Source organism: Hydrogenophaga sp. (assembly GCF_025699295.1).
Classification (GTDB): domain Bacteria; phylum Pseudomonadota; class Gammaproteobacteria; order Burkholderiales; family Burkholderiaceae_C; genus Hydrogenophaga.
Genome location: NZ_JAILWB010000025.1, coordinates 1 through 54,014, shown reverse-complemented (window position 1 = coordinate 54,014; position 54,014 = coordinate 1). Strand labels below are relative to the sequence as shown.

The 54,014-nt window shown below is 69.3% G+C and carries 59 protein-coding genes (1 of these 59 running past the window's edge); 39 read left to right on the top strand and 20 right to left on the bottom strand.

From position 1 onward, the window contains the following. From K5880_RS21160 to K5880_RS21150, 3 genes are all read left to right on the top strand, one after another. On the top strand, positions 1 to 871 hold the 3' portion of the coding sequence (locus K5880_RS21160) for a CoA transferase (protein WP_297657245.1). Its footprint begins 320 nt before the window's first position; the window shows 871 of its 1,191 coding nt (coding positions 321-1,191); its start codon lies beyond the left edge, outside the window; the stop codon is at positions 869 to 871. Positions 872 to 934: 63 nt separating this feature from the next. After that, complete coding sequence (locus K5880_RS21155) at positions 935 to 1,858, top strand: LysR family transcriptional regulator (protein WP_297657242.1); 924 nt, start codon at positions 935 to 937, stop codon at positions 1,856 to 1,858. Between the two features lie 17 nt (positions 1,859 to 1,875). After that, positions 1,876 to 2,433, top strand: a complete 558-nt coding sequence (locus K5880_RS21150; protein ID WP_297657239.1) for an NADPH-dependent FMN reductase — start codon at positions 1,876 to 1,878, stop codon at positions 2,431 to 2,433. Between the two features lie 41 nt (positions 2,434 to 2,474). Here K5880_RS21150 and K5880_RS21145 read toward each other — a convergent pair whose 3' ends face one another. The 3 genes from K5880_RS21145 to K5880_RS21135 form a co-directional block, all read right to left on the bottom strand. Continuing rightward, on the bottom strand, positions 2,475 to 2,882 hold the full coding sequence (locus K5880_RS21145) for a GreA/GreB family elongation factor (protein ID WP_297657236.1): 408 nt from the start codon (positions 2,880 to 2,882) through the stop codon (positions 2,475 to 2,477). A gap of 115 nt (positions 2,883 to 2,997) precedes the next feature. Then, the gene (locus K5880_RS21140; protein WP_297657232.1) at positions 2,998 to 3,126 is read right to left on the bottom strand and encodes a hypothetical protein; all 129 of its coding nucleotides are present in this window, start codon (positions 3,124 to 3,126) and stop codon (positions 2,998 to 3,000) included. Positions 3,127 to 3,187: 61 nt separating this feature from the next. Further along, complete coding sequence (locus K5880_RS21135) at positions 3,188 to 3,862, bottom strand: phosphatase PAP2 family protein (RefSeq protein ID WP_297657229.1); 675 nt, start codon at positions 3,860 to 3,862, stop codon at positions 3,188 to 3,190. A gap of 233 nt (positions 3,863 to 4,095) precedes the next feature. On the opposite strand from K5880_RS21135, the gene K5880_RS21130 reads away from it, so the two are divergent. The 19 genes from K5880_RS21130 to K5880_RS21045 all read left to right on the top strand — a co-directional run bounded on the left by K5880_RS21130 (position 4,096) and on the right by K5880_RS21045 (position 19,790). Further along, positions 4,096 to 4,335 carry a phosphopantetheine-binding protein gene (locus K5880_RS21130; RefSeq protein WP_297657226.1) on the top strand — a complete coding sequence of 80 codons (240 nt, stop codon included), beginning with the start codon at positions 4,096 to 4,098 and terminating at the stop codon, positions 4,333 to 4,335. A gap of 3 nt (positions 4,336 to 4,338) precedes the next feature. Then, entirely contained in the window at positions 4,339 to 5,601 is a 1,263-nt protein-coding gene (locus K5880_RS21125; protein ID WP_297657224.1) for a beta-ketoacyl-[acyl-carrier-protein] synthase family protein, read from the top strand. Positions 5,602 to 5,631: 30 nt separating this feature from the next. Next, a complete protein-coding gene (locus K5880_RS21120) occupies positions 5,632 to 5,916 on the top strand; it encodes a phosphopantetheine-binding protein (RefSeq protein ID WP_297657221.1) in 285 nt (94 codons plus the stop codon). 4 nt (positions 5,917 to 5,920) lie between these two features. Beyond that, positions 5,921 to 6,592: an acyl carrier protein gene (locus K5880_RS21115; protein WP_297657218.1), complete on the top strand. Its 672-nt coding sequence runs from the start codon at positions 5,921 to 5,923 to the stop codon at positions 6,590 to 6,592. Further along, positions 6,589 to 7,938: an AMP-binding protein gene (locus K5880_RS21110; RefSeq protein ID WP_366883363.1), complete on the top strand. Its 1,350-nt coding sequence runs from the start codon at positions 6,589 to 6,591 to the stop codon at positions 7,936 to 7,938. The genes K5880_RS21115 and K5880_RS21110 overlap by 4 nt, the downstream gene beginning before the upstream one ends. Next, positions 7,925 to 8,236 (top strand): 3-hydroxyacyl-ACP dehydratase, encoded by a 312-nt coding sequence (locus tag K5880_RS23185; protein ID WP_366883361.1) that lies wholly within the window; start codon positions 7,925 to 7,927, stop codon positions 8,234 to 8,236. The genes K5880_RS21110 and K5880_RS23185 overlap by 14 nt, the downstream gene beginning before the upstream one ends. Beyond that, positions 8,233 to 9,138 carry an acyl-CoA synthetase gene (locus K5880_RS21105; protein ID WP_297657215.1) on the top strand — a complete coding sequence of 302 codons (906 nt, stop codon included), beginning with the start codon at positions 8,233 to 8,235 and terminating at the stop codon, positions 9,136 to 9,138. Before K5880_RS23185 ends, K5880_RS21105 begins: the two co-directional genes overlap by 4 nt. Beyond that, positions 9,135 to 9,707 (top strand): LolA-related protein, encoded by a 573-nt coding sequence (locus tag K5880_RS21100; protein ID WP_297657213.1) that lies wholly within the window; start codon positions 9,135 to 9,137, stop codon positions 9,705 to 9,707. Before K5880_RS21105 ends, K5880_RS21100 begins: the two co-directional genes overlap by 4 nt. Then, positions 9,704 to 12,046 (top strand): MMPL family transporter, encoded by a 2,343-nt coding sequence (locus tag K5880_RS21095; RefSeq protein WP_297657211.1) that lies wholly within the window; start codon positions 9,704 to 9,706, stop codon positions 12,044 to 12,046. Before K5880_RS21100 ends, K5880_RS21095 begins: the two co-directional genes overlap by 4 nt. Further along, complete coding sequence (locus K5880_RS21090) at positions 12,043 to 12,687, top strand: alpha/beta hydrolase-fold protein (RefSeq protein WP_297657208.1); 645 nt, start codon at positions 12,043 to 12,045, stop codon at positions 12,685 to 12,687. The genes K5880_RS21095 and K5880_RS21090 overlap by 4 nt, the downstream gene beginning before the upstream one ends. Then, complete coding sequence (locus K5880_RS21085; RefSeq protein WP_297657206.1) at positions 12,684 to 13,484, top strand: polysaccharide deacetylase family protein; 801 nt, start codon at positions 12,684 to 12,686, stop codon at positions 13,482 to 13,484. Before K5880_RS21090 ends, K5880_RS21085 begins: the two co-directional genes overlap by 4 nt. Then, positions 13,481 to 14,203: a class I SAM-dependent methyltransferase gene (locus tag K5880_RS21080; protein ID WP_297657200.1), complete on the top strand. Its 723-nt coding sequence runs from the start codon at positions 13,481 to 13,483 to the stop codon at positions 14,201 to 14,203. Before K5880_RS21085 ends, K5880_RS21080 begins: the two co-directional genes overlap by 4 nt. A gap of 69 nt (positions 14,204 to 14,272) precedes the next feature. Continuing rightward, positions 14,273 to 15,469 (top strand): beta-ketoacyl-[acyl-carrier-protein] synthase family protein, encoded by a 1,197-nt coding sequence (locus K5880_RS21075; RefSeq protein WP_297657197.1) that lies wholly within the window; start codon positions 14,273 to 14,275, stop codon positions 15,467 to 15,469. After that, the gene (locus K5880_RS21070) at positions 15,466 to 16,350 is read left to right on the top strand and encodes a beta-ketoacyl synthase chain length factor (protein ID WP_297657194.1); all 885 of its coding nucleotides are present in this window, start codon (positions 15,466 to 15,468) and stop codon (positions 16,348 to 16,350) included. The genes K5880_RS21075 and K5880_RS21070 overlap by 4 nt, the downstream gene beginning before the upstream one ends. 6 nt (positions 16,351 to 16,356) lie before the next feature. Further along, positions 16,357 to 16,809, top strand: coding sequence for a hotdog family protein (locus K5880_RS21065; RefSeq protein ID WP_297657191.1), 453 nt, complete (start codon positions 16,357 to 16,359; stop codon positions 16,807 to 16,809). A gap of 26 nt (positions 16,810 to 16,835) precedes the next feature. Beyond that, on the top strand, positions 16,836 to 17,567 hold the full coding sequence (gene fabG, locus K5880_RS21060; protein ID WP_297657188.1) for a 3-oxoacyl-ACP reductase FabG: 732 nt from the start codon (positions 16,836 to 16,838) through the stop codon (positions 17,565 to 17,567). An 11-nt stretch (positions 17,568 to 17,578) separates the two neighbouring features. Beyond that, entirely contained in the window at positions 17,579 to 18,679 is a 1,101-nt protein-coding gene (locus tag K5880_RS21055; RefSeq protein ID WP_297657186.1) for a phospholipase A, read from the top strand. A 506-nt stretch (positions 18,680 to 19,185) separates the two neighbouring features. Continuing rightward, positions 19,186 to 19,488 (top strand): type II toxin-antitoxin system RelE/ParE family toxin, encoded by a 303-nt coding sequence (locus tag K5880_RS21050; protein ID WP_297657184.1) that lies wholly within the window; start codon positions 19,186 to 19,188, stop codon positions 19,486 to 19,488. Then, entirely contained in the window at positions 19,485 to 19,790 is a 306-nt protein-coding gene (locus K5880_RS21045; RefSeq protein WP_297657182.1) for an addiction module antidote protein, read from the top strand. Before K5880_RS21050 ends, K5880_RS21045 begins: the two co-directional genes overlap by 4 nt. A 10-nt stretch (positions 19,791 to 19,800) precedes the next feature. Here K5880_RS21045 and K5880_RS21040 read toward each other — a convergent pair whose 3' ends face one another. Genes K5880_RS21040 through K5880_RS21025 form a run of 4 tightly spaced genes read right to left on the bottom strand, consistent with a single transcriptional unit; the run spans position 19,801 to position 23,715 of the window. Continuing rightward, positions 19,801 to 20,568, bottom strand: coding sequence for a glycosyltransferase family 2 protein (locus K5880_RS21040; RefSeq protein WP_297657180.1), 768 nt, complete (start codon positions 20,566 to 20,568; stop codon positions 19,801 to 19,803). A 5-nt stretch (positions 20,569 to 20,573) separates the two neighbouring features. Continuing rightward, positions 20,574 to 21,371: a lysophospholipid acyltransferase family protein gene (locus K5880_RS21035; protein ID WP_297657178.1), complete on the bottom strand. Its 798-nt coding sequence runs from the start codon at positions 21,369 to 21,371 to the stop codon at positions 20,574 to 20,576. Beyond that, the gene (locus tag K5880_RS21030) at positions 21,368 to 22,381 is read right to left on the bottom strand and encodes a hypothetical protein (RefSeq protein WP_297657176.1); all 1,014 of its coding nucleotides are present in this window, start codon (positions 22,379 to 22,381) and stop codon (positions 21,368 to 21,370) included. Before K5880_RS21030 ends, K5880_RS21035 begins: the two co-directional genes overlap by 4 nt. After that, positions 22,378 to 23,715, bottom strand: coding sequence for an NAD(P)/FAD-dependent oxidoreductase (locus K5880_RS21025; protein WP_297657174.1), 1,338 nt, complete (start codon positions 23,713 to 23,715; stop codon positions 22,378 to 22,380). The genes K5880_RS21030 and K5880_RS21025 overlap by 4 nt, the downstream gene beginning before the upstream one ends. A 237-nt stretch (positions 23,716 to 23,952) precedes the next feature. On the opposite strand from K5880_RS21025, the gene K5880_RS21020 reads away from it, so the two are divergent. The 5 genes from K5880_RS21020 to K5880_RS21000 all read left to right on the top strand — a co-directional run bounded on the left by K5880_RS21020 (position 23,953) and on the right by K5880_RS21000 (position 29,515). Beyond that, positions 23,953 to 24,438 carry a PaaI family thioesterase gene (locus tag K5880_RS21020; protein WP_297657171.1) on the top strand — a complete coding sequence of 162 codons (486 nt, stop codon included), beginning with the start codon at positions 23,953 to 23,955 and terminating at the stop codon, positions 24,436 to 24,438. A gap of 131 nt (positions 24,439 to 24,569) precedes the next feature. Continuing rightward, the gene (locus K5880_RS21015; protein WP_297657168.1) at positions 24,570 to 26,132 is read left to right on the top strand and encodes an acyl-CoA synthetase; all 1,563 of its coding nucleotides are present in this window, start codon (positions 24,570 to 24,572) and stop codon (positions 26,130 to 26,132) included. A 40-nt stretch (positions 26,133 to 26,172) separates the two neighbouring features. Beyond that, on the top strand, positions 26,173 to 27,315 hold the full coding sequence (locus tag K5880_RS21010) for a MaoC family dehydratase N-terminal domain-containing protein (protein WP_366883370.1): 1,143 nt from the start codon (positions 26,173 to 26,175) through the stop codon (positions 27,313 to 27,315). Positions 27,316 to 27,319: 4 nt separating this feature from the next. Continuing rightward, entirely contained in the window at positions 27,320 to 28,531 is a 1,212-nt protein-coding gene (locus K5880_RS21005) for a CaiB/BaiF CoA-transferase family protein (protein WP_297657162.1), read from the top strand. A 21-nt stretch (positions 28,532 to 28,552) separates the two neighbouring features. Beyond that, positions 28,553 to 29,515 carry a tripartite tricarboxylate transporter substrate-binding protein gene (locus K5880_RS21000; RefSeq protein WP_297657159.1) on the top strand — a complete coding sequence of 321 codons (963 nt, stop codon included), beginning with the start codon at positions 28,553 to 28,555 and terminating at the stop codon, positions 29,513 to 29,515. A 4-nt stretch (positions 29,516 to 29,519) separates the two neighbouring features. Here the strand turns inward: K5880_RS21000 and K5880_RS20995 are convergent, their stop codons facing one another. From K5880_RS20995 to K5880_RS20970, 6 genes are all read right to left on the bottom strand, one after another. After that, on the bottom strand, positions 29,520 to 30,335 hold the full coding sequence (locus K5880_RS20995) for an IclR family transcriptional regulator (protein ID WP_297657156.1): 816 nt from the start codon (positions 30,333 to 30,335) through the stop codon (positions 29,520 to 29,522). Between the two features lie 58 nt (positions 30,336 to 30,393). Further along, positions 30,394 to 31,065 carry a DUF6064 family protein gene (locus tag K5880_RS20990; protein WP_297657153.1) on the bottom strand — a complete coding sequence of 224 codons (672 nt, stop codon included), beginning with the start codon at positions 31,063 to 31,065 and terminating at the stop codon, positions 30,394 to 30,396. A 111-nt stretch (positions 31,066 to 31,176) separates the two neighbouring features. Then, positions 31,177 to 34,107: a GMC oxidoreductase gene (locus tag K5880_RS20985; RefSeq protein ID WP_297657150.1), complete on the bottom strand. Its 2,931-nt coding sequence runs from the start codon at positions 34,105 to 34,107 to the stop codon at positions 31,177 to 31,179. Positions 34,108 to 34,356: 249 nt separating this feature from the next. Continuing rightward, positions 34,357 to 35,319 (bottom strand): aldo/keto reductase, encoded by a 963-nt coding sequence (locus K5880_RS20980; protein WP_297657147.1) that lies wholly within the window; start codon positions 35,317 to 35,319, stop codon positions 34,357 to 34,359. Between the two features lie 69 nt (positions 35,320 to 35,388). Further along, positions 35,389 to 35,922 (bottom strand): dihydrofolate reductase family protein, encoded by a 534-nt coding sequence (locus K5880_RS20975; protein WP_297657144.1) that lies wholly within the window; start codon positions 35,920 to 35,922, stop codon positions 35,389 to 35,391. A gap of 23 nt (positions 35,923 to 35,945) precedes the next feature. After that, on the bottom strand, positions 35,946 to 36,620 hold the full coding sequence (locus tag K5880_RS20970) for an FCD domain-containing protein (protein WP_297657141.1): 675 nt from the start codon (positions 36,618 to 36,620) through the stop codon (positions 35,946 to 35,948). Positions 36,621 to 36,743: 123 nt separating this feature from the next. On the opposite strand from K5880_RS20970, the gene K5880_RS20965 reads away from it, so the two are divergent. The 6 genes from K5880_RS20965 (at position 36,744) to K5880_RS20940 (ending at position 43,243) form a co-directional block, all read left to right on the top strand. Continuing rightward, the gene (locus K5880_RS20965) at positions 36,744 to 37,655 is read left to right on the top strand and encodes a fumarylacetoacetate hydrolase family protein (RefSeq protein ID WP_297657138.1); all 912 of its coding nucleotides are present in this window, start codon (positions 36,744 to 36,746) and stop codon (positions 37,653 to 37,655) included. Next, on the top strand, positions 37,652 to 38,674 hold the full coding sequence (locus tag K5880_RS20960) for a TRAP transporter substrate-binding protein (protein WP_297657134.1): 1,023 nt from the start codon (positions 37,652 to 37,654) through the stop codon (positions 38,672 to 38,674). Before K5880_RS20965 ends, K5880_RS20960 begins: the two co-directional genes overlap by 4 nt. A gap of 56 nt (positions 38,675 to 38,730) precedes the next feature. Continuing rightward, complete coding sequence (locus K5880_RS20955; protein ID WP_297657131.1) at positions 38,731 to 40,119, top strand: FAD-linked oxidase C-terminal domain-containing protein; 1,389 nt, start codon at positions 38,731 to 38,733, stop codon at positions 40,117 to 40,119. 1 nt (position 40,120) lies between these two features. Beyond that, positions 40,121 to 40,618 (top strand): TRAP transporter small permease, encoded by a 498-nt coding sequence (locus K5880_RS20950; RefSeq protein WP_297657129.1) that lies wholly within the window; start codon positions 40,121 to 40,123, stop codon positions 40,616 to 40,618. Positions 40,619 to 40,631: 13 nt separating this feature from the next. Beyond that, positions 40,632 to 41,912, top strand: a complete 1,281-nt coding sequence (locus K5880_RS20945) for a TRAP transporter large permease subunit (protein WP_297657126.1) — start codon at positions 40,632 to 40,634, stop codon at positions 41,910 to 41,912. Positions 41,913 to 41,992: 80 nt separating this feature from the next. Continuing rightward, on the top strand, positions 41,993 to 43,243 hold the full coding sequence (locus K5880_RS20940) for an MFS transporter (protein ID WP_297657123.1): 1,251 nt from the start codon (positions 41,993 to 41,995) through the stop codon (positions 43,241 to 43,243). Here K5880_RS20940 and K5880_RS20935 read toward each other — a convergent pair. Together K5880_RS20935 and K5880_RS20930 are read right to left on the bottom strand one after the other, a co-directional pair. After that, complete coding sequence (locus K5880_RS20935) at positions 43,233 to 43,580, bottom strand: DUF1428 domain-containing protein (RefSeq protein WP_297657119.1); 348 nt, start codon at positions 43,578 to 43,580, stop codon at positions 43,233 to 43,235. The genes K5880_RS20940 and K5880_RS20935 overlap by 11 nt on opposite strands. Before the next feature lie 104 nt (positions 43,581 to 43,684). Continuing rightward, positions 43,685 to 44,476 (bottom strand): IclR family transcriptional regulator, encoded by a 792-nt coding sequence (locus K5880_RS20930; RefSeq protein ID WP_297657116.1) that lies wholly within the window; start codon positions 44,474 to 44,476, stop codon positions 43,685 to 43,687. Positions 44,477 to 44,602: 126 nt separating this feature from the next. On the opposite strand from K5880_RS20930, the gene K5880_RS20925 reads away from it, so the two are divergent. From K5880_RS20925 to K5880_RS20910, 4 genes are all read left to right on the top strand, one after another. Continuing rightward, a complete protein-coding gene (locus K5880_RS20925; protein ID WP_297657114.1) occupies positions 44,603 to 45,076 on the top strand; it encodes a type II 3-dehydroquinate dehydratase in 474 nt (157 codons plus the stop codon). A gap of 77 nt (positions 45,077 to 45,153) precedes the next feature. After that, positions 45,154 to 46,143 (top strand): TRAP transporter substrate-binding protein DctP, encoded by a 990-nt coding sequence (gene dctP / locus K5880_RS20920; RefSeq protein WP_297657111.1) that lies wholly within the window; start codon positions 45,154 to 45,156, stop codon positions 46,141 to 46,143. A gap of 23 nt (positions 46,144 to 46,166) precedes the next feature. Further along, positions 46,167 to 46,667, top strand: a complete 501-nt coding sequence (locus K5880_RS20915; protein ID WP_297657108.1) for a TRAP transporter small permease subunit — start codon at positions 46,167 to 46,169, stop codon at positions 46,665 to 46,667. Then, positions 46,664 to 47,965, top strand: coding sequence for a TRAP transporter large permease (locus K5880_RS20910; RefSeq protein ID WP_297657105.1), 1,302 nt, complete (start codon positions 46,664 to 46,666; stop codon positions 47,963 to 47,965). The genes K5880_RS20915 and K5880_RS20910 overlap by 4 nt, the downstream gene beginning before the upstream one ends. Here the strand turns inward: K5880_RS20910 and K5880_RS20905 are convergent. Genes K5880_RS20905 through K5880_RS20890 form a run of 4 tightly spaced genes read right to left on the bottom strand, consistent with a single transcriptional unit; the run spans position 47,907 to position 51,355 of the window. After that, positions 47,907 to 48,542 (bottom strand): hypothetical protein, encoded by a 636-nt coding sequence (locus K5880_RS20905; protein WP_297657102.1) that lies wholly within the window; start codon positions 48,540 to 48,542, stop codon positions 47,907 to 47,909. The two genes, K5880_RS20910 and K5880_RS20905, sit on opposite strands and share 59 nt — an antisense overlap. A 22-nt stretch (positions 48,543 to 48,564) precedes the next feature. After that, complete coding sequence (locus tag K5880_RS20900; protein ID WP_297657099.1) at positions 48,565 to 49,341, bottom strand: DUF899 domain-containing protein; 777 nt, start codon at positions 49,339 to 49,341, stop codon at positions 48,565 to 48,567. Between the two features lie 37 nt (positions 49,342 to 49,378). Beyond that, positions 49,379 to 50,080, bottom strand: a complete 702-nt coding sequence (locus tag K5880_RS20895; protein ID WP_297657096.1) for a hypothetical protein — start codon at positions 50,078 to 50,080, stop codon at positions 49,379 to 49,381. Positions 50,081 to 50,128: 48 nt separating this feature from the next. Then, on the bottom strand, positions 50,129 to 51,355 hold the full coding sequence (locus tag K5880_RS20890; RefSeq protein ID WP_297657093.1) for a helix-turn-helix domain-containing protein: 1,227 nt from the start codon (positions 51,353 to 51,355) through the stop codon (positions 50,129 to 50,131). A 113-nt stretch (positions 51,356 to 51,468) separates the two neighbouring features. Between K5880_RS20890 and K5880_RS20885 the strand changes: the two genes are divergently transcribed. Further along, complete coding sequence (locus K5880_RS20885) at positions 51,469 to 51,711, top strand: glutaredoxin domain-containing protein (RefSeq protein WP_297657090.1); 243 nt, start codon at positions 51,469 to 51,471, stop codon at positions 51,709 to 51,711. Positions 51,712 to 51,792: 81 nt separating this feature from the next. Here the strand turns inward: K5880_RS20885 and K5880_RS20880 are convergent, their stop codons facing one another. After that, a complete protein-coding gene (locus tag K5880_RS20880) occupies positions 51,793 to 52,734 on the bottom strand; it encodes a LysR substrate-binding domain-containing protein (protein WP_297657087.1) in 942 nt (313 codons plus the stop codon). Between the two features lie 114 nt (positions 52,735 to 52,848). On the opposite strand from K5880_RS20880, the gene K5880_RS20875 reads away from it, so the two are divergent. Further along, positions 52,849 to 53,937, top strand: a complete 1,089-nt coding sequence (locus K5880_RS20875) for a tartrate dehydrogenase (protein ID WP_297657084.1) — start codon at positions 52,849 to 52,851, stop codon at positions 53,935 to 53,937. Positions 53,938 to 54,014 lie beyond the last annotated feature (77 nt).

Below are 54,014 nucleotides of genomic sequence, written 5' to 3'. Positions count from 1 at the left end.
GCTGAAGCAGCTCAACCCGCGCCTGATCTACGTGAGCCACAAGGGTTTTCTGCCCGGCCCTTATGACCACCGCACCGCGCTGGACGAAGTCGTGCAGATGATGGGCGGCCTGGCCTACATGACCGGGCGCCCCGGCGACCCGCTGCGCGCCGGTTCCTCGGTGAACGACATCATGGGCGGCCTGTTCGGCGCCATCGGCGTGATGGCCGCGCTCAGCGCGCGCGAGAAAACCGGCGAGGGCTGCGAGGTGCAGAGTTCGCTGTTCGAGAACAACGTGTTCCTGGTGGCGCAGCACATGATGCAGTTCGCCGTCACCGGAAAACCCGCCGCGCCCATGCCCGACCGCATCTCGTCCTGGGGCATCTACGACGTGTTCCAGGTGGCGGGTGGTGAACAGATCTTCCTGGCCGTGGTGAGCGACACGCAGTGGGCCATCTTCTGCGACGCCTTCGGTTACCAGGACCTGCGCGACGACCCGCGCCTGCTGGGCAACAACAACCGCGTGCGCTGCCGCGACTGGCTCGTTCCGCTGCTGCGCGAGCGCCTGGCGAAGCAGACGGCAGCCGATCTGGCCGCGCTGTTCGAGCGCCATGGCCTGCCGTTCGCCCCCATCACCAAACCGCACGAGCTGCTGGACGACCCGCACCTGCGCGCCACCGGCGGGCTGGCGCCCATCACCCTGCCGGACGGCGACACCGCCGGCCAGACCGCGCAGACCGTGCTGCTGCCGCTGGCGCTGGACGGCGCGCGCCTGGGCGTGCGGCGCAGCCCGCCCCGGCTGGGCGAACACAGCGCGCCGCTGCTGGCCGAGCTGGGCTATGAGCCTGAAGACGCGCTGCGTCTGGCGAAAACCGTGGTGAAAGCAGCCTGAAAAGTCATCAATCCTGGCAAATCTGACATTGATCCATCACGGTTCGTGGGGTAATCTGCCCCGGTGGACAAACTCAAGCAGCTTGAAACCTTTGTGGCCGTGGCCACGCGCGGCAGCCTGACGGCCGCCGCCAAAGCCGAGGGCGTGGCCCCGGCCATCATCGGGCGCCGGCTCGACGCCCTCGAAGCCCGCCTGGGTGTGAAGCTCATGGTGCGCACCACGCGGCGCATCACCCTCACGCACGAAGGCAGCGCCTTTCTGGAAGACTGCCAGCGCCTGCTGGTGGACATGGCGAATGCCGAAGCCAGCGTCAGTGCGGGTGGTGTGAAAGCCAGTGGTCACTTGCGCATCACCGCCCCGGCCGGCTTCGGCCGCCGCCACGTGGCGCCGCTGGTGCCGCGCTTTCGCGAACTGCACCCCGAGGTGACGATCTCGCTCAACCTGAGCGACCGCGTGGTCGACGTGGCCGGCGAGGCCTACGACTGTGCGGTGCGCGTGGGCGACCTGCCCGATTCGTCCCTTGTCAGCGTGCGCCTGGCCGACAACCGCCGCCTGTGCGTGGCCACGCCGAAGTACCTGCAGCAGCACGGCCGCCCGCAAGTGCCCGCCGACCTGACCCGCTTCGATTGCCTGGCGCTGTCCAGCGACGCCTCGCAGACGCGGGGCTGGGCCTTCTCCATGCCCGCTGCCGACGGCGGCGAACCCGAGATCGTGCACATGCGCCCCGGCGGCCCGCTGGACTGCACCGACGGCCAGGTGCTGCGCGAATGGTGCCTGGCCGGTTACGGCATCGCCTGGCGCAGCACCTGGGAGGTGGAGGCCGACATCGCCGCCGGGCGGCTCGAGAGCGTGCTGGACGAATTCGCCGCGCCGCCCAACGGCGTCTACGCGCTGTTCCCGCAGCGCAAGCACCTGGCCCTGCGCGTGCGCCTGTGGATCGATTTCCTCAAGCACGAGTACGCGCGGCCGGATTTCTGGAAAACCTGAACCCGCGAGGCACACACATGACCATCAGGATTCTTGGCATTTCGGGCAGCCTGCGCGCCCAGTCGTTCAACACCGCGCTGCTGCGCGCGGCCGTCCCGCTGGCCGGCGATGGCGCGCGGATCGAACCGGCCACGCTGCACGGCATTCCGCTCTACGACGGCGATCTGGAGCAGGCCGAGGGCACGCCCGCGGCGGTGCGCGCGCTCAAGGAAAAGATCCTTGCCAGCGACGCGCTGCTGCTCGTCACGCCCGAGTACAACAACGGCGTTCCGGGGGTGTTCAAGAACGCGATCGACTGGCTCTCGCGGCCCACGCCGGGCCTGCCCGACGTGTTCCGCGACCGGCCGGTGGCGGTCATCGGGGCCTCGCCCGGCGGCTTCGGCACCATCATGTCGCAGACGCACTGGCTGCAGGTGCTGCGCACGCTGGGCACGCGCCAGTGGCACGGCGGGCGCCTGATGGTCTCGCGTGCTTCGGCGGTGTTCGGGCCCGATGGCGCGCTGCAGGACGAGAAGGTCCGGGCCCAGCTGGGTGAGTTCTTGCAGGGTTACGCGGCGAGCCTGGCGGCCACCTGACCCCGGGCCGGCCGGCCCGGGTGTGAACGCCGCCGTGGCGGCTACAGCGTGTAGTCGCCACTGGCCTCGGGCTGGAACAGCAGCGTGGCAATCTCCGCCGCGCAGGCGTCGCCATTGGGTGTGTGCCAGCGCGCTGTGGCGCCGACGCGCCGGCCCAGCAGGCTCGCGCCCACTGGCGACAGCACCGAGATGAAGCCCAGGTGCGGTTCGGCGTCGCCGGGGTAACACAGCGTGAGCTTGCGGCGTTGCCCGGAGGCGGCGTCCTCGACCAGGACCTGCGAGTACATCGTGACCACGTCGGGTGGCACTTCGCGCGGTGGCACCAGATCCAGGGTGTCGAGCGCGTCGGCGAGTTCGGGCGGCAGCGTTTGCCCTTCGCGGAGCTTGTTCAGGCGGGAGAAGTCGAGTTCGGTGAGCAGGCGCTCGGATTCGGAAGCAATGTGGTGCATGGGGCACTCCAGAACGTGTGAGCGCCGCGCGAACGAGCGGCGGCCACGGCAGCGCGGGGCTTGGGGCCCGGCGATGGTGGAGTTGCGCAGATGGGGGGAAGGGGTATCGCCGGGCTCAGGAAAGTGCGGCCGGCTGGCGCAGTCCTGCCGGGCCCGTCATCCGCTGGCGCCCAGGCGCCACGCCGCCGGCCACGAAGGGCAGGAGCGCGGTCTGGCGGCGGTTGAGGGTGGGGCAGAAGGCCATCGTGCGATTGTAGGGAGCCCTTCGGCGCCAGGACGGCGCGCGGCGCAATGCCCTTCGGTCTTCAGGTGTGTTCGCGCGGGTCGTCAGGCGGCGCGCCGCGCAGCGACAGCCAGCCGAACACGGTGCCCACCACCGCCCCGGCCAGCACGTCCAGGAACACATGCTGGCGCACCGCCATCGTGGACCAGACGATCACCGCGCATTGCAGCGCGCTCAGCCAGCCGACCCAGGCTGGTGCGCGGACCTGCCGCAGGATGTGCCGCAACCACACCGCCGAGTACACCGCCGAGGCCACGTGCAGCGAGGGCAAGGCGTTGCCCGAGGCGTCCAGGCCCTTCATGAACGCCAGCTGCGGGTGGTTCGCCCAGTCGATGTCGGGCACCGGTGTCTGCGTCGGAAAGACCCAGAACAGCGCCAGGCAGAGCAGGCACATCGCCGCCGTCCACAGGCCATAGCGCAGCAGCTCGCGCAGCTGCAGCAGCAGCGCCGATGGCAGCGACACGTACACCCAGAGCGACACGTAGGCGTAGAACGCCGCCGGCACGAACGCGACGAGGTCGTCCACCCAGACCGTCGGCACCATCAGCGGTGTCTTCTGCGGGTTGTGCAGCACCCAGAAGTAGGCCATGAAGAACAGCACCATGAAGCTCATCGTGCCGAAGGCCTTGAGGTACCACAGCGTGACGAAGCGCCTCAGAAGCAGCCGGTGCCAGGGGCGATCGGAAGGTGGTGGCATGGTGTGGGGGGTATGGCATCGACCGCCCAGACCGGGGGCCGGGATTAATGTACGGCATGGGGTGCTTTGTATAATCTGGCGCCCTGCGAAGAGTGGGCGGCGTGTGCCCGTCCAAGGCCGCATCAGACGCATACAAGACGGTCTTTGCTTCGGAGGAGTTTCCCCATGTTCGTTGTTCTGCCCCGGCCTGCGACCAGGCCGCGCCGTGCCGGTCTCATCCTTGGGCGTGCCTCATGAGCTCCACCGACCTGATTCGAACCTTTCTCACCGACCGCCTGGGCGTCGCGCCCGAACGGGTGGAGCCTGCCGCGCTGCTGGCCGATCTCGGGGTGGACTCGCTGATGCTGGCCGAACTGATGTTCGAGGCCGAGGACCGCATGGGCATCGAAATCCCGTCCGACATGGCGCCTCCGAAAACCGTCGCCGACATGCAGGCGGTGATCGACTCGCTGGCGGCGCTCAAGACCGGCTGAGCCATGTGTGCTCACCGCGTCGCGATCACCGGCCTCGGGGTGATCAGCCCCTACGGTGGCAACGACACAGACTTTTTCGAACGCCTGCTGGCCGGTCAGTCGGCCGTGCGCCACCTGCTCACCGACGACCTGCCGCGCCCGCTGTCGGCACCGGTGGCAAGCTGCCCGGACTTCGACCCCGAGGCCCTGCTCGGCAAGCCCCTGGCCCTGATGATGGAGCGCTTCGCCCAGCTGGGCACGGCCGCGGCCTTCCTGGCGTGGGCGCAGGCCGGCCTGCCGCGCCAGCCCGCTGCGGGCGACGAGTCCCGCGAGGACTGGGGCTGCATCTGGGGCACGGCGCTGGGTGGCGTGGCGGCGCACGAGCGCGGCAACCGCGACATGTGGCTCAAAGGCCGTGAACGTCTATCCCCCCTGGCGGTCGTACAGGGCATGAACAACGCGGTCAACGCGCACATCTCGATACAGCTGGGCCTGGGCGGTGTGAGCACCAGCCACACGGCGGCCTGCGCCTCCTCGGGCATCGCCATTGGCGAGGCCTTCCGGCGCGTGCGCAGCGGTGAGGCCTCGGTCATGCTCACTGGTGGCTCCGATGTCTGCCAGTCCTACGGCGTGGTGCGCGCCTGGGAGGCGATGCGCGTGCTGGCCCCCGGCGATGCGCAGACCGCGCCCACCGCCTGCCGGCCGTTCGCCGCCGACCGCGCCGGTCTGGTGCTGGGCGAAGGCGGCGCGGCTCTGGTGCTGGAGGCCTGGGACCACGCCGCCGCACGGGGCGCAACCATCCATGGTGAAATCGTCGGCTATGGCACCAGTTGCGATCACAGCCACCTGGTCCGACCGCACCGGCAGGGCCAGGCGCGTGCCCTGCGCGGCGCGCTGGCCGACGCCGGCCTTGCGCCCGGCGACATCGATTACGTCAATGCCCACGGCACCGCCACCACCGAGGGCGACCCGGTGGAGATCTCCGCCCTGCGCGAGGTGTTCGGCGATGGCGCGGCGAGGCTGGCCGTGAGCGCTACCAAATCCATGCACGGCCACCTGCTCGGTGCCTGCGGTGCCGTCGAAGCGGTGGTGACCGCGCTGGCGCTGCGCGAGCAGGCCGTGCCGCCCACCGCCCACCTGGCCGGCCGCATCGACCCCGCCTGCGAGGGCGTGGACCATGTGCTGCAGGGCCGCCGTGGCGTGCCGCTGCGGGCCGCGCTGTCCAACTCCTTTGCCTTTGGCGGCAGCAACGCCGTGTTGGCGTTTCGTGCACCGCCCGCCCGCTGAGGCGCCTGTTTTTTCTCCCGAGTGAATGACATGACCGAACCCGTTTCCCCCGCCACCGTCGACGCCCTCGTGCCCGAGGTGGTCGCGCTGATCATCGAAGCCCTCAACATGGAGCTCGAACCCGGCGAGGTGGACCCCGACGGCCCGCTGTATGGCGAAGGCATGGGGCTGGATTCGATCGACATGCTCGAAATCTCGCTCGTCATCTCCAAGCGCTACGGGTTCCAGATGCGCTCGGACAACGAGGACAACGAGAAGATCTTCGCCTCGCCGCGCGCCCTGACGGCCTACATCGCCAGCCAGCGCACGCAGTAGCGTGATGAAGCTCCCCTCGGTGCTGCGGGACCTCGGCGTGCTGCTCCTCATGGTGGCCTGGGTGGTCGCCGCGCACGTGGGCAGCGCCGGCTGGGGCAACCCCGATTTCAACGCCGCGGTCGCCGTGCTGCCCATCGGGGCGGCGGTGCTCATGGCGCTGTGGCGGCTGCCGCAGCGGGTGGTGCGCGCGGCGGGTGTGCTGGCCCTCGCGGTCGCGCTGGCCTGGCTCTGGCCGCGGCTGCGCCTGAACGTGCCGCTGATGTACTACCTGCAGCACCTGGGCATTCACGTGGCGCTGGGCGTGTACTTCGGCAAGTCGCTGCTCGGCCCGGGCGAAGCGCTCATCACGCGCATGGCGCGGCGCATCTTTTCCCACGAACTGTCCGCGCGCAAGCTGCGCTACACGCGGGGCGTGACCCTGGCCTGGACACTGTTCTTCTTCACCAACGCGCTGGTCTCCACGCTGCTCTTCCTCTGGGCGCCGCCCGCCATCTGGTCGGTGCACGCCAACCTGCTGACCGGCCCGCTGATCGGTCTGATGTTCGTGATCGAGCACGTCTGCCGCCTGTTTCTGCTGCCGCCGCACGAGCGCCCGGGCATTGCCGCCATCGTGCAGGCCTACAAGCGCGAGTCGGCGCAGCGTGGCGGTGGCAGCGCCGGGTCTTCCCAGCCATGAACGCCACCTCGCCGCTGATCAGCGACCGCGCGCCGGACGACGTGTTCGCCTGGCGCGCGCAGGGCGCGGTGACGGTGCGCGATTTCCTGGGCGACGCGCACGCGCTCGCGGCGCAGTTGCCCGCGGGCGACTGGTTGCTCAACATGTGCGAGGACCGTTACCACTTCGCGGTCGGTTTCGCCGCCGGCCTGATCGCGGGCAAGGTCAGCCTGCAGCCCTCGTCGCAGTCGCCCGAGACCCTGCAGCGCCTCGCGGCCGATCACCCCGGCGTGTGCTGGCTCGGTGACAGGCCCGACACGGTGCCCGGTGTGCCCGGCACCGTGTTCCCGGACCTCGCCACCCTGCCGCGCCCGGCGGATGCCGGGATGCCGCAGATCGATGACGAGCGCGTGGTGGCCATCCTGTTCACCTCGGGCTCCACCGGCCTGCCGCAACCGCACCGCAAGACCTGGGGCAAGCTGGTGCGCAACGGGCGCGCCGAATCGCGCGCGCTGGGCCTGCTGGATCGACCGGTGGCCATCGTCGGCACCGTGCCCACGCAGCACAGCTACGGCTTCGAGTCCACTTTTCTCGTGGCGTTGCATGGTGGCAGCAGCTTCGCCGCCGGCAAGCCGTTCTATCCGCAGGACATCGTCGCTGCGCTGCAGGCGGTGCCGCGCCCGCGCATGCTGGTGACCACGCCGTTCCACCTCTCGGCACTGCTCGCCTCGGGCCTGGCGGTGCCCCCGCTGGATCTCATCCTCTCGGCCACCGCGCCCCTGAGCCCCGAGCTGGCGCGCCGCGCCGAGGCGTACTGCGGCGCGCCGGTGCACGAAATCTACGGTTCCACCGAATCGTCCGCGCTGGCCAGCCGCCGCACGATCGAAGGCGCGGCCTGGCAGCTGATGCAGGCGGTTCGGCTCGAACACGAGGGCGATACCACCTACGCCAACGGCGGCCACGTCGAAGGCCGCGTGCCGCTGGCCGACGTCATCGAGTCCCGCGCCGACGGCAGTTTCCTGCTGCACGGCCGCCATGCCGACCTGATCAACATCGCCGGCAAGCGCACCTCGCTGGCCTACCTCAATCACCAGATCGGTGCCGTGCCCGGGGTGGTCGACGCCGCCTTCTTCCTGCCCGACGAGGCGGGCCACGACGGCGTGACGCGCCTGTGCGCCTTCGTGGTCGCGCCCACGCTGGACGCGCGCACGCTCATGGCCGCGCTGCGCCAGCGGCTGGACGCGATCTTCCTGCCGCGTCCGCTGGTGCTGCTCGATGCCCTGCCGCGCAACGCCACCGGCAAGCTGCCGCGCACCGCGCTGCAGGCGCTTCATGCCGAGAAGGTGGGGCCGCATGGACACGGCTGAAGCCACCTGGGCCGTGCCAGCCGATCACCCGGCTTTTGCCGGCCATTTCCCGGTGCGCCCCATCGTGCCCGGTGTGGTGCTGCTCGACCACGCGGTGCTGCTGGCGGCACGCATGCGCGGCACGCCGCAGGCCACCGGCTGGCAGATCGCGCAGGCCAAGTTCTTCGAGCCCGTCGGGCCCTCGCAGGCGCTGCGCTTCACGCTGCGCACCACGCCGCGCGGCACGGTGGCGTTCAGCGTGCGCTGCGACGGCCGCGAAGTCGCCAGCGGCAGCCTCGTGCCACCGGCCGCGCCATGAGCAACCCCTCGCCGCCCGACTGGATGCGCCAGCAGGAGCGCAGCCACCTCGGCGTGCTGCGCTTCATGGTGTGGCTCTCGCTGCGCCTGGGGCGGCCCGTGGCGCGACTGGTATTGCGCTTCATCGCGCTCTACTTCGTGCTCTTCTCGCCCAGTGCCCGCCGCACCGGGCGCATCTACCTCGAGCGCGTGCTCGGGCGCCCCGCCACCTGGGCCGACGCCTGCCGCCACGTGATGAGTTTCGCCAGCACGGTGCACGACCGCGTCTATCTGCTCAACGACCGCTTCGACCTGTTCGACATCCGGTTCGTCGGCCACGAGGCGGTGCAGGCCGCGCTGGCGCGCCAGCCCGGTGCGCTGCTGCTCGGCGCTCACCTCGGCAGTTTCGAGGTGCTGCGCGCCATGGCCCACGCGCACGCCCACGTGCCGCTGGCCATGCTCATGTACGAGGAGAACGCGCGCAAGATCAACGCCATCCTGGGCGCCATCAACCCTCAGGCGCAGCAGGACGTGGTGCCGCTGGGCCACCCGGACTCCATGCTCAGGGCGCGCGACCGGCTCGATGCCGGCTCCCTTGTGGGTTTGCTGGCTGACCGCTCGCTGGCCCACGACAGCACGGCAGAATGCCTGTTCCTGGGCGCGCCGGCGCGGTTTCCGGTCGGTCCCTGGCGCATGGCGGCCATGCTGCGCCGGCCGGTGTTCTTCATGGCCGGCCTGTACCTGGGCGGCAACCGCTACGAGCTGCATTTCGAGCCACTGGCCGATTTCACCCATGTCGAGCGCGGCGACCGCGAAGCCGCCATCGCCAGCGCCATGCAGGCCTATGCCGACCGCCTCGGTGACTTCTGCCGCCGCGCACCCTACAACTGGTTCAACTTCTACGATTTCTGGCAACGTTCATGACGCTTCGACAATTCATCACCGGCCTGTTGCTCTGCGGTGCGAGCACCCTGGCGCATGCCGGCTTCGACATCGACCAGCTCATGGCCGAACTCGCGCGCAACCGCGGCGGCGAGGCGACCTTTGTCGAGAAGCGTTACCTGGCCGTGCTCGACAAGCCGGTCATCGCCACCGGCGAGATGCGCTACACCGCGCCCGACCGGCTGGAGAAACGCACCCTCACGCCCAGGCCTGAAACCGTGGTGCTCGACAAGGACACGCTGACCCTGGAGCGCGACAACCGCAAGATGTCGATCCGGCTCATCGCGCGCCCGGAAGTGGCGGCCTTCGTCGACAGCATCCGCAGCACGCTGGCGGGCAACCGCGCCTCGCTCGAGCAGAACTACCGCCTCGCGCTCAGTGGCGAGGTCGACGCCTGGGTTCTGACCCTGGTGCCGAACGATTCACGCATCGCCTCGCTGCTGCAGCGCATCACCGTCAAGGGCGTGCGCGAACAGGTGCTGGGCATCGACTACCTGCAGGCCGATGGTGACCGCATCGAGATGCGCATCGAGCCGGTGAAGACCCCATGACGCACGGCACCCTGCGTGCCCTGCTGGTCTGGCTGGCGGCCATGGCGCTGGGCGTGGTCCTGTTGCTCAATACGCGGTTTTCGGCCGACGTCTCCTTTTTCCTGCCCTCGCGGCCCACGGCGGAGCAGCAGGTCATGGTCGACCAGCTGCGCGAGGGCGCGGTCTCGCGCCTGCTGATGATCGCCATCGCCGGCGGCGACGCCAGCCAGCGCGCCGACGCCTCGCGCGCGCTGCGCGCCGCGCTGGCCAGCGACGACAGCCTGGCCTCGGTGCAGAACGGCGAAGCCGGCGCGCTGGAGACCGCGCGCGACTTCCTGCTGGACCACCGCTACCTGCTCAGCGATGCCGTCACGCCCGGGCGCTTCAGCGTCGAAGGCCTGCGCGGCGCGGTGAACAACAGCGTCGACCTGCTCAGCTCCTCGGCCGGCCTGCTGTTCAAGCCCTATCTGGCGCGCGACCCCACGGGCGAGCTGGTCGAGCTGGTTTCGGGTCTGAACGCGGGCGTGCAGCCCAACGAGCTCGACGGCGTCTGGGCCTCGCGCGACGGCGAGCGCGCCATGCTGCTGGTGCAGACGCGCGCGCTCGGCTCCGACACCGACGCGCAGGCCGCGGCCATCGCGCTGGTGCGCGAGCGCTTCGCGCAGGCCACCGCACAGCCTGGCCTGCAGGGGCTCACGCTGGAGATGTCCGGCCCCGGCATGTTCGCGGTGCAGGCGCGCGCCACCATCCAGCAGGAGGTCATGCGCCTGTCGCTCATGAGCGCTGTCGCCATCGCGCTGCTGCTGGGTTTCGTCTACCGCCGCGCGCGCCTGCTGCTGCTCACGCTGGTGCCGGTGCTCAGCGGCACGCTGGCGGCCATCGTCGTCGTCGGCCTGGTGCACGGCACGGTGTTCGGCATCACCGTGGGCTTTGGCGCGGCGCTCATCGGCGAGGCCGTGGACTACGCCATCTACTACTTCGTGCAGTCCGGCCGCCTGGGGGTGGCGTCCTGGCGCGAGCGCTACTGGCCCACCGTGCGCCTGGGCGTGCTGACTTCGCTGTTCGGCTTCGGCGCGCTGCTGTTTTCGGGCTTTCCCGGTCTGGCCCAGCTTGGCCTGTACGCGCTCACCGGCGTGTTCACGGCCGCGCTGGTCACGCGCTTCCTGCTGCCGGCGCTGGCCGGCCCCGGCGTGCACCTGGTCGACGGCGCGCGCCAGGGCCGCATGCTGCGCCCGCTCGTGGCACACGCCGGCCTGCTGCGCTGGCCGCTGGTCGCGCTGGTGCTGGTCGCGGCGGTGTACCTGTTCCAGCAGCGCCACGACCTGCTGTACCCCAACCTGTCGGCGCTGTCCACGGTCAGCCAGGCCGAAGGCGATCTGGACGCACGGCTGCGCGCCGACCTGGGCGCACCCGATGCGCGCTACATGGTGGTGGTCACCGCGCCCGACCGCGAAGCCGCGCTGCAGGCCGCCGAACGCGCCGGCGCGGCGCTGCGGCGGCTGGTGGACGAGGGCCTGATCGGCGGCTTCGACAGCCCGGCGCGCTTCCTGCCCAGCGAGGCGACGCAGAACGCGCGCCGCGCCAGCCTGCCGCCGCCCGAGGAACTGGCCACCCGCCTGCGCGAGGCGCTGGTCGACGCGCCGGTGTCCGCCGAGCGCCTGCAACCCTTCCTGGACGACGTGCGCGCCGCGCGCGCCTCGGCCAACCTCACGCGCGCCGACCTCGACGGCAGCGGCCTCGAACTGGTGGTCGACGCCCTGCTGCTGCAGCGCCCCGGTGGCTGGAGCGTGCTGCTGCCGCTGCGCCCCGCGCCCGACGCGGTGGCTGCAGACATCCCGGTGGACGCGGTGCGCGCCGCACTGGCCGGCAGCGGCGCCATCTTCATCGACCTCAAGGGCGAGTTCGACGCGCTCTACGGCGAGTACATCCAGGAGGCGATCCAGCTCTCGGCCGCGGGTTTCGTGGCCATCGTTGTCGCGCTGGCCGTTGCGCTGCGCAGCGCGCGCCGCCTCGTGGGCGTGGTGCTGCCGCTGGTGATGGCGGTGCTGGTGGTGGTGGCCGGCCTGCACGCCAGCGGCGAGCGCCTGCACCTGCTGCACCTGGTGGGCATGCTGCTCACCGTGGCCGTGGGTTCCAACTACGCGCTGTTCTTCGACCGCGTCGGGCGCGGTGAAACGCTGGACGACGAGACCCTGCTGTCCATCGGGGTGGCCAGCACCACCACCGCCATCGGCTTCGGCGTGCTGGCCTGGTCGTCGGTGCCGGTGCTGCACGCCATCGGCGTCACGGTCGGGCCGGGCGCGCTGCTCGCGCTGCTGCTCTCGGCGGCCTTTGCCGCGCGCCAGAAGGGCGCCCCATGACCACGGTGCTGCGCACCGTCGGCACGCCGGGCAAGGCGCCACACCTGCTGGTGATGTTGCCCGGCATGGTCATGCGCCCCGAGGAACTGTTCGAGGCCGGATTCGCGGACGCCATCGCGCAGCGCGGCCTGCCGGTGGACCTGCTGGCGGTCGATGTGAGCGGCATCGGCCTGGACGCGGCCGACACCTGGGGCGCGCTGCAGGACCAGATCCTGGCGCCCGCGCGCGCGGCGCGCAGCAGCGTCTGGCTCGGTGGCATCTCGCTGGGCGGCATGGTGGCCATGGCGCACGCGGCCGCGCACCCGGGCGCGGTCGACGGACTGTGCCTGCTCGCCCCCTACCCGGGCAGCCGGCCGAGCGTGAACGTGATGGAGCGCGCCGGCGGCCCCGACCACTGGCAGCCCACGCCGGACGACCTGCGCGACCCCGAGTTGCGCGTGTGGCAGTGGCTGCAGTGCCCACCGCCTGATCTGCCGGTGTTCGTCGGCCACGGCACCGAAGACCGCTTCGCCGCGCGCATCGAGCGCGTGGCCGGGCGCTTCGCTCCTGCCTCGCGCCACACGGTCGCGGGCGGCCACGACTGGCCCGCCTGGCGGCTACTGTGGGATCGCTTCCTCGATGCCGGACACTTCACCCCATGACACGCCGCTGGACTCCGTCGCCCACCCTGCGCGCTTCGGCCGCCGTGCACGGCGCGGCGCTGCTGGGCACGCTGGCCGTGCCCAGCGCCTGGCCCTGGGCCGTGGGTGCGCTGGTGGCCAACCACGCGGTGCTGGTGGCCGGTGGCCTGTGGCCCAGCTCGCACCTGCTCGGCCCCAACCTCACGCGCCTGCCCGAGGCGGCGGTGCGCCGGCGCGAGATCGCGCTCACGATCGACGACGGCCCGGACCCGGCGGTCACGCCGCGCGTGCTCGACCTGCTCGACACCGCGAACGCGCGCGCCAGCTTCTTCTGCATCGGCCGCATCGCCGAACAGCACCCCGCGTTGTGCCGCGAGATCGTGCAGCGCGGCCACCGCGTGGAGAACCACGGATTCGCGCACAGCAACGCGTTCTCGCTCTTCGGCCCGGGGCGCATGCGGCGCGACATCGCGCGCGCGCAGGCAGTGCTTGGTGACATCACCGGCCAGGCGCCGCGCTTCTTCCGCGCCACCGCCGGCCTGCGCAACCCTTTCCTCGACCCGGTGCTGCACGGCCTGGGCCTGCAGCTCGCCACCTGGACGCGCCGCGCCTACGACACCCGCACCGGCGACCCGGATCGCGTGTTCCACCGTCTGGCCGACCGCCTCGGCCCGGGCGACATCGTGCTGCTGCACGATGGCCACGCGGCACGCACGCCCGCGGGCGAACCTGTGATCCTGGCCGTGCTGCCGCGCCTGCTGCAGACCCTGGCCGAACGCCAGCTCCATCCCGTCACGTTGAATCAAGCCCTTTCATGAGCCGACGATTCCTGAACACGCTGGTGAACGAAGCCAGTGCCACCTTCCGCCCCAGCGGGCGCTTTGCCTACCACTACGCGCGCGGCAAGCTCGGCTACGACAGCATCTTTCACGAGATGCTGCGCCGCGGCCTGCTGCCCGAAGGCGGGCGCTACCTGGATTTGGGCTGCGGCCAGGGCAGCCTGTTCGCCTGGCTGCTGGCCGCGCGCCGGCTGCACGAGCAGGGCCAGTGGCCCGAAGGCTGGGCGCCGCCGCCGCTGCCGCGCGAACTGCGCGGCGTGGAACTGATGCGCAAGGACGTGGAGCGCGCCGCGCGTGCCTTCGGTCCGCAGCACCCGGTGGTGCGGGTGGAGCAGGCCGATATGAACGCGGTGAACTTCGGCCAGCCCGACGCCATCCTGATCCTGGACGCGCTGCACTACTTCAGCCACGAGCAGCAGCGCAGCGTGCTCGCGCGCATCCGGGAAGCCCTGCCGCCGGGGGGTGTGTTCCTCACCCGCATCGGCGACGCCGGCGCCGGCCTGCGCTACCGCATCTGCAACGGCGTGGACCGCCTCGTCACCTACACGCGTGGCCACCGCCTGCCGCAGCTGTACTGCCGCACGCTGGCCGACTGGGTGGCCGAGCTGCAGCGCCTGGGCTTCGTGGTGGAGACCGAACCCATGAGCGGGCGCAAGCCTTTTGCCAACGTGATGCTGGTCTGCCGTGTGCCGCACTGAAGGTACCCCTGCCCCCATGCGTCGAAACCCTTCTGAGACAATGCCCGGTCCCGTTTTTCGAGTCCTCCCGTGAAGCCCCTGCTGCTGTCCGCCACCACCGCCACCTCCTGCCTGGGCGTGGGGCTTGACGCCCACCGCGTGGCACTGCACGAAGGCCGCAGCGGCCTGCGGCCCTGCGCCTTCGAGACCGTCAAGCTGCCAACCTGGGTGGGCGAGGTCGATGGCGTGGACGCGCATCCGTTGCCCGCCGCGCTGGCCGTCTACGAATGCCGCAACAACCGCCTGGCCCTGCTGGCGTTGCAGGCCGACGGCTTCGAGTCGCGCGTGCGCGCGGCCGTGGCGCGCTACGGCGCCGGCCGTGTCGGCGTGTTCATGGGCACCAGTACTTCCGGCATCCTGCAGACCGAACTGGCCTACCGCGAACGCGATCCGGCCACCGGCGCGCTGCCCGCGGCCTTCCACTACGCCGCCACGCACAACCCCTATTCGCTGACCGAGCTGCTGCGCGAGCACCTGGGCATCACCGGCATGGGCGCCACCATCTCGACCGCCTGCTCGTCCAGCGCCAAGGTATTTGCCGCCGCCGCGCGCCAGATCGAACTGGGCACCATCGACGCCGCGCTGGTCGGCGGTGTCGATTCGTTGTGCCTGACCACGCTGCACGGCTTCGCCTCGCTCGAACTCACCTCGGCCGAACCCTGCCGCCCTTGCGACGCCGGGCGCGACGGCATCTCCATCGGCGAAGCCGCGGCCTACGCGCTGCTTGAGCGCGATGGCGCCGGCGCTGACCACGCGGTGTGGTTGCTGGGCGCGGGCGAATCCAGTGACGCGTACCACATGTCCGCGCCGCACCCCGAGGGTCTGGGCGCGCAGATGGCCATGCAGGCCGCGTTGCGCTCGGCCGGGCTCGGCGCCGACGCCATCGACTACATCAACCTGCATGGCACGGCCACACCGGCCAACGACAGCGCCGAGAGCAAGGCCGTGACGGCCGTGTTCGGCTCGCGTGTGCCCTGCTCGTCCACCAAGGGCGCCACCGGCCACACCCTGGGCGCGGCCGGCGCGCTGGAGGCCGCGCTGTGTGCGCTGGCACTGGTCGATGATTTCCTGCCCGGCAGCGCGGGCACGCGCGCGCTCGACCCCGCGCTGGGCCCGCTGAACTACCAGCTGCGCGGCGCGGCGGCGCCGCTGCGTCACGCGCTCAGCAATTCGTTCGGTTTCGGTGGCAGCAACTGCAGCCTGGTGTTCGGCCGGAGGACGACATGAGCCCCCACGCTCCACCGCTGCGCGGGTCGCTGCCCCCCGGGGGGGCTGATCCGGCTTGGGACGGCCCGGCGCCGGATCGGCAGAGCCCCCACGCTCCACTTGCCGCGTGGATCACCGGCGTGGGCTTCATTGCCCCCGGCCTGCCCGACTGGCCCGGCGCGCGCGCCGTGCTGCGCGGCGAACAGCCCTGGGTACCGGCGCCGTCGGTGCTGCCGGCCCCGGCCATCCTGCCACCGGCCGAGCGGCGCCGCGCCAGCCGCGTCATCAAGCTCGCGCTGGGCATCGGCCTGGAAGCCGCGGCCGGCGCCGACGTGGCGCAACTGGCCACGGTGTTCAGCGCCTCGGGCGCCGACGGCCACAACTGCCACGCGCTGTGCGAACAGCTCGCCACCGACGACCGCCACATCTCGCCCACGCGGTTCCACAACTCGGTGCACAACGCACCCGCCGGTTACTGGGGCATCGCCACGAAATCCATGGCGCCCTGCCAGGTGCTCTGCGCGTTCGACGGCAGCTTCGGCGCCGGTCTGGTCGACGCGCTGGCCCAGGTCGCGCTGGACCGGCAGCCCACGCTGCTGATTGCCTACGACAGCGAATACCCCGAACCCCTGTACGCGAAGCGGCCCGTTCCCGACTGTGCTGGCGTGGCACTGCGGCTGGAGCCACAGCGCTCGCCGCAGGCGCTGGCGCGAATCACCGCCTGGACGACCGACGCCCCCGCGCCGCCCTGGGGCCACGCCGCGCTCGAACCCCTGCGCGCGGCCATTCCCGCGCTGCGTGCGCTGCCCCTGCTGGAGGCGCTCGCGCAAGGCCGCCACGGCGAGGTCTGCCTGGACTACCTGCCCGGGCTGCAACTGGTGGTGCAGCTGGACGCCGGCTGAACCCGCATGAACATGAACCCGCACGCCCTGGACCACGCCTGGATCGCCGCGCGCATCCCCCATCAGGGCAGCATGTGCCTGCTGGATGCGGTGACGGACTGGTCCGGCGAACACATCGTGTGCCGTGCCGTCGGCCACACCGACCCGGCCCACCCGCTGCGAGAGGCCGGCCGCCTGGGCGCGGCCTGCGGCATCGAGTACGCGGCGCAGGCCATGGCGGTGCACGGCGCGCTGGTGGCCGGCACTGACGCCGCGCCGCGCCAGGGCTACCTCACCAGCGTGCGCGGCGTCACCCTGCACGTGGACCGGCTGGACGACCTGCCCGGCGCGCTGGCCGTGCGCGCCGAGCGCGTCTCGGGGGATGCGAACCACGTGCTCTACCGCTTCGCCGTGCACCACGGAGACCGCTGCCTGCTCGAAGGGCGCGCTGCCGTGGTGCTGGACGCGGACGCGCTCTGAAACAACGAACGAACCGGGACACCGACATGGAGAACGACATCAAGCGCGCACTCGTCACCGGTGGCAGCGGCGGCATCGGCGCGGCAATCTGTCGCCGCCTCGCTGCCGACGGGCACCACGTCATCGTGCACGCCCACCGCGCGCTGGACAAAGCCAGCCTGCTCGCGCGCGAGATCCGCGACGCCGGCGGCAGTGCCCAGGCCGTGGCGTTCGACGTGACCGACCGCGAGCGCTGCGCCGCCGCGCTGGCCGCGCTGCTCGAAGCCGGCGCGGTGCAGATCGTGGTGAACAACGCCGGCATCCACGACGATGCCGTCTTCCCCGGCATGAGCGGCGAGCAGTGGGACCGCGTGATGGACGTGTCCCTCAACGGCTTCTTCAACGTCACGCAGCCCCTTTCGCTGCCCATGCTGCGCACGCGCTGGGGCCGCATCATCAGCATCACCTCCATCGCCGGCGTCATGGGCAACAAGGGCCAGGTGAACTACGCCGCCGCCAAGGGCGCGCTGCACGCGGCCACCAAGTCCCTCGCCTTCGAACTCGCCACCCGCGGCATCACCGTCAACGCCGTGGCTCCCGGCATCATCGACACCGACATGAGCGCCGGCAGCTTCGACGCCGACACCATCAAACGCCTGGTGCCCATGCAACGGGCCGGCCGCGCTGACGAAGTGGCCGAGCTGGTGGGGTTCCTCGCATCCGACAAGGCGGCCTACATCAGCGGGCAGGTTCTGTCGATCAACGGCGGCATGTGCTGACGCCCCGCGCCATGCCACGCTGTGCGACGCTTATCGCGCTGTGCGGCCTCGCCACCGGCGCCGCTGCGCAGGGGCCCGCCGACGGGGCGGCCTCGCTGGAGCAGTGCGCCCTCATTGGCGCTGCGACGGACCGCCTCAACTGCTACGACAAGCTGGCCGGCCGGGCACCGGCCCCCACGGCGCCGGCGGCCATGCAGCCGTTGCCCGGCACAGAAGCCGAAGTGCCCTCGCTGCTCACGCAGTCGGGCGGGCCTCTGCCTCCGGCCCCCGCACCATCACCGACCCCATCCAGCAGCCTGCTCTCGAAATTCTGGGAGCTGGACCCCGCCGACAAGCGCGGTGTGTTCAATTTCGTGGGCTACCAACCGAACTATGTGCTGCCCCTGCACGTCACGTCGCGCGTCAACCGCGCACCCCGGTCGCCGACGCAGGCGGCTGTTTCGGTGCCCGACAACCGCCGGGAAGAGGCGAAGTTCCAGCTGTCGCTGCGTACCAAGCTCCTGCAGAACGTCGGTTTTGCGGGCGCCGATCTGTGGGGCGCTTTCACCATGCAGACCCTGTGGCAGGTCTACAACCACGCGGAATCACGACCCTTTCGCAACACCGATTACCAGCCCGAACTGATCTATGTGGTGCCCACCGCACCGGGCCTTCGCGCATGGCCGTTCGGCTGGCAATGGCGTTTCTCGCAGCTGGGCCTGGCGCACCAGTCGAACGGGCAGTCAGACCCCTTGTCTCGAAGCTGGAACCGCGTCTACCTCGGCGCCGGATTCGAGCGCGGAAACTGGACTTTCACCACCAGACTCAATCGGCGCCTGCGGGAGCGCATCGAGAACGACAACAACCCCGATCTCCTGGCGTACCGCGGCAAGGCCGAGTTCACCCTCGGTTGGGCGAGCGGGTTGCACACCGTGTCACTGCATCACCGCAGCAACCTGCGCAGTGAAAACAGCGGAGGCAGTTCGCTCGAATGGACGTACCCCGTGTCCCGAGATCAGCCCAACGGGCTTCGCTGGTACGTGCAGCTCTTCAACGGCTATGGCGAAACGCTGTCGGATTACAACTTCCGGCAGACCAGCCTGGGGGCGGGGGTGAGTTTTCTGCAGTTCTGATGGCGCGGCAGGCACCATCAAACGCCTGGTGCCCATGCAGCGCGCCGGCAGCGCGGGTGAAGTGGTCGAGCCGGTGGCGTTTCTGGCTTCCGACATGGGGGCTTATGCGAGCGGGCACGTGATTTCGATCAATCAAATGGCATGAAGCACTTTGCAGCCACCCGTCATCAATCCGTAGCTAGCGTGAGGAAACATCAGGAGTCTTTGCATAGGGGGTATTCGCCGAAGGTGTCTTCGCAGAAGGATCGCTGGTCATTCATCTTTCTGATGAAGAGCGAACATCCTTCGGACGGGAAACCATCGAAGTCCCAGACCTCGCCCAGAAGGTTTATGACTACAGGCAAGCGAACGTACCTCACTCGTAGTTTGATAGTCCCAGTAATGTCCTGTCACTCAGCGGTGCGCGCTCGCACGCTGGTCTTCGTCGGCGAGTCTTGCGTGGGCCTCCGGGAGCGGTTCGGCTGAGGAAGCTTGACAAACAGTATCCGATTAGATACATTCCGTCCATGTTCTCTGTCCTTCAGACCGAAGAGTTCGCTGACTGGCTCGATACCCTGAAGGACAAACGGGCTCAGATCCGCATCGCGGCGCGCCTGCGGCAGGCCGAAGCCGGCAACCTCGGGGACTGGCGGTCTGTCGAGGGCGATGTCTCTGAAATGAGGGTGCACTACGGGCCGGGCTACCGGCTCTACTTCGTCCGCCGTGGAAGGGTGATCGTCGTCATGCTCAACGCGGGCGACAAGTCGAGTCAGAAGCGAGACATCCGCCATGCCTTGAAGCTGGCATCCGAACTGGGAGACGACCTGTGACAAAAGCCAAGACCAAAACCCCGCTCAAGCTGGTCGCGTTCGATGCGGCCCGGTACCTCGACGACGACGAGGCCATTGCCGAGTACATGACGGCCGTGCTCGAAGCCGACGATCCCGACCTGCTGCTTCTCGCGCTCAGTGACGTGGCTCGAGCCAAGGGGATGGCGCAGGTGGCCAAGGACGCGGGTCTGGGCCGCGAGAGCCTCTACAAGGCGCTTGCGCCCGGCGCAAAACCCCGCTTTGAAACCGTGATGAAGGTGGCGCGCGCGCTGGGGGTCAAATTCGCGGCCCAGCCTGCCTGAGGACAGTCCATCACCCCACCACCCGCCGCCACACCAGCAGCGGCAGGCGCAGCACGAAGCCGATGAACAAGCGCGTGTGCATCCAGCTCAGCAGCAGGTTGTCGCGCAGGTACTTGAAGTGGGATACGCCGCCTTCGGCCGGTGAGAAGTAGCGCACCGGGGCGTCGATGTTGATCGGGCGCACGCCGGCCCAGCATAGGCGCACGACGGCTTCGGGGTCGAAGTCGAAGCGGCGCATGAAGCGGGTGCCGTGCATCACGCGCATCAGCGCGGCGATGGGGTAGACGCGGAAGCCGTAGAGCGAGTCGCCGATGCCCATGCCCAGGGTTTCCAGGTTGGCCCAGCCGTTGGAGACCTTGCGCCCGTTCACGCGCAGCGCGGGCGCTTCGGGGCCGAACACGGGTTTGCCCAGCACCATGGCGTCGGGCGCGGCCTGTGAGGCGGCCATGAACGTGGGGATCAGGGTCTCGGGGTGCTGGCCGTCGGAGTCCATGGTCAGCGCGTGGCTGAAGCCGGCCTGCGCGGCGCGCGTGATGCCTTCCAGCACGGCCGCGCCCTTGCCCCGGTTGTGCGGCAGCACGATCACGCGCAGGCCGGGGTCGGTCGCGGCTTCGGTGGTGAGCCAGTCGGCCGAGCCGTCGGTGCTGCCGTCGACCACCACCCACACCGGCGTCCAGTGCGCGCGCGCGGCACGCACCGTCTCCAGCACCTTGCGACCCGGGTTGTAGCTGGGGATGAGCACCAGGTGCGTGGGGCTGGCGGCGGGGGGCTGGGGCATGGGGGTCAGGCGGCGGCCCTCGCTGTGGCAGGGGGATGGTCGGGGCCGAGTTCGCGGCGGAAGTAGGCCTCCAGTTCGGCGGTGAAGTCGCGCGCGTTGCGCGGTGCCTCGAAGCGGTGGCCGAGGCGGATGGTACAGGTCAGTGGCAGCTGCGGGCGGCGCCACAGCGGCCAGCCCTTGCCCAGGTAGGGGCTGGAGAACTCGACGATCAGCGTCTGCACCGGCACGCGCGCGCGTGTGGCAATCAGCGCGGTCGAGCGCAGCAGCGGGTTGAGCGGGTTGGCCGGGTAGTTCCGCGTGCGCGTGCCTTCGGGAAAGATCACCACCTGCGCGCCCTGGCGCAGTTCGGCGCGGCAGCGCAGCACCGCGCCCAGCAGGTTGTCGTTGCGCACGTAGCGCGCCAGCCGCGCACCGGCGCCGAACAGCGGGTTGTCCATCAGCTCGGCCTTCATCACGCACACCGCGTCGGGCAGGCGGGAGGTGATCAGCACGGCGTCGAGCAGGCTGGGGTGGTTGGCGGCGATCACCATCGGACCCTGGTCGCGCAGCGCATCGAGGGCCGAGAGGTCGAAGCGGCAGGCGCACAGCGTGCGCAGGATGCCCACGTACAGCCGGAAGCCGCGCATGATGGCCTGGCGCCCGAGCCAGCGGCCGAAGCGGTGCGGCAGCACCGGGTACAGCAGCAGCGCCAGCGGCGTCCAGCTCAGGCAGACCACGGCCAGCGAGGCCAGGCCCACCACCATGGCGACGTGCTCGTACAGGCCCCACAGCAGGGATGTGGCGGGGCGTGCGGAGGTGTTCATGCCGAGGGCAGCGGCTGGACGCCCTGCGATTCGATTTCCACCAGCAGGTCGGTGCGGCAGATGTCGGCCTGCACGCAGACCAGCGGCGCGTCACCCAGCAGCGGCTGCAGCGTGCGCTGCACGGCGTCGGCATCCGACGCGTGGCGCACGTAGGCGCGGTGGCTCAGGCCGGCGAGCGCGAACGGCCGCGCCGAGCGGGCCTGGCGGTTGGCCTGCTGGACCATCGTGTCGAGGTTGCGCACGGTCTCGCGGCACTGCGCGGCCACGTCACCCGCGTGCAGCGTTTCGTGGCCCACGATGCTGGCGGTGCCGGAGATGAACAGCGCCTCCTGCCCGTCGGGGTAGGCCAGCGCGGCGCGCGAGAAGGTGGGCGCGCGCGGGCCGTACTGCGCGGGGTAGCGCCAGGCGCTGAGCTGGCGCGGGTTCTCCAGCGGCACCAGGGGCGTGCTGCCGGCCAGGAAGGCCACGGACAGCGGGCCATGCCGCACGCCGATGGCGCACGCCGCGGGCACCTGGCCGCCGGTCTCGCGCTGCGCCTGCACGAAAGCCGCGAACCGGCCGAGGTTGAACTGGCGGTAGCGCTCCAGGCCGTGCGTCTCCTCGTTGATGCGCGCGAGGTAGTTCCACACGCGCCACAGGTGCGGCAAACGCTGCGCGCGCAGCAGGGCGAAGAGGCGTTCGTACAGCACCCGGCTGGTGGCCTGCAGCGGTGTCTCGTCCGCGCGCGCTGGTGCGGCGCTGTCTTCGTCGAGCTCAATCACGCCGAACAGCAGCCCGGCCGTGCGTCGCCAGTGGATGCCCTGGCTGTGGCCTTCCTGCAGGGCGCCGTCGGCCCGCCAGCATTCGTGCAGCTGCGCCGCGCCGCCGCCGAGCACTCGCGCACGCAAGGCCTGCCGCGGCCAGGCCACGGCGGGCGGTGCGTGCTTGAAGTCACCGATGGCGATGCCGCCCAGCGTGTCGCCGCGGGCGCTGCCGTCCGTGGCGGGCCGGGTTTCGTGGCGCAGGTTCACGATGGGTGGGCCTGCGCGGCCTCGTCGGTCGGGCTAACGTTGAAGCGGCGCTTGCGCCAGGCAGCGAAAGCGCGCCGCGGCTGCGCGAGATTGGCCGCGTAGTACAGCAGCTTGAAGGCCAGCAGCGAACGCCCGATCGGCGCACCGCCATACACGTCGCCGGCCAGCGTGGAGAGCAGGGCCTCCTTGACGCGGAAGAGGTTGCGCGGGCCCATGAAGAAGTCGCGCATGATGGGGTTGGTCACGCGGTAGATGAACCAGGAGAACGCGCGGGGGCCGTGGCGGCTCTGGCGGTCGAAGTGCCTGAGCGCGGCGCGTGCCCGGGCCGGCTCGCGCAGGCAGGTGTCAATGGTCTGCGCGCCCAGCTCGCCGCCGTTCATGGCCAGCCACACGCCCGAGGAAAACACCGGGTCGATGAAGGTGTAGGCGTCGCCCAGCATCAGGTAGTTGCTGCCGTGGTTGCGCTGCGCGGAATAGGAGAAGTTGCCGGTGGCCTCCACCGGACCGAGCAGGCTGGCGTCCTTCAGGCGCTCGGCCAGGCCCGCGCACGTGGCCACGTTGTCCATCAGGAACTGCTGCACGCTGCGGCCCTGGCGGGTCTTCATGTGATACGGCCAGGTGACCATGCCCACGCTGGTGGCGCCGCCGGTGAGCGGGATGAACCAGAACCAGCCGTGGTCGAACCAGAAGATGGTGATGTTGCCTTCGGCCTCGCCGGTGTTGCGCCGGGCGTTGGCGAAATGGCCGTACACCGCCGCGCTGTTGTGGCGCGGGTTGCGCTCCTTGATCTTGAGACGGGACGCCAGAAAAGTGTCGCGCCCCGAGGCGTCGACCAGGAACTTCGCGTCCCACACGGTCTCGCGGCCATCGTCGTACCGGGCGTGCACGCGCACCGACTGGTCGGGCAGGAATTCCACCGAACGCGCCTGGCAGCCTTCGTGCACCTCGGCACCCTGGCGCTGCGCGTTGCGGATCAGGATCTCGTCGAACTCCGCGCGCCGGACCTGGTAGGCGTAGGGCATGGACTTGTCCCAGGCGTCGGCGAACTCGAAGGTCTGTGTGTGGTCGTGGTGGGGCGAGACGAATTCGGCGCCGGGTTTGTACTGCCCGATGGCGCGCACCTCGTCGGCCACGCCCAGGCGCTCGAGCAGCGGCAGGTTGGCCGGCAGCAACGATTCGCCGATGTGAAAGCGTGGGTGGTGCGCTTTTTCCAGCAGCACCACGCGGTGGCCTTTTTGCGCCAGCAAGGGCGCCACGGTGGAGCCGGCGGGCCCGCCGCCGATCACGAGAACGTCACAGGTGTGGCGTTCGATTCCCTGGGTGTTTTGGCTCATGTGAACGCGCCAGGGACCGCCAGTGTGCGCGGGCCCGCAGCGTCGGTGTGTGGACGGTCGAAAAATTGTACCGAGCGTACACCCGCACATGTAAGCGGAGGTACGCCCCCCGAACGCGTCGGACGGGGCCTACAGAACAGGCGTGTTCTGGTGCGCGGCAAGTCGACACAGATCACGGTCCATGGGCTCAATTCATACTAATTGTCTATGGACAACATAATATGCGCATAAAAAATTGTGATCGATAACCGCTCGGTCACACACTCGATCATCACCTTCCAGGAGACCGACCCGATGAACCCCGACGACACCCGGCAACGCCTGGCATCCATGGGCTGGCGCATGCGCGACCTGCCTGGCTTCATCGGGCAGGCCGGCCCCTTGTGGACGCGGCGCGAGGATGCGGGCTGGGTCTATGGCCTGCTGTGCGAGGCGCGGCACCTGAACCCCGCTGCGCGCGCGCACGGTGGCGCGCTCGTCACCCTGCTGGATCACGCCATCAGCACCGTGGCCTGGGAGGCCAGCGACCGCGCGGCCTGTGTCACCCTGCAACTGGACACGCAGTTCCAGGGCGCGGTGCGCGAAGGGCAGTTCGCCCAGGCGCGGGCGCAGGTGACGCACCGCACAGGCGGCCTGATTTTCCTGCGGGGCCAGGTGCACGCCGACGAGCAGCCGGTGCTGGTGGCGCAGGCCATCCTCAAGGTGCTGCCTGGCGTTCGCTGAATTGGAGGCCTGCGTTGCAGGTTCCTTTTTTTTGCCCGGATTCTGTTTGTCTATATACAAACGTATGTGCCTATTGACAAAAATGCGCAACACGCCGAAACTGCGTTCAACCCATCCGAAGAGCGAGACACATGAAACGACTGACCGACTACACGAGCTACGCCGACGCGCAGGCGAATTTCTCGTCCGAGCGTCTGTGGGAGCTGTTTGACGGCAACCGCGAGCACCTCAACATCGCGCACGAATGTGTCGACCGCCACGCGGACAGCGGCCGCGACGCGGTCATCGTGGTCCATGCCGAAGGGGAAGACGAGGTGCTGGGCTTTGCGGAGCTGGCGGCGGATTCCTCGCGCTTCGCGCACTTCCTGGAGCAGCGCGGCGTGCAGCCGGGCGACCGCGTGGCGATCATGCTGGAGCCCTCGCGCGCCTTCTACACGGCCATGTTCGGCGTCATCAAGCGCGGTGCGATCGCGGTGCCGATGTTCACGCTGTTCGGGCCCGACGGCATCCGCCTGCGCGTCAACGACTGCCGCCCGCGCCTGTTGATCACCAACGAGCACAAGGCCGACATGGCGCGCGCCATCGAAGGCACCGACACCGTGGTGTACGACGCGGATTTCGCCCGCAGCCTTCAGGCGCTGCCCACCTCCTACGCAGTGAAGACCCGCGCTGATGACCTGGCGGTGTTCCAGTACACCTCGGGCACGACGCGCGAGCTGCCCGAGGCCGTGAAGCACACGCACCGCGCCCTCGTCACGCTGATGGTGGCCGCCCTTTACGGCACCGGCCTGCGACCGGGCGACCGCTTCTTCTGTCCGTCCTCGCCGGCCTGGGGCCATGGCCTGTGGCACGGCACGCTCGCGCCGCTCGCGCTGGGCCTGACCATCGGCGCCTACAGCGGCCGCTTCAAGCCCGAACGCCTGCTTCAGGCACTGAGCACGCACCGCTTCACCAACATGTCCGCCGCGGCGACCCACTACCGCATGATGAAGAACTGCGGCCAGGCCGGCCAGCACCAGTTCAGTTTCGAGAAGCTGTCGTTCACCGGCGAGCCGATCGACGACGAGACCTCGCGCTTCATCTCGGAGACCTTCGGCATCGAGGTCTGCAGCATGTACGGTACGACCGAGATTGGCGTGGTGCTGGTGAGCTACCCCGGCGCGCCGGACTTCGCCGTCAAGCGCGGCTCGCTCGGCAAGCCCGTGCCGGGCACGCTCATCGAGGTGCACGACGCGCAGGGCCGCGCGTGCGCGCCCGGTGAAACGGGCCAGCTCATGGTCCAGCGCCGTGGCGCGTGGATTCCCACCAAGGACCTCGGGCGCGTGGACGCGGACGGCTACTTCCACCACGGTGGCCGCGCCGACGACGTGATCATCTCGGCGGGCTGGACCATGAGCGCGGTCGAGATCGAGAACGTGATGCTCATGCACCCCGACGTGCTGGAGGCGGCCGCGATCGGCGTGCCGGACGAACTGCGCGGCCAGGTCGTCAAGGCCTTCGTGGTCAGCGAACGCGCGGCCAGCGAGGCCTTCGTCGATGAAATACAGACGCTGGTGCGCACCAAGCTCAGCCAGCACGAGTTCCCCCGCCATGTGGCCTTCGTCGCCGAACTGCCCAAGACGCCCGCCGGCAAGGTGCATCGCAAGGTCCTGCGGGAGCGCGAGATGGCCGCTGCCGCGGTCGCCCTTTATTAACCCCGTTTCATCACCCACTGGAGACACATCCATGTCCGACATGTCCGACCTGCCGCAGCGCAGCTTTCCCAAGATCACCGAGAGCGGCCTCGACGAACTGCGCCAGCGCCTGGGCGTCAAGATCACCCAGATGGCCGAGCCCTGGTGCTTCGAGGCCACGCGCGACAACATCCGTCACTACGCGCACGGCATCGGCGACGACAACCCGCTGTGGTGCGACCCCGAGTACGCGGCCAAGTCGCACTACGGCGGCATCGTCGCGCTGCCCAGTTTCCTGTTCTCCACCAGCCGCATCGTCTCGGGCTACGTCGGTGGCCTGCCGGGCGTGCACGCCATGTGGTCGGGTTCGGACTGGACCTGGCACAAGCCGGTGCGCCGCAACGACGAGATCCACACCGAGGCGCACCTGAAAGACCTGGTCGAGCACCAGACGCGCTTCGCGGGCCGTGCCGTGCAGCAGATCTACCACGTCGACTTCTTCAACCAGCAGGGCGACAAGGTGGCCGAGGCCGACAGCTGGTGCTTCCGCACCGAACGCGACCACGCCCGCGAGCAGGGCACCAAGTACAAGGACGTGCGCGCGCGCGAACCGCGCCGCTACACCGACGAAGAGCTGGGCGAGGCCTACAAGCTCTACCGCGGCGAAGAAGTACGTGGTGCCACGCCACGCTACTGGGAGGACGTGAAGGAGGGCGAGGACCTGCCGACCATGTTCAAGGGACCGATGACGGTGACCGGCTTCATCGCCTACGCCCAGGGCTGGGGCGGCCTCTACATCAAGGCCAACAAGATGGCGTGGAAGCTCATCGACGCCCACCCCGGCGTCGGCATCAAGAACCGCTTCGGCATTCCGGACGTGCCCGAGCGCGTGCACTGGGAAGAGGACTTCGCGCTGGAGGTGGGCGCGCCCGGCGCCTACGACTACGGCCCGGAACGCACCTCGTGGCTCACGCACCACCTGACCAACTGGATGGGCGACACCGGCTTCCTGCACAAGGCCAGCTGCAAGATCCGCCGCCACAACCCCGAGGGCGACATGCTGTTCATCAAGGGCAAGGTCAAGCGCAAGTACGTGGAAGACGGCAAGCACCTGGTCGAGATCGAGCAGGAAGCGCGCAACCAGGACGGCGAGCTGTCGGTGGTGGGCAGCGGCGTGGTGGTGCTGCCGGCGCGGGGCAAGTAAGCCCATGACGTCGCCCACCGAAGGCGGCGCGCTGCAGGGCCTGAAGGTCGTCGACCTCACGCGGGTCCTGGCCGGGCCGCTGTGCACGCAGATCCTCGCGGACCATGGCGCCGACGTGATCAAGGTCGAGCCACCCGCCGGTGACGAGACGCGCCGGCTGGGGCCCCCCTTCGACAGCGCCGGCAGCGCGGCCTACTTCGCCGCGCTCAATCGCGGCAAGCGCTCCATCAGCCTGGATCTGTCGAAGCCGCAGGCGCAGGAGGTGCTGCACCGACTGCTGGACGACGCCGACGTGCTGGTGGAGAACTTCCTGCCCGGCACCATGGAGCGCTGGGGCCTGGGCTACGAGCAGGCGCTGGCGGCGCGCTACCCGCGCCTGGTCTACTGCAGCATCACCGGCTTCGGCCGCGACGGCCCGCTCGGCGGCCTGCCGGGCTACGACGCGGTGCTGCAGGCGCTGTGCGGCCTGATGAGCGTCAACGGTGACCCTGCCAGCGGCGCCACGCGCATCGGCATTCCGGTGGTCGACCACCTCACGGGTTACGTGGCCCTCTCCGGCATCCTGATGGCGGTGCACGCCCGCACACGCACCGGCAACGGCCAGCGCGTGGAGGCGGCGCTGTTCGACACCGCGCTGAGCCTGCTGCTGCCGCAGGCGTCGAACTGGTTCGCGTCGGGCGACGCCCCCGAGCTGCTGGGCAGCGCGCACCCGAACATCGCACCCTACGAAAAATTCCAGGCCAGCGACGGCGAGATCTTTCTCGGCATCGTCAACGACGTGCAGTTCCGCCGCTTCTGCGGCCTGGTCGGGCTCGACGAGCTCCTGGCCGACGAGCGCTTTGCCTCGAACGCGGCGCGCGTGAGCCACCGCGCCGTGCTCAAGCAGGCGATCGAGGCGGCCACGGTGCAGCAGGCCTGCGCGCCGCTGTGCGAATCGCTCATGCGCGCGGGTGTGCCGGCCGGCGTGGTGTCCTCGCTGCCCCAGGCGCTGGCGCATCCGCACGCCGAACACCGCCAGATCGTGGTGCGGCGCGGCGATTACACCGGCGTGCGCTCACCCATGTGCCTGTCGGGCACGCCGGGCGAGCCCGGCCGTGCCCCACCCGGTTTCGCCCAGGACGCCAGCGCCATACTGGCCGACCTGGGTTTCTCCCGCGAGGAGGCACGGCACCTGAGTCGCTCAGGTGCTGCGCCCGATCCCCACTGTCAGTCATAAATCAACCCAGGAGACAAAACCATGAGACTGCTATCCGCCCTTCTCGGCCTGAGCTCTACCCTGTTCGCGCTGCCGCCCGCGCAGGCACAGGCCTACCCGAACAAACCCGTCCGCATTCTCGTGGCCTACTCGGCCGGCCAGGGCACGGACATCGCCACGCGCTACCTGGCCGAGCAGATATCGAAAGACATCGGCCAGCCCATCGTGATCGACAACCGCCCGGGCGCTGGCGGCAATCTGGGCACCGATCTGGCCGCGCAGGCCGAGGCCGATGGCTACACGCTGACCATGGGCACCAACGCCACCCATGCGCTCAACCAGTTCCTCTATTCGAAGTTGCCCTTCGACGCGGAAAAGGCCTTCGAGCCGATCGCGCTCGTGGGCACCTTCCCGATGGTGGTGGCGGTGAACACGGGCTCCTCGCTGACATCGATCAGCGACCTGCTGGCGGTGGCACGCAAGAACTCGCGCGAGGCCGACGTGGCACTGCCCAGCACCACGGCCCGCCTGGTGCTCGAACTGCTCAAGAGCAGCAGTGGCGCGCCGCTGTTCGGCGTGCCCTACAAGGGTTCGGGCAACGCCATGACCGATGTGCTCGGCGGCCAGGTGCCGGTCATTGTGGACACGCCGACCGCGCTGAAGACCCAGCTGGCCGCCGGCAAGGTGCGCGCGCTGGCGGTGACGTCCGGCAAGCCCAGTGGTCTGGCGCCCGGCGTCAAGCCCGTGGCCGAGCAGGGTGTGGCGGGCTTCGAGGTGGTGGCCTGGAATGCGCTCTATGCCCCCAAAGGCACGCCCGCGCCCGTGATCAGCTTCTGGAACGCCGCGATGAACAAGGCGCTGGCGCGCCCGGAGACCCGTCAGCGCCTGCTGGAACTGGGCTTCGACCCCGCCGGTGGCACGCCGGCCCAGCTGAGCGAGTTTGCGAAAGCCGAGCGCCAGAAGTGGCAGCCCATCATCAAGGCCGCCGGCATCACGATGGATTGAGGCGTCAGCCCCGGGCCTGCATCACGTCCGTGATGGCCCGGGCTTCCTGCTGCATCAGGGCCGCGATCCGCGCGGTCGTTGGCACGTTCAGGTGGCTGGACAGACCCGCGGCCACCAGCGTGTTCGTCATGCGCCCCGCCGTGTCGAAGATCGGCACGGCCACCACGGTCAGGCCGCTGATGAAGTGATCGCGGTCCACCGCCCAGCCCCGTGTGCGGGCGAGCTCGACTTCCTTCTTCCAGGTCTCGAAGCTGGGCGCCTTGTCCCATTCGATGGCATTGAACCGCTTGCGCAGCTCGGTCCAGTTCTCGCCGCCGTGGGCCGCGATCAGGCGGCCGGTGGCGCTGACGAGGTGGTTGAACTGGCTGCCCACGTCGGTATGCAGGCGAAACGGCTGGCTGGACTTGGACAGGGCCAGCACCACCACGCCCTGGCGGGCGGTGATCTCCACGCCCATCGCTGTCACGCCATGCGAGGACGCCAGGCGGTCCAGCGCCGGCTGGACCAGCTGCGCGAAGCCGCTGCCCGCCAGCACGCTGCGCGCCAGGCTGATCATGCCGCCCGAGAGCGTGTAGCGCTTGGTCGCCGGGTCGACGCGCACCAGGTCTTCGCTGACCAGCACGCGCAGGATGTGCAGGCAGGTGCTGGGCACCAGTTCCAGCGTGTCGGCAATCGCCTTCACGCCCAGGCCTTGTTTGGCATCGCCCAGCAGGCGCAGGATGGCGATGGAGCGGCTGACGGCCGGCACCTGCCGCACGCGCACGGGCTTCGTCCGGGGTGTTGTGGCGGGGGGCGGGGTCTGCGTGCGCTGGGTCGGCATGGGGCGGGTCCGTATCGGTCCCGCATGATAGTGCAGCGTTTTGGACGCGATGGCGGGCTCAAGGCCCGCGCCAGCATGCCACGCCCGCCAGCAGCGCGGCGGCAATCAACACGCCGGCCTGCGCGCTGTCCATGACGGCCAGCGTGGCCGCGCTCACCAGGCACGCGGCCAGTGCCACGGCGCGCAAGGCCCACAGCAGGGCGCGCGGGCCGAAGGCTTGCGCATCGGCGCAGAGCAGCAGGCCCAGCGTGGCGATCGCCGTCGGGTCGGGTGCGAGGCCGATCACCTCGGCCTGCGTCCAGGGCCGGTGGAACACCGCCGCGAGCGCCGGGTGCGCCAGCGCGGCCCACAGCAGCAGCGCCGTGCCGGTGCGGCGGCGCAGCGCGGCCGTGGTCGGCAACAAGGCGCCGCTGGCCGAAAGCGCGAGCAGGCCCAGCGCCTGTGCCGCGAACGCCCAGGCCAGGTGCGTCGCGGCCCAGTTGATCGGCGCATAGCGCTGCCAGAGAAATGACCACGCCACAAAAGCCCAGGCCAGCGCCAGGCCGGCCGTGCCCAGGCGCAGTGCACGCGGGCCACCGCGCCACAGACCCACGGCGAGCGCCAGCGCCAGCAGCATGGGCAGCACATGCCACGGCCACCACGCCGCGTTCTGCAACTCGAACAGCCGCCAGTACGTGCGCGGCGCGAACATCAGGAAATCGACCGGCCGGTAGCTCCACCACTCGCTCATGGGCGGGCCTGCAGCGCCGCCACGTCGCGCGCGATGGTGTGGATGCTCCGGAAGCGGTCGTCGCGCGGCCCCGGGCGAAGGGGCTGCCCGATGCCACCCGGTGTGGCGGGTTCACGTCGCAACGCGCTTGCCCAGTTTGCCCGAGACCTTCGAGGCGAGTTGACCCAGGCGGCCGGGTGACAGGGCGATCCGGACCTGCTGATAGCGACTCGCAACCGGAAACCCGACGGGTGCTCCTGCGCGCCGCGCCGAGTACGACAAGGCTCGCAGATACTCGATGTCCTGCAAAGCCGAAGCTGCGGGGTAAAGCGGCAAGGCGCCCTCGCAGGCGACCTCGATCATCGCTGCGACATGGGTGGCGACGGCGATCTGCTCGTCACTCAGCGCGTGCTGGGCAAACGGATTGCGCCATTCGACTGCACCGAACTCCGGGGCGTCCACTGAAACACCGCGCAGCAGCGTGCCGCCTTCACCATCGACGACATCGCGCCGCATCTCACTTCGATGTGTTTCCCCGGTGCGCCGGTTGACGACGATGAGGTGGTTGTCGACCAGGCTTCCGCACTCGCCGTGCACGAGCAGGCGTCCTTGAGGACGCGTCGGCAACACGGAGTAGCCGGACGAGTAGTTGTGCACCAGCAGCGCTCCGTCGGCATGTTTCACCGTCCCGAGCAACCAGCGCTCCGGCCATGCCAACGCCGAAATTGGCGGTGTGACGCCATCGATGACGCCGGTTCTGCCGAAGTCGTGCTCGACGGCGGTTGCCGAAACGGCTTGTCGATGACCGCCGAGATAGGCGCGCAGTTGCGCGATACCGTGGTAGTCGAAGGTCGCAAATTCATTGATGGCGGACGTGATCGATCCCAAAACGCCGAGGCTGATCAACTTCAGCTTGAGCGCTTCGACGGGAAGATTCGGGAACTGTTCGGCAACCCCCACCTGAACACCACGCTTTGCGGCGAAGTCGACGATGCCGCGCGCCGAGCGTTCGTCCCATGCGATGGGCGTCTCGGCCAATATCGGAAGTCCGCGTCCGATGGCGTCGTACAGCACCCCGGTATTCGCTGCGCCATTGACCGCGACGATGAGGAATGCCGGCTGTGCACCCCGGATGAGATCGTCGAGCGATGCAAACCAAGGCCAGCCCGATGAAGCGGCGAACGCCTCTCCTTTCGCCGGATCGCGCGTAAAAAATCCCGAAACCTCGATGCGATCACTCAACGCCTTCAGCACCGGGCCGTAAATGTGCTTCACCCGGTCGCCGGCGCCCACCATGCCCACTTTGATGCGTTCGCGACTGGAGGTCGCAACGGGCTGATCGGGTGTTGGCATTTTCAGAGGCCCTTTCAGGGTTGGTGTTGTCTGCAGCGCCTTGCGCAGGTGGTCGGCCAGTCGAAAACCCAGTGCCGCAATGAGCAAGGTCGGGTTGCTGGTGCCGCCGGTCGCAAACACCGAGCTTCCAGCGACGTAAAGCCCGCGCGTGCCGTGCACTGCACAGTTCGCGTCGACGACACCGCTCTCCGGGCTCGCGCTCATGCGGGTCGTACCCATCGGATGGGCCATGTCGTGAAGATGCGAGCGCCAGTCGGCCTCGGGATCGCGCAGCCAGGGTGCCATCCGCGGGCTCTCCAGTTGCAACCTCCTGCATTCCTCCTCGATCAGCCGCGCGCACGCTGCATACGTCAGCCGCTCGACTTCGTGCATCCGCCAGTCGATGCGCGCCAGCCGCTGTCCGTATTCATCCACGCGCTCGCTCAGCGTCACCCGGCTCTGCGCGTCGGGTACCTGCTCCACGTTGCAGCCAATATCGACCTGGCTCGTCAGCGTGAATGCGGGCCGCCTCGCCACGTAGCGATCATGGATTCCCTCCAGCAAACGGAGCGGATGGCGTCCCAGATTGCCCAGGTCGGCGTGATCGACGGTGCCTGACCGCCCGCCGCGCAAGGCGCGCAGAACCGAGCCCAGCGAAGAAACGGGCGCGGGCGCATGCACATGCTCGAACAGATACACCGTTCCACGGGTGAGCTGCTCCTCGTGCTGGCGTTGTCCCGACAGGCTGGCGCCGGTGACGTACACGTGCCGTCGGCCGTGCTGGTCGAACCACAGCTGCCGGAATCTCGAGCGCAGCCGTCGCGCTTCGCCGGTCACGGTGCCGATCGCGGCGTAGTGATGGTCCATGAGATAGCGGCCAACCTGATCGTGGGCGTTTCCGAGTCCGCCCGGCGCGTGCTCGTCGGACAGCATCAACAATCGCGCGTTGTCGATGCCCCCGCAGGCCAGGACCACCGCCCGTGCCCTCACCTGGGTGAGCCCGCCTCCCGTGCGTTGTATCGTCACTCCGGTGACCGTGCTCCCATCGGATTCGCTGTTCACGCTTCTGACGTGCGCGTGCAGCCAGACACGGATGTTGGGCGCTTCAGCGAGGGTCCGTCGGGAGGCTTGCGCCACGTCGATGGCGGCGGGCGCACCACTGTGCATCAAGGCATCCAGGTTCTCGAAGCTGTGGTCTTCTGCACTCGGCACCTGCCGTCGCACGCTGTCGCCAGGCAGGCTCGCCTGGAAATACTGCCACTCGAACTTGGCAGGATCCCAGGCAGGTTGCGGCGCGCGCTTGTTCAGCATTTGCCATAGGCGATCGTCAAAAACCGCTGGGCCCGTGCCGAGCAGCGCACCGGCACGATCCAGGTACGGCGCGACGCCTGCGGCGTCAATGGGCCAGCCGCTGTTCGGTACCCACGCGCGCGGTTGGTAATCTGTCGGCGCAAACGGGACGCAGCGCCCGCTCCAGAGCACGGAGGTCCCGCCGAAGATGCGTCTTCGAACGGACATGTGGCTCGCGCGGCGAGCACCGATAGACTCAAACTCGGACAGGGCCTCGGACCGGGGCTCATGGTGTTCCCCGCCGGTTTCGAGCACCAGGACATCCAGCTGCGTGTTCGCGAGCGAGGTCGCGACGGCGAGACCGGCCGGGCCCGTGCCAACGATGCAGAGGTCGCAAGACACCTCGCTGATCCCTGCCAGGCTGTCAAAGTCCTCAATCATTTTCCGCCCCGTTCTCCAGTTGCACCTGCTCGACCCGCTGCGTGACTGCGAGCGCAATCCATCGATCACACAAGCGTGCCGGGATCCGTGCAATGGACACGCCGCTCCTGGGTGTTTTCACTTTCGGACGCACTGAGGGTGGCGGCCGCATACGCTGCATCCAAAGTGTACTGGCCTGTGGATGCATGCCCGACGGAGCGACCACCCAGCCCGGGCCGGCAGATCCACCTTGCGCTTGTGGGGGTGAGCCTACAGCGCCGCCACGTCGCGCGCCATGCGCGCGCGCAGCGCGGCATCCGGCAGGGCGCCGCGTGCCGCACCCATGTTCTGCCGCAGGTGCGCCACCTGGCTGGTGGCGGGAATGGCGCAGGTCACGGCCGGGTGCGAGACGATGAACTTCAGCGCCACCTGCGCCCAGTTGTCGCAGCCGATGTCGGCCGCCCAGCCGGGCAGCTTGTGGCACGCCAGCTGGTCCAGCAGCGCGCCTTCGCGAAACGGCCGGTTCGCCAGCACCGCGATGCCGCGCTCCTGCGCCAGCGGCAGCAGGCGCTGCTCGGCCTCGCGGTCCAGCAGGTTGTGGGTGAGCTGCACGAAGTCGATGCGCTGCGTGCGCATGATGCGTTCCAGCTCGGCGTGGCGCCGGCCGTCCGAGGTGGTGATCCCCACATACCGCAGCTGGCCGCGTGCCTTCATCTCGAACAGGCGCGGCAGGTGCGCTTCCCAGCCCAGCAGGTTGTGCACCTGCATCAGGTCGAAACGCGGCACGCCCCAGAAAGTGCGCGAGGCCTCCATCTGCGCCGCGCCGCGCGCCGCGTCGCCCACCCACACCTTCTCGGCCGAGAACAGCGCGGCCGGGTGACCCAGCTTCGCCAGCGCGTGGCCGATCACGGGTTGCGACGAACCGTACATGGGCGAGCTGTCGATCACGCGCCCGCCCGCCTCGAAGAAGGCGCGCACCACCTCGGCGCAGGCGTCGCGCGCGGCCAGGTCGTTGCCGACGTTGAAGGTGATCCAGCTGCCCAGGCCCACAACCGGCAAGGCCTCGCCGCTGGAGGGGATGCGGCGCGTGATGAGCGTGCCGCTGCCGGCGTTCGCCCGCGCCTGCTGCGTCTGTGCCAGCGCGGGCCATGCCGCTGCCGCCAGCGCCGTGCCGACCAGCCATTGGCGACGGTTGCTGCTGCCGAGCCGTGCCGGGATTGCCGTGGTGTTCATGCCGCCCTCACGGTATGTGCTTCGTGAAAGACGGTGGGATGCGGGGTGGGGGGAGGAGTTCCACCTGGGTCAGGCAGGCACGTAGGTCAGCCTGATCACGTCCTCGCCCAGGGGTTCGTGGGCCACCAGGCGCAGTGGCGGCCGCGCGCCAGCGAAGTAGGGCCTGCCACTGCCCAGCACGACGGGGTGCAGGTAGATGCGGTATTCATCGATCAGGCCCAGTCCGGTGAGGCTGTGCGCCAGGTCCGGGCCGGCGACTTCGATTTCTCCGTCCCGCCCGACCTTGAGCTCGCGGATCGTTTTCTCAAGATCATCTTCACGAACCAGCGTGGCGTTGGGGCCGACCGATTGCAGGGTGCGCGAGACCACCCATTTCGGCTGGCGCCGCCACGCCGCGGCGAAGGCGTGCTCGTCTTCGCCCCACTCGGGATGTTCGTCGTCCCAGTAGCGCATGACCTCGTACATCCGGCGACCGTAGACGCTGCCCGCCTGCGCCTGGGCCTGTTCGATGAAGTGGCGAAAGAGCGCGGGGCCTGGCGCGAACGCCATGTGGTCGACGTAGCCGTCAAGCGACTGGTTCATTCCGAATACGAGCTTGGCCATCACGTGCCTTTCGTTGTGTGGTCTTACTTCAGCAGCGGCGACCTCAGGATGATCTGCACCGTGGCGAAGAAGTGTTCCTCCAGCGCCTTGAGCGCGGCGGCCTCGTCGCGCTTGAGCACGGCGTCCACCAGGCGCTTGTGTTCGGCCTTCACGTCGCGGTCGTGGTCGGTGTCCAGCGGCACCGAGAGCAGTCGGTAGCGTTCGCTCTGCGCGTAGAGCAGTTCGCGCATGCGCAGCAGCCAGACGCTGGGGCAGGCGCTGACCAGCGCTTCGTGGAACGCGGCGTGGGCCTGGTTCCAGGCAGGGGCCTTGCGCGCTTCTTCGTCCGAGGGGATGTCCTGCAGCCGCTCCATGCGGTGCGCGGCCGCGACGATGCGGATCTCCCATTCCACGTCGCCGTGCTCCATGGCCTTGCGCAGGCAGAGCGATTCGAGCTCGACGCGCGTGCGCGTGAGGTCCAGCAGCTCTTCCTTGCTGACCGGTGACACGCGGTAGCCGCGGTGCGCCTCGGCGATCACCATGCCCTCGGCACCCAGGCGCGAGAGGGCTTCTCGGATCGCGCCCAGGCTGACCTCGAAGCGCTGTTCCAGCGCCTTGATGTTGAGCTTGGCACCGGGCAGCAGGCGGCCTTCCAGGATCTCCGCGCGGATCAGCTGGAAGACGGCGTCGGCCTGGGTGGTTTTGGCGGTGGCGGTCATGGCAGCGCGATTGTATGAGGGAATGTACCAATGATAAAAGAATAGATTCTTTGTTCGAAGATACATCTTCGATGCTAGAGTCCATCCCCACGCAACACCGTCACACACCTGGAGGAGCATTCGATGAAGTTGGTACGTTTCCGGCGCGAGGGGCGCGAAGGCTGGGCCGTGCAGGACCCGGCCGGTGGGGCCTGGCACGGCGCCACCGAGGACGCCGCCGGCTGGCCCGGTTCGCTGGACGCCGCGATCCGCCAGGGCCGGGCGGCGCTGGACGCCGCGGCCGCCGCGATGCGTGCCCAGCCCGTGGTCGATCTCGCGCAGGTGGCCTTCCTGGCGCCAGTGGCCGAGCCGCGCAAGATCATCTGCGTCGGACTGAACTACCGCGACCACACGGAAGAGAGCGGTTTCGAGCAGCCGGCCTACCCCACGCTGTTCTCGCGCTTCAACACCAGCCTGGTGCCGCACGGCGTGCCGCTGGAGCACGCGGGCCTGTCGGATTCGCTGGACTTCGAAGGCGAGCTGGTGGCCGTGATCGGTACCGGCGGTTCCTGCATCCGGCATGAGGACGCGCTCTCGCACGTGCTGGCCTATTCGGTCTTCAACGACGGCAGCATGCGCGAGTACCAGTTCAAGACGCCGCAGTGGACCATGGGCAAGAACTTCGACCGTACCGGTGCCTTCGGCCCCTGGCTGGTCACCGCCGACGAACTGCCGCCGGGCGCGAAAGGCCTGCGGCTGGAGACGCGGCTGAACGGCCAGACCGTGCAGTCGGCCAACACCAGCGACATGGTGTTCGACGTCGCCTCGCTCATCGTCACCATCAGCGAGGCCATCACGCTCGAAGCGGGCGACCTGATCGTGGCCGGCACGCCCGCCGGCATCGGCCATGCGCGCGAGCCGCGCCTGTACATGCAGCCTGGCGACGTGTGCGAAGTCGAGATCGAGCGCATCGGCCTGCTGCGCAACCGCATCGAGGCGCGCGCCCCGCTGCCCACCCCTCACCCCCCCACCCGCAAAGAGGAGACCACCGCATGAAACTCAACCGATTGCTGGCCGCCATGGCCATCGCTTCCTTCGCCGCGCTCGGCAGCACCGCCGCGCTGGCGCAGGACTACAAGGCGCGCAGCGCACGCTTCGGCCACGGCATGGCCGACGCCCACCCGGCCGGCCAGGCCGCGAAACAGTTCGCCGCCGAGATGGAGAAGGCCAGCGGCGGCAAGATGAAGATCGCCGTGATCGCCAACCAGGCCCTCGGCCCGGACCCGCAGATGCTGGCCGCGCTGCAGGGCGGCGTGCAGGAGTTCTACACCGGCAGCGCGCTGGCCATGCTGGGCCAGGTGAAAGAGCTCGGCTTCCAGGACGTGCCCTTTCTCTTCAACACCGAGGCCGAGGCGCACGCGGTGTTCGACGGCCCGGTGGGCGAGCACCTGAACAGGAAGCTGGCGGCCGTGGGCATCCACGTGCTGGGCTGGTGGGAAAACGGCTTCCGCCACATCACGAACTCGAAGCGCCCGGTCAACACGCTGGACGACCTCAAGGGCCTGAAGCTGCGCACCCAGCCCAACCCGCTGACGCTCGATGCCTTCAAGGCGATTGGTGCCAACGCTTCGCCGCTGCCGTGGTCCGAGCTGTTCGTGGCGCTGGAGACCAAGGCCTTCGACGGCCAGGAGAACCCGGTGGTGCTGATGTACACGCAGCGCTTCTATGAAGTGCAGAAGTACATGACGCTCTCGGGCCACGTGTATTCGCCGCTGATCTTCGCGGTGTCGAAGAAGTACTGGGACAGCCTCTCGCCGGCCGAGCAGACGGCGATGAACACGGCGGCGAAGAACGCCACCGCGTTCCAGCGCAAGTCCACCGCGGCCGAAGCCGGCAGCGCGCTGCAGGGCATGAAGGACAAGGGCGTGCAGGTCACGCAGTTCTCGCCCGCCGACCTGCAGGCCATCCGCGACCGCGTGCCGCCGGCGATTGCGCCGCACCTGGAGAAGATCGGCCCCGAGTTCATGGGCCTGGTGCGCAGCGAGATCGCCAAGGTGCGGGCCGCGGCCAAGTAAAGACTTCCTCTCGTTCTCCCTCAAACGCCCGGGCCACGTGCCCGGGCGGCCTTGTCATGACGTCTTCCGTTCTTCTGCCGCCCGACCTGCTGGAGGGCCTGCGCGCCCTGCTCGGCGATCGCCTGTCCACCAGCACGGCCGTGTGCGAACACCATGGCCGCGACGAATCCATCTTCGCGGCCATGCCGCCCGGTGCGGTGGCGTTCGCGCGTTGCGCCGACGAGGTGGTCGCCGTCGTCAACCTGTGCCGTGAACACCGCGTGCCGCTGGTGCCGTACGGCGCGGGCTCCTCGCTCGAGGGTCACACGCTGGCTGCGCAGGGCGGCGTCACGCTCAACCTGCAGCAGATGGACCAGATCGTCGCGATCCACGACGAGGACCAGACCGCCACCGTGCAGCCCGGCGTGACGCGCAAGGCCCTCAACGCCGCGCTGCGCGACAAGGGCCTGTTCTTCCCGATCGACCCCGGCGCCGACGCCACCATCGGCGGTATGTGCGCCACACGCGCCAGCGGCACCAACGCCGTGCGCTACGGCACCATGCGCGAGAACGTGGTCAACCTCACCGTGGTCACGGCCGACGGCCAGCGGGTGAAGACCGCGCGGCGCGCACGCAAGAGCGCGGCCGGCTACGACCTCACGCGCCTGTTCGTGGGCTCCGAAGGCACGCTGGGCGTGGTGGTGGAAGCGACGGTGAAGCTGCATCCGCTGCCCGAGAGCATCTCGGCCGCGGTGTGCGCCTTTCACAGCATCGACGCCGCCGTGCAGGCGGTGGTGCAGACCATCCAGGTCGGCGTGCCGATCGCGCGCTGCGAGTTCGTCGACCGCGTGGCGATCCGCGCCCTCAACGGTTACAGCAAGACAGGCCTGCCCGAGCAGCCGCACCTGTTCTTCGAGTTCCACGGCAGCGAGGCCGGCGTGCGCGAACAGATCGAGCTGGTGCAGTCGATCGCGGGCGAGCTCGGTGGCGAGCAGTTCCAGTGGGCGCACACGCCGGAGGAGCGCACGCGCCTGTGGGAGGCGCGGCACAACGTCTACTTTGCGGCGCTGCAGCTGCGCCCGGGCTGCCGCAGCGTGGTCACCGACGTCTGCGTGCCGATCTCGCGCCTGGCCGACTGCGTCAACGACACCGCGGCCGACCTGCAGCAATCAGGCCTGATCGCGCCCATGGTGGGCCACGTGGGCGACGGCAACTTCCACGTGCAGATGCTGGTGGACGGCGACAGCGCGCACGAGATCGAACAGGCCGAGGCGCTCAACGCGCGGCTGGTGGCGCGCGCGCTGGCCCTGGACGGCACCTGCACCGGCGAACACGGCATCGGCCTGCACAAGCAGGGCTTCCTGCTCGACGAGCTGGGCGACGCGCCGGTGGCGCTGATGCGGCAGATCAAGCACGCGCTGGACCCGCACAACCTGATGAACCCCGGCAAGATATTCGCGTTCTGACATGAAAACCCTCGTCCACTGGTACTTCAAGGCGCTCGAAGCCGTCATGGTGCTGTGCCTGGCGGCCATGTGCGTCATGGTGTTCGGCAACGTGGTGCTGCGCCACGTGTTCGATTCGGGCATCAACACCTCGGAAGAGCTCTCGCGCTTCCTGTTCATCTGGCTCACCTTCCTGGGCGCCATCGTGGCCATGCGAGAAGGCGGCCACCTGGGCATGGACATGGTGGTGCGCCGCCTCACCGGGCGCACGCGCCGCGCGGCCCTGCTGCTGGCGCAGCTGCTGGTGCTGGCCTGCTGCGGCGTGCTGCTGTGGGGGCTGATCCTGCAGCACGACATCAACGTCGCCAACATCGGCCTGGTCACTGGCATCTCGCTGGCCATCGTCTATTCGGTGGCCTGGGTGTGCGCCGTCTCCATTGCCCTGCTGGTGCTGGTCAACATCGCGCAGCTGCTGCGTGGCCGCGACCTGGCCGATCCGCGCCTGTCCGACAGCGTCTGAACACGTCCCCTTCATGATCGTCATCGTCTTCGTTCTCTCGCTGCTCGCGGCCATGGCCCTGGGCGTGCCGATCGCCTTCGCGCTGCTGGTCTCCAGCCTGGCCATGATGGCCTGGATGGACATCTTCAACGCGCAGATCGTGGCGCAGAACATGCTCTCGGGTGCGGACAGCTTTCCGCTGATGGCCATCCCGTTCTTCGTGCTGGCCGGCGAACTCATGAACGCCGGTGGCATCTCGCGGCGCATTGTCGGCGTGGCCAGTGCCTGGGTCGGCCACTTTCCCGGTGGGCTCGGCTACGTGGCGATCTTCGCCTGCGTGATCATGGCCTCTCTCTCGGGCTCCGCGATTGCCGACACGGCCGCGGTGGCCGCGCTGCTGGTGCCCATGATGCGCAAGGCCGGCTACGACATGCCGCGCGCCTCGGGGCTGATCGCCTCGGGCGGCATCATCGCGCCCATCATCCCGCCCTCCATCGGCTTCGTGATGTTCGGCGTGGTCGGCAACGTCTCCATCACCAGCCTGTTCATCGCCGGCATCGTGCCCGGCCTGCTGATGGCGCTGGCGCTGGTGGGCACCTGGATGTTCCAGGCGCGGCGCGACCAGATGCCGCGCGGCGAACGCGCGACGATGCGCGAGCGCTGGTCGGCCACCGGCGCGGGCCTGTGGGCGCTGATGCTGCCGGTGCTGATCGTTGGCGGCTTGAAGGGCGGCTACTTCACGCCCACCGAGGCGGCGGTGATGGCGGTCTTCTACGCGCTGTTCGTGGGTTTCGTGATCTATCGCGAGCTCAAGGTCTCGCAGCTCTACGCGTTGCTGCTCTCGGCCGGCAAGACCTCGGCAGTGGTGATGTTCCTGGTGGCCGCGGCGCAGGTCACGGCCTGGCTGATCGCCGCGGCCAGCATCCCCATGGTGGTGGCCGATCTGCTGCAGCCGCTGGTGGATTCACCCACGCTGCTGCTGCTCGTGATCATGCTGCTGATCGTGGTGGTGGGCACCACGCTGGACTTCGCGCCCACCATCCTGATCATGGTGCCGGTGCTCATGCCGGTGGTGCGCATGGCCGGCATCGACCCGGTGTATTTCGGCGTGCTGTTCGTCATGAACAACGCCATCGGCCTGATCACGCCACCGGTGGGCACGGTGCTGAACGTCGTCTGCGGCGTGGCGCGCCAGCGCATGGAGTCGGTCATCCGCGCGGTGCTTCCCTATCTGTTCGCGCAGCTGGGCGTGCTGATGCTGCTGGTGCTGTTCCCGCAGATCGTGCTGGCGCCGCTGCGCTTCTTCACCCGCTGAACGCAGGGTCAGACTTGGAACGGTAGACTGCCCGGTGGTGCGGCGCAGCCGTCGCTGCGCCGCCCGCCTGCCACCGCTCCATGTCCATCTCTTCCGCGCCCGCCCCCGCATCCCCCTCCCACGCCCTGCTGATCGCCAACCTCGTCGGCCAGCTCGCCTTCGGCCTGCTGGCCATGACCATCTGCATTCCCTCGATGCAGGAGTGGGGCGCGATCTTCGGCTCCAGCCAGGCGGCGGTGCAGCTCACCTTCAGTGGTTACGTGGTGGCCTATGGCGGCCTGCAGCTGATCTATGGCCCGCTGTCCGACCGGCTCGGGCGCAAGCGCATCCTGCTGCTGGGCCTGGGGCTGGCTGGCGTGGGCTCGATCTGGGGTGCGCTGGCGGGCGACCTGTTCTCGCTCACGTCCGCGCGCGTGCTGCAGGGCGCGGGTGCGGCGGCCGGCATGGTGGTGGGCCGTGCCATGGTGCAGGACCTCTTCGCGGGGCCGGAGCGCACGCGCGTGATGGCCTACATCGGCATGGCCATGGGCGTGTGCCCGCCGCTGGCCACCATCGTTGGCGGGCAACTGCACGTGCGCCTGGGCTGGCAGGCCAACTTCGTGCTGATGGCGCTGCTGGCGCTGGCGCTGTTCGTGGCCGCGTGGCGCGGCCTGCCCGGGCGCCCGCAGGTGGCCTCGGGCGAAGCGCCACCGGTGCAGGCGCACTGGCTGCGCGCCATGTTCGATGCGTACGCGCGGCTGGCGCGCGAGCCGGGCTTTCTCCTGTACGTGGTCGTGCTGTCGATGACCACCGCCACCTTCTATGCCTTCCTGGCCGGCGCGCCCATCGTGCTGGGCAGCCTGGGCGTGGGGCCGGCGGGCATCGGCTACTACATCATGTTCGTGCCCCTGTCCTACATCGTGGGCAACTACCTCACCTCCCGCCTGGTGCACCGCCTGGGCGACCAGGCCGTGATGTGGCTGGGCCAGGCCAGTTCGGCCTGCGGCATCGGCTCCATGCTGGTATTGGCCATCGCGGGGCTGAACACGCCGCTGGCATTCGCCGTGCCGCTGATGCTGCTGGGCCTGGGCAACGGTCTGCTGGTGCCGCCGGCGCTCACCGGCACGGTCGGGCTGGTACCGGCGCTGGCGGGTTCGGCCGCCGCCGTGGCCGGACTCATGCAGCAGCTGCTGGGCGCGGTGGGGGGCTTCGCGGTCGGGCTGGTGCCGCACCACGGCGCGGTCAACCTGGGCTGGCTGATGCTGGCGCTGATGGGCTCTTCGGCGCTGGCGCAGGCCTTCCTGCACCGGGGTCAGCGCAGGCGCGGACCGGCGCGCGCGCTCAGGCGGTGAGGATCACCTCGAAGCCGCCGTAGATCAGACGCTGGCCGTCGAAGGGCATCTGCATGTCCTTCACGCGCGGGTCTTCCATGAACTTCTTCATGCCGGCGTCGCGCGCCTGCTTCGAAGCCCAGGTGATCCACGAGAAGACCACCGTTTCGTCGGGCTTGCGCTGCACGGCCAGGGGGAAGGAGGTCAGCTTGCCCTCGGGCACGTCGTTGCCCCAGCACTCGACCACGCTGAGCGCGCCGTTCTTGCGGAAGATCTCCGCCGCCAGGCGGGCGTGTTCGAGGTATTCCTTCTGGTTCCGGGTGGGCACCGCGGCGACGAATCCATCGATGTATTTCATGTGTCTCTCCTGTGGGTTGAAAGGGATCGGCGACCCGCGGGGGCAGGCCTCCTGCATCCACGACGATCCAGACCACCGGAGATCGACAGGCCGGTGCGAACCCGTCAGCCCTTGCCCAGCTGCGGACGGCCGAACAGGCTGGAGGTGTTGCTGATCGGCCCGAGTTCGGCGGCGGCAGCCAGCAGCACGGGTGCCAGTTCGAGCATGCGCGCGGCCGTCAGGCGTGCGCGCGGGCCGGCGATGCTGATCACGCCGATGGCCTCCTGGCGCCGCAGCACGGGCACGGCCATGGCGCTCATGCCGGGGGCGAACACCTCGTCGATCTGGGCGTAGCCGCGCACGCGCGCCGCGTGCAGGAAGCCCAGCAGGGCCTTCACCGAGGTCGGTGCCTTCGGACCGTAGTCCGCCGGGGCGCCGAAGCCCTGGCGGGTGACGAGGTCAAGCGCGCGCTCGTCGCTCATGGTCAGCAGCCAGGCGTGGCCGGAGGCGGTGCACGACAGGCGCGCGTCCATGCCCATGTCGGGGTCGTAGCGCAGGCCCTGGTGCTGGCCCTGGGACTTGGCGACCCAGGTCAGGCGGTCACCGTCCACGATCGACAGGCGCACCAGCTCGCCCGAGCGCTGCGCCAGCCGCGCCAGCAGCGGCTCGGCGATGTCCACGATGCCGGCGCTGCTGAGGTAGCCCAGCCCCATGGACACCACCTTGGTCGTGAGCACGTAGTCGCCCTGTTTGCGCTTCTGGCGCACGTAGCCGCGCCGCTGCAGTTCGGACAGCAGCCGGTGGCAGGCGCTCAGCGGGATGTCCAGTTCGGACGCCATCAGCGCCAGCGGCAGGCCGTCGGGGTGGGCGGCGAGGTGCTCCAGGAGCGACAGCCCCCGGTCCAGTGCAAGGCTCATGGCGGGTTCGATTTCATATCAAGGGAGACGTTTCCAATGTGGAAACTCTTTCCTGAGGTGGTTCAAGAATGGGCGAAACGCGAGGCCGACGAGGCTTGCACAACGACACACGCAGGAGACCACTGTATGCGCAAGCCACCCGGGCCGGCAACGCTCTACATCCTCAACGGCCCGAACCTGAACCTGCTGGGCCAGCGCGAACCGCACCTGTACGGCAGCACCACGCTGGCGCAGGTCGAGGCGCTGTGCCGGCGCGTGGCCGACGAATTCGGCATGCGCTGCGAATTCCGCCAGACCAATCACGAAGGCGTGATGGTGGACTGGGTGCAGGAGGCGCGGGAGAAGGCCGCGGCCGTGATCATCAACCCCGCCGGCCTGTCGTTCCGCTCCATCCCGCTGCTGGACGCGCTCAAGACGCTCTGCCAGCCGCTGGCCGAGGTCCACATCACCAACATCCACCGCCGCGAGGAGATGTACCAGAAGTCCCTGGTGTCGCTGGCGGCCACCGGCGTGATCTGCGGCTTCGGGCCCTACGGGTACGAGCTGGCGATCCGCGCCGTGATGGAGCGCATCGCCACGCAGGCACCGGTGTCTGCCTGAGGCGCCGCGACAGCGTCGATCCCTCCGCCTTCATCCGTTTTCTTTCCGTCACCAACGATCCACAGGAGACAAGCACCATGAACTTCACACCCAACCGCCGCCACGTTCTGCAAACCGGCGCGGCGCTCGCCGCCGCCGCAGGTCTGCCTGCCTGGGCGCAGGCCCAGCCCACGCTGCGTTTCGCTGCCGTGTTCTCCGATAAGGACATCCGCGCCGACATGATGAAGATGTTCGCCAAGGATGTGGAGGCCGACTTCAAGGTCGAAGCCTTCCTCAATTCGACCCTGTTCCGCCAGGGCACCGAGCTCGTGGCGCTGCAGCGCGACAACCTGGAGATGGGCAACATCTCGCCGCAGGACATCTCCAAGCAGATCCCGGCCTGGTCGCTGCTGACCTCGGCCTACCTGTTCCGCGACGCCAACCACCTCAACGCCTTCTTCGCCAGCGACCTGGGCGCGCAGATGAAGAAGATGGTGGAAGACCAGCTCAAGGTGAAGATCCTGGGCCCGACCTTCTTCGGTACGCGCCAGGTCGGCCTCAAGCCGAAGAAGAAGATCAGCGTGCCGGCCGACCTGGCCGGCGTGAAATTGCGCATGCCCCCCGGCGACAGCTGGCAGCTGCTGGGCCGATCGCTCGGCGCCAACCCCACACCCATGGCCTACGCCGAAACCTACACCGGCCTGCAGACCGGCGCCATCGACGGCCAGGACAATCCGTTGCCGAACGTACAGAACATGAAGTTCTACGAGGTGATGTCGCAGATCGTGCTGACCTCGCACCTGGTCGGCTACGACCTGCTGACGGTCAACATGAAGACCTGGCAGGGCATGTCGGCGGCGAAGCAGAAGAGCTTCCAGGCCGCGGCCGACAAGGCCATCGCCTGGAGCACGGCCGAACACCTGAAGCGCGAGAAGGAACTCGCCGACGGCTTCAAGGCCCAGGGCCTGGAGGTGTACGCGCCCAATGTCAACGCCTTCCGCGAACACGCGCAGAAGGTCTACCTGGCCTCGGACGACGCGAAGAACTGGCCGGCGGGCATGCTCGACAAGATCAACGCGATGAAGTGAACAGGCCCCAGGACCCGCCATCCATGCTTCGAACGCTGCTTGCCCGCCTGCACCGGTTGGCGGAGGTGATCGCCGCGGGCCTGCTCGCGGTGATCTTCGTCGCCTTCATCATCCAGATCGCCCTGCGCTACGTGTTCAACTGGCCGGTGGGCTGGACCGCCGAGTTGTCGCTGGTGGCCTGGCTGTGGCTGGTGCTCTGGGGCGCGGCGTTCGTGCTGAAGGATGAAGAGGAAATCCGCATCGACTTCGTGCAGGCCTTCTTCGGGCCGAGGGGCCATGCGGTGATCGGCACCGTCGGCGCGTTGTGCCTCATCGTGCTGTTCGGCATGGCGCTGCCGGCGTCCTACGACTATGTGGCCTTCATGAAGGTCGAGAAGAGTTCCTACCTGAACATCCGCTTCGACTGGCTGTACTCGATCTACATCGTGTTCTCGCTCGCCGTGATCGCACGCCAGCTCCGGGCCATCGTGCGCCTGTGGCGCCCCGGGCCGCCCGCCCGGGATCCATCCACTCCCGCACCGTGAACTTCACCAGCCCCATCTCCCTGGCCCTGGGGGCCATCATCGCGCTCAGCCTGCTGGGCGTGCCGGTCGGCCACGCCATGATCGGCGGCTCGGTGCTGTACCTGTACCTCAAGGGCATGGACATGGGCTCGGCGGCCGAGCAGCTGCTCAACGGCACCTATTCCAGCTTCCTGTTGCTGGCCATTCCGCTGTTCATCCTGGCCGCCACCATCATGAGCAGCGGCAGCATCCTGGACCGGCTGCTGCGCTTCTGCAACGCCATCGTCGGGCGCTTTCCCGGCGGCCTGGCGCAGGTCAACGTGCTGCAGAGCATCGTCTTCGCCAGCATGTCGGGCTCGGCGCTGGCCGACGCGGCCGGCTCGGGCAAGCTGATGCAGGCCATGATGACGCGCGACGGCAAGTACACGCGCGAATTCGCCGCCGCACTGACCGCCGTGTCCGCCGTCATCGGGCCCATCCTGCCGCCCTCGATCCCGCTGGTGCTCTACGCGCTGGTTTCGGGCACCTCGGTCGGTTACCTGTTCATCGCGGGGGTGCTGCCCGGCCTGCTCATGGGCGCGGTGCAGATGGCGCTGATCTACGCCATGTCCCGGCGCCGCCGCTTCCCGGTGGAACCCGCGGTGCCGCTGCGCGAGCTGCCGCGCATCACCCTGGACGCGCTGCCGGCCCTGATGCTGCCGGTGATCCTGCTCGGCTGCCTCTACAGCGGCGTGACCACGCCCACCGAGGCGGCGGGCCTGGCGGCCGCCTACGCCCTGCTGATCTCGGTGGTGCTGTACCGCAGCCTGGGCTGGGGCGACATCTACCACTCGCTGATCACCAGCGCGCGCACCAGCATCTCCATCGGCATGCTGATCGCGGGCGCGCTGGTCTTCAACTACGTCATCACGTCCGAGAACATCCCGGCCACGCTGAGCGCTTTCCTCCAGGGCTACGACCTCTCCCCCGTGGCCTTCCTGCTGCTGATCAACCTGATCCTGCTGCTGCTCGGCGCCTTTCTCGAAGGCTCCACCATCATCCTGGTGGTGCTGCCGGTGCTGCTGCCCACGGCCGTGGCGCTGGGCATCGACCCGGTGCATTTCGGCGTGGTGGCGGTGCTCAACATCATGATCGGCCTGGTCACGCCGCCCTACGGCCTGCTGCTGTTCATGATGACCAAGATCGCCGAAGTCTCGCTGCTGGCGCTGGTGCGCGAGGTGCTGCCCTTCCTGGCGGTGATGATCGGCGCGCTGGTGGTGGTCACGCTGTGGCCCGATCTGGTGCTGTTCCTGCCGCGGCTGGCGGGCTACTCGGGGTAAACCGGCCGCGCGCGGCGCCGACACCGAGGCAGACCGCGGCCGCCACCGTGCCGGTGACCGCGAGCATGGCGGCGGTGTGCACGCCCAGGGCCAGCAGCGCCATCGCCAGCGAGCCCGAGGCGGTGATCTCGCGCACCGCACCGCTGCCCATGCAGATCGGCACCAGGGCCGGCACCAGCATCAGGCCCGCGCCCTGCGCGGTCGACACGCCGAACGACCAGAGCGCCAGCCCGGTGTGCGCGCCTGTGAAGGCGCGCGGGTGTTGTTCGGGCCGGCGGCGCCCATGCCGCCACAGGTGGACGGCGATGGCCAGCACCAGCGCGGCGGTGGCCAGTGCGGGCAGCGCGTCGAGATCGAGCATGCGGTCGAAGGCCGCCGACACGCCCACCACAGCGACCACCAGCGCCACCGACGCGGCGTGCCCGAGCGCGATCGGCAGCAGCGCGCGCAGCACCTGCAAGCGGTCCTTCGACCGAAGGCCCCAGGCGGCGGCCCAGGGCCAGCCGGTGGCGGGGTTCAGCCCGTGCAGGGCACCCAGGCCGGCCACCGCCAGCCAGGGCCACACCGTGTTCGACATGCGGGACCCGCCACCGAGGTGCTCAGGCGTGCGCCTGGCAGCAGGCACCGGCCGGAGCAGGCAGCGGCGCGGGATCGTAGCGGTCGTGGTGGCGCACCCATGCCATCGGGTAAGACAGGCCGTCCTCGTCGCGCCCCCGGGGCGTGAGGTCGATCAGGTGGTAGGTGCCCATCATGGCCTCCACGCCGCGCCGGTAGGTCGAATAGGTGTGGAAGACCTCGCCCGCGCCGTTCTTCACGAACACGCTGATGCCGGGCAGCTCCTCGATCTCGAAGGGCTGCATGCGGTAGTTGTAGTAGACCTCGCCGCGGGCCTTTTCTTCGGGCGTGAAGCTGACGTGGAAGTGATGGTTGAAGGCGCTGCCGTGCGACGACACCCAGCGGAACCGCCAGCCCATGCGCTGGCGAAAGCGCGCGATCTCGGCCAGGGGTGCGTGCGAGACCGCGACGAAGGCGATGTCGCGCTGCGCGAGGTGCACCGTCATGCCGTCGGTGTGGTCGGCCATGAAGGAGCAGCTCGGGCAGCCTTGCTCCCAGCCCGCGCCGAGCATGAAGTGCTGCACGATCAGCTGGCCGCGGCCTTCGAACAGCTCGGCCAGCGTGCGCCGGCCCTCGGGCGCGTCGAAGGTGTAGGGCTTGTCGATGCGGGTCCAGGGCAGCGCGCGGCGCTCGCGGGCGATCTGGTCCTGCAGGCGCAGCAGTTCCTTCTCGCGCACGAGCAGCGCCTTGCGCTCCTGGAGCCACTGGTCGGGGGACACCACGGGGTGGTGCGCAGGGGTGGTGTGGACGGCGGTGTTCATGGGATGTTGCTCCTTGCGAAGGTGGAGGGGGCCGGGCTCAGGCGGCGGCGCGGGTCGCTGCCCGGGGGCGGCGCACGGCGCGCAGCTTGCCGCTGCCACCGCCGCCGCACCAGAACAGGTCGGCGCCGTCGGATTCGAGCCCGCTGACGCCGACGCCCTCGGGCAGGGTCAGGCGTTCGAGCACGGCGCCGCTCTCGGGGTGGATGCGGCGCAGCTCGCTTTCGTCGCCCTCCCAGGTGCCGTGCCACAGCTCGCCTTCGACCCAGGTGACGCCGGTGACGAAGCGGTTGGACTCGATGGTGCGTTTCACCGCGCCGGTTTCGGGGTCGATCTGGTGGATCCTGCGGTCGCGGTACTGCCCGACCCACAGGCTGCCTTCGGCCCAGGCCAGGCCCGAGTCGTTGCCGTTGCCGGGCGCGGGAATGGAGGCCAGCACCTGGCCGGTGGCCGGATCGATCTTGTCGATGCGCGACTCGGCGATCTGGTACAGGTGCTTGCCGTCGAAGGCGGTGCCGGCGTCGCCGGCGCGGGGCAGCGTGTGCACGGTCTTGCCGCTGTGCGGATCGATCGCGTCCAGCCGCGCGCCAAGGGCCACCCAGACGCGGCTGCCGTCGTGGGTGACGCCGTTCACGTTGACGGCGCCTTCGAAGGGACCGTACTCGCGCACGATCTCGGCGGGGGTGGTGGGGCGGTTGTCGGTCTTGCGCTGGCGCGTGGCTTCTGCGGTGGTCGTTGGCATCTGAGGGCTCCTTGTGGCGCGTGCGGAAATCGGCGCCGTGAAAGCACTCTACGCAAACGGCAGTGCAGCGGGGAGTAACAAAGCTGTCGTGAATCCGGGCAGTGGCGGTGCCAGCCAGCGGCGCGCGCGTGCCTGCCCGATGGCGCGCACGCGGCCGTCGGCCTGCAGCTCGGCCAGCGCGCGCTGCACGGTGCGCTGGCTCGCGCCCAGCGCCAGCGCCAGCGCCGAGGTCGACCAGGCCGCGCCATCGGCCAGCAGCGCCTGCAGCGCGGCCTGATCGCCGGCAATGGGGGGTGCCAGCACCACCACCTCGACATGGTCGTGCGGCACCAGCGCAAAGCCGCGTGCCGTGGCTTCGACGCGCGCCAGCGGCTTGACCAGGGCGCGCAGGCGGCCCATCTCCACCCGCAGGCGCGCGCGGTGGGTTTCGTCCGGGTGGCGGGTGCGAAACACGTTCGCGATCAGGTCCTCGCGCTCCACGTCGGCGGGCCAGGCCTCGGCCAGTGCCTGCGCCAGTGCGAACAGCACCGGCCGCCGCGCCAGCGCCTGCCAGGCGGCGCCCGCGCTCAGGCCACGCCGGCAGGCGTCCACCACCAGCGCGTTCGACGCCAGCAGCGCCTCGACCTCGTCCAGCCGCAGGGTCTGGTCGGTGCCATCGGGCCCCCTGCGCCGCGCGGCGGGTCGGTCGAGCGCGGCCCGGGCTTCGGCCACCTCGGCCAGCAGCGCCGGCACGCCCGCGCGCAGGGCGGCGGCGTGCGCGCGCTGTAGTGCCGCGCGCGCCGGGCCGGTGCGCAGCGAGCGCAAGGCCAGTTCAGCCGCGCCCAGTTCGGCCAGCGCGGCCAGCGAAGGCGGCATGCCCTGGCCCGCGTCGATGGCTGCGAGCGCTGTGGCGGCTTCGCCCAGGCGGCCCAGCAACAGCAGGCGGCGCAGCGCGATCAGGCGCGCATGCTGCGCGTTGGCGTGGTCCGCGTGCGCCTCCAGCGTGGTCGCGGCGGCCAGCAATGCGCGCGGCGAACCGCCCACGTCGCGCAGGGCCAGCGCGACCTCGGCCTCGGCGACGACGCAGCGCGCGCGGAACACCGCCTCGTGCGCGCCAAAGCCACGCGCCGCGCCCCGCAGCAGTTCGCGCGCCCGTGGGTGCTCGCCGAGCTGCGCCATGGCAATGCCGCGCAAGGCCAGCGCCGGCGGGTCCTCGCGCAGGGCGACGTGCTTGAGCGCGCCGAGCGCGTCACCGGCCGCAAGGGCGCGCGCGGAAGCGGCGATCAGGGAATCCATGGGAGAGGTCGGGCACGGGCCGGTGCGGGCATGGGAGTCACTGTACCGTTTGCCGGTTTTCTGGATGCCCCGGTGGACGCGGCGGACATGTCGGCCCCCGTAAACTCCCGCCCATGTCACTCAAGATCGCCGTTTATTCCAAGTCCGCCTGCCCGCAATGCGAGTCGGCCAAGATGCTGCTGAAGTCCCGCTCGCTGGACTTCGAGGAAATCCGCCTCGACGACGAGGCCGAACGCCTGGCGTTCTACGAAAAGTGTGGCCCGTCCGTGCGGCAGATGCCGCAGATCTTCATCAACGACCAGCGCGTGGGTGGCCTGGCTGGGCTGCAGGCGGCGCTGGCGCAGTTGGGGCGCTGACAAGACCGCCCGCCCAGCACTGAGGCAACGCACCCACTGAGACGCATTGCCCTCGCCGGGGCGCCGGTCGGATGCCGGTGCTCAAGCTCCGAATTTGTTCCGGTCACCCGTCAGGTGTTGCGAGAACGAGAGCGTCAGGAAGTCCACGAACGCCCGTACCCGTGCTGCCAACTGGTGGCGCTGGGGATAGACCGCGTGGATCGAGGCATCGGGCGTGAAGTACTGCGGCAGCACCTGCACCAGGCGGCCATTGCGCAGGTGGCGTTCGATGTCCCATTCGGCGCGCATCAGGATGCCGTGGCCTTCGAGCGCCCAGTTGACGGCAATCTCACCGTCGTTGGTGGTCAGGTTGCCGCGCGTTTTCACGGCCTCGGTGTTTGCGGTCTTGCCGCGACCGCTGGACAGGCGCCACACGCCATACGCCTCTTCGCCCTGGCGGATGCCGATGCAGTTGTGGCGCGTGAGATCGTGCGGCACCTTGGGCATGTCGTGCTTCGCGAGATAGCGGGGCGAGGCGCAAAGCAGGCGGCGGTTGGGTGCGATGTGCCGCGCGATCATGCGCGAGTCGGGCGGGGCGCCGAAGCGGATGCAGACGTCGAAAGCATCTTCGGTGAGTGGCGGCGGGTTGACCGAGAGCTGCAACTGCACCTCCACCTGCGGGTGCTTGCGCACGAAACGGGAAATGAGGGGGGCGACATGGCTGCGGCCGAAACCCAGAGTGGCGTTGACGCGCAGCAGGCCGGTGGGCGTGGAGCGCGAGACGCCCAGCAAATCCTCCATGTCGTCGATCTCGCCCAGGATGCGGCGTGCGTGCTCAAGGTACACCTCGCCCTCGGGGGTCAGGCTCATGCGCCGCGTGGTGCGGTTGAGCAGGCCCACACCCAGGCGCGCCTCCATCTGCGCCAGGTGTTTGCTCACGGCGGGCGTGGTCACGCCGAGCTCGCGCGCCGCCGCGCTCAGGCTGCCGGCGCTGGCCAGCACAGAGAAGAAGCCCAGGTCGGCGGGTTGAATGGCTGGGTTCATGGGGACTTGATTGTTGAATGCAGGTTAACGATGGATTCACTTTATCGGCGTTTCGATGTCGTGTCGAACCCCTACAGTGGTGCCATTGACCCTTCCCCCTCAGAGAGACGCTCCATGAAAACCTACGCGATCGCAACCATTCCCGGAGACGGCATCGGCAAGGAAGTCGTGCCCGCCGGCCAGCAGGTGCTGGAGGCGCTGGCCGCGACATCCCACGCGTTTCGCTTCCAGTTCGAGAATTTCGACTGGGGTGGTGACCACTACCGTGAGCACGGCGTGATGATGCCCGACGACGGCCTGGAGTCGCTGCGCGACAAGGACGCGATCCTGTTCGGCTCCGCGGGCGACCCGCACATTCCGGACCACATCACGCTGTGGGGCCTGCGCCTGAAGATCTGCCAGGGCTTTGACCAGTACGCCAACGTGCGCCCCACGCGCATCCTGCCGGGTATCGATGCACCCCTCAAGCGCTGCAAGGCCGAGGACCTGAACTGGGTGATCGTGCGCGAGAACTCGGAAGGTGAGTACGCAGGCGTCGGCGGCCGCGTGCACCAGGGCCACCCCATCGAGGCCGCCACCGACGTGAGCATGATGACCCGCGTCGGCGTGGAACGCATCATGCGGTTCGCGTTCAGACTGGCGCAGTCGCGCCCTCGCAAGCTGCTGACCGTGATCACCAAGAGCAACGCCCAGCGCCATGCCATGGTGATGTGGGACGAGATCGCGGTGCAGATCTCAAAGGAGTTCCCGGACGTCACCTGGGACAAGGAACTCGTCGACGCCGCGACGGCGCGCATGGTCAACCGGCCGTCGTCGCTCGATACCATCGTCGCGACCAACCTGCACGCCGACATCCTGAGCGACCTGGCCGCCGCGCTGGCGGGCAGCCTGGGCATTGCGCCCACGGGCAACATCGATCCCGAGCACCGCTACCCGTCGATGTTCGAGCCGATCCACGGCTCGGCCTTCGACATCATGGGCAAGGGCCTGGCCAATCCGGTCGGCACCTTCTGGAGCTGCGTGATGTTGCTTGAGCACCTGGGCGAGATGGACGCGGCCAGGCGGCTGATGAGCGCAATTGAACAGGTGACTGCCAACCCGGCGCTGCACACCGGCGACCTGGGCGGCAAGGCCACTACCGCGCAGGTGACGCAGGCTGTATGCGAGTTGCTGACCGCGAGCCAGCAGCGCAAGGCCGCCTGACTCTGCATTTCACCCGGAGACTGCCTTGAGCGGTCCCCATTTCGCACGCCGCTCGAACGGCAATTTCCCTCAGACCA

Excerpts from the sequence above, each read along its gene's own strand:
- K5880_RS21150 (WP_297657239.1), top strand. The coding sequence starts at position 1,876 with ATGACCATCAGGATTCTTGGCATTTCGGGCAGCCTGCGCGCCCAGTCG.
- K5880_RS21110 (WP_366883363.1), top strand. The coding sequence starts at position 6,589 with ATGAACGCCACCTCGCCGCTGATCAGCGACCGCGCGCCGGACGACGTG.
- K5880_RS21005 (WP_297657162.1), top strand. The coding sequence starts at position 27,320 with ATGACGTCGCCCACCGAAGGCGGCGCGCTGCAGGGCCTGAAGGTCGTC.
- K5880_RS20945 (WP_297657126.1), top strand. The coding sequence starts at position 40,632 with ATGATCGTCATCGTCTTCGTTCTCTCGCTGCTCGCGGCCATGGCCCTG.
- K5880_RS20875 (WP_297657084.1), top strand. The coding sequence starts at position 52,849 with ATGAAAACCTACGCGATCGCAACCATTCCCGGAGACGGCATCGGCAAG.
- K5880_RS21085 (WP_297657206.1), top strand. The coding sequence starts at position 12,684 with ATGACACGCCGCTGGACTCCGTCGCCCACCCTGCGCGCTTCGGCCGCC.
- K5880_RS21135 (WP_297657229.1), bottom strand. The coding sequence starts at position 3,862 with ATGCCACCACCTTCCGATCGCCCCTGGCACCGGCTGCTTCTGAGGCGC.
- K5880_RS20950 (WP_297657129.1), top strand. The coding sequence starts at position 40,121 with ATGAAAACCCTCGTCCACTGGTACTTCAAGGCGCTCGAAGCCGTCATG.
- K5880_RS20940 (WP_297657123.1), top strand. The coding sequence starts at position 41,993 with ATGTCCATCTCTTCCGCGCCCGCCCCCGCATCCCCCTCCCACGCCCTG.
- K5880_RS21140 (WP_297657232.1), bottom strand. The coding sequence starts at position 3,126 with ATGGCCTTCTGCCCCACCCTCAACCGCCGCCAGACCGCGCTCCTGCCC.
- K5880_RS21080 (WP_297657200.1), top strand. The coding sequence starts at position 13,481 with ATGAGCCGACGATTCCTGAACACGCTGGTGAACGAAGCCAGTGCCACC.
- K5880_RS21055 (WP_297657186.1), top strand. The coding sequence starts at position 17,579 with ATGCCACGCTGTGCGACGCTTATCGCGCTGTGCGGCCTCGCCACCGGC.
- K5880_RS20980 (WP_297657147.1), bottom strand. The coding sequence starts at position 35,319 with ATGAACACCACGGCAATCCCGGCACGGCTCGGCAGCAGCAACCGTCGC.
- K5880_RS21090 (WP_297657208.1), top strand. The coding sequence starts at position 12,043 with ATGACCACGGTGCTGCGCACCGTCGGCACGCCGGGCAAGGCGCCACAC.
- K5880_RS20970 (WP_297657141.1), bottom strand. The coding sequence starts at position 36,620 with ATGACCGCCACCGCCAAAACCACCCAGGCCGACGCCGTCTTCCAGCTG.
- K5880_RS21095 (WP_297657211.1), top strand. The coding sequence starts at position 9,704 with ATGACGCACGGCACCCTGCGTGCCCTGCTGGTCTGGCTGGCGGCCATG.
- K5880_RS20890 (WP_297657093.1), bottom strand. The coding sequence starts at position 51,355 with ATGGATTCCCTGATCGCCGCTTCCGCGCGCGCCCTTGCGGCCGGTGAC.
- K5880_RS20935 (WP_297657119.1), bottom strand. The coding sequence starts at position 43,580 with ATGAAATACATCGATGGATTCGTCGCCGCGGTGCCCACCCGGAACCAG.
- K5880_RS21100 (WP_297657213.1), top strand. The coding sequence starts at position 9,135 with ATGACGCTTCGACAATTCATCACCGGCCTGTTGCTCTGCGGTGCGAGC.
- K5880_RS20975 (WP_297657144.1), bottom strand. The coding sequence starts at position 35,922 with ATGGCCAAGCTCGTATTCGGAATGAACCAGTCGCTTGACGGCTACGTC.
- K5880_RS21025 (WP_297657174.1), bottom strand. The coding sequence starts at position 23,715 with ATGAGCCAAAACACCCAGGGAATCGAACGCCACACCTGTGACGTTCTC.
- K5880_RS21050 (WP_297657184.1), top strand. The coding sequence starts at position 19,186 with ATGTTCTCTGTCCTTCAGACCGAAGAGTTCGCTGACTGGCTCGATACC.
- K5880_RS21000 (WP_297657159.1), top strand. The coding sequence starts at position 28,553 with ATGAGACTGCTATCCGCCCTTCTCGGCCTGAGCTCTACCCTGTTCGCG.
- fabG (WP_297657188.1), top strand. The coding sequence starts at position 16,836 with ATGGAGAACGACATCAAGCGCGCACTCGTCACCGGTGGCAGCGGCGGC.
- K5880_RS20995 (WP_297657156.1), bottom strand. The coding sequence starts at position 30,335 with ATGCCGACCCAGCGCACGCAGACCCCGCCCCCCGCCACAACACCCCGG.
- K5880_RS20900 (WP_297657099.1), bottom strand. The coding sequence starts at position 49,341 with ATGAACACCGCCGTCCACACCACCCCTGCGCACCACCCCGTGGTGTCC.
- K5880_RS21120 (WP_297657221.1), top strand. The coding sequence starts at position 5,632 with ATGACCGAACCCGTTTCCCCCGCCACCGTCGACGCCCTCGTGCCCGAG.
- K5880_RS21125 (WP_297657224.1), top strand. The coding sequence starts at position 4,339 with ATGTGTGCTCACCGCGTCGCGATCACCGGCCTCGGGGTGATCAGCCCC.
- K5880_RS20885 (WP_297657090.1), top strand. The coding sequence starts at position 51,469 with ATGTCACTCAAGATCGCCGTTTATTCCAAGTCCGCCTGCCCGCAATGC.
- K5880_RS20905 (WP_297657102.1), bottom strand. The coding sequence starts at position 48,542 with ATGTCGAACACGGTGTGGCCCTGGCTGGCGGTGGCCGGCCTGGGTGCC.
- K5880_RS21035 (WP_297657178.1), bottom strand. The coding sequence starts at position 21,371 with ATGAACACCTCCGCACGCCCCGCCACATCCCTGCTGTGGGGCCTGTAC.
- K5880_RS20915 (WP_297657108.1), top strand. The coding sequence starts at position 46,167 with ATGCTTCGAACGCTGCTTGCCCGCCTGCACCGGTTGGCGGAGGTGATC.
- K5880_RS21015 (WP_297657168.1), top strand. The coding sequence starts at position 24,570 with ATGAAACGACTGACCGACTACACGAGCTACGCCGACGCGCAGGCGAAT.
- K5880_RS20960 (WP_297657134.1), top strand. The coding sequence starts at position 37,652 with ATGAAACTCAACCGATTGCTGGCCGCCATGGCCATCGCTTCCTTCGCC.
- K5880_RS20895 (WP_297657096.1), bottom strand. The coding sequence starts at position 50,080 with ATGCCAACGACCACCGCAGAAGCCACGCGCCAGCGCAAGACCGACAAC.
- K5880_RS20925 (WP_297657114.1), top strand. The coding sequence starts at position 44,603 with ATGCGCAAGCCACCCGGGCCGGCAACGCTCTACATCCTCAACGGCCCG.
- K5880_RS21130 (WP_297657226.1), top strand. The coding sequence starts at position 4,096 with ATGAGCTCCACCGACCTGATTCGAACCTTTCTCACCGACCGCCTGGGC.
- K5880_RS20955 (WP_297657131.1), top strand. The coding sequence starts at position 38,731 with ATGACGTCTTCCGTTCTTCTGCCGCCCGACCTGCTGGAGGGCCTGCGC.
- K5880_RS21065 (WP_297657191.1), top strand. The coding sequence starts at position 16,357 with ATGAACATGAACCCGCACGCCCTGGACCACGCCTGGATCGCCGCGCGC.
- K5880_RS21040 (WP_297657180.1), bottom strand. The coding sequence starts at position 20,568 with ATGCCCCAGCCCCCCGCCGCCAGCCCCACGCACCTGGTGCTCATCCCC.
- K5880_RS21105 (WP_297657215.1), top strand. The coding sequence starts at position 8,233 with ATGAGCAACCCCTCGCCGCCCGACTGGATGCGCCAGCAGGAGCGCAGC.
- K5880_RS20930 (WP_297657116.1), bottom strand. The coding sequence starts at position 44,476 with ATGAGCCTTGCACTGGACCGGGGGCTGTCGCTCCTGGAGCACCTCGCC.
- K5880_RS21115 (WP_297657218.1), top strand. The coding sequence starts at position 5,921 with ATGAAGCTCCCCTCGGTGCTGCGGGACCTCGGCGTGCTGCTCCTCATG.
- K5880_RS20880 (WP_297657087.1), bottom strand. The coding sequence starts at position 52,734 with ATGAACCCAGCCATTCAACCCGCCGACCTGGGCTTCTTCTCTGTGCTG.
- dctP (WP_297657111.1), top strand. The coding sequence starts at position 45,154 with ATGAACTTCACACCCAACCGCCGCCACGTTCTGCAAACCGGCGCGGCG.
- K5880_RS20965 (WP_297657138.1), top strand. The coding sequence starts at position 36,744 with ATGAAGTTGGTACGTTTCCGGCGCGAGGGGCGCGAAGGCTGGGCCGTG.
- K5880_RS23185 (WP_366883361.1), top strand. The coding sequence starts at position 7,925 with ATGGACACGGCTGAAGCCACCTGGGCCGTGCCAGCCGATCACCCGGCT.
- K5880_RS20990 (WP_297657153.1), bottom strand. The coding sequence starts at position 31,065 with ATGAGCGAGTGGTGGAGCTACCGGCCGGTCGATTTCCTGATGTTCGCG.
- K5880_RS21070 (WP_297657194.1), top strand. The coding sequence starts at position 15,466 with ATGAGCCCCCACGCTCCACCGCTGCGCGGGTCGCTGCCCCCCGGGGGG.
- K5880_RS21010 (WP_366883370.1), top strand. The coding sequence starts at position 26,173 with ATGTCCGACCTGCCGCAGCGCAGCTTTCCCAAGATCACCGAGAGCGGC.
- K5880_RS20985 (WP_297657150.1), bottom strand. The coding sequence starts at position 34,107 with ATGATTGAGGACTTTGACAGCCTGGCAGGGATCAGCGAGGTGTCTTGC.
- K5880_RS21145 (WP_297657236.1), bottom strand. The coding sequence starts at position 2,882 with ATGCACCACATTGCTTCCGAATCCGAGCGCCTGCTCACCGAACTCGAC.